This window comes from Burkholderia ambifaria AMMD (assembly GCF_000203915.1).
In the GTDB taxonomy this organism is placed as follows: Bacteria; Pseudomonadota; Gammaproteobacteria; order Burkholderiales; family Burkholderiaceae; genus Burkholderia; species Burkholderia ambifaria.
The window spans coordinates 1,536,989-1,594,659 of the sequence record NC_008390.1 but is presented as its reverse complement, the minus strand read 5'-3'; the positions used below and the strand labels follow the sequence as shown (position 1 = coordinate 1,594,659).

The 57,671-nt window shown below is 66.3% G+C and carries 51 protein-coding genes and 2 tRNA genes (1 of these 53 cut by a window edge); 17 read left to right on the top strand and 36 right to left on the bottom strand.

What is annotated here, in order from left to right; all coding sequences use genetic code 11:
* The 16 genes from BAMB_RS34860 to gbpA all read right to left on the bottom strand — a co-directional run.
* Positions 1-590, bottom strand: a protein-coding gene (locus BAMB_RS34860) for an IS3 family transposase (RefSeq protein ID WP_085963142.1) whose coding sequence is annotated in 2 segments (ribosomal slippage) — positions 1-128 and positions 128-590 — 1,362 coding nt in all (it extends 771 nt beyond the left edge of the window). Because the reading frame shifts where the segments join, the coding sequence is not laid out codon by codon here.
* A gap of 236 nt (positions 591-826) precedes the next feature.
* Positions 827-1,378 (bottom strand): cytochrome b, encoded by a 552-nt coding sequence (locus BAMB_RS07310; RefSeq protein WP_011656747.1) that lies wholly within the window; start codon positions 1,376-1,378, stop codon positions 827-829.
* Between the two features lie 439 nt (positions 1,379-1,817).
* On the bottom strand, positions 1,818-2,501 hold the full coding sequence (locus BAMB_RS07305) for a response regulator transcription factor (RefSeq protein WP_011656745.1): 684 nt from the start codon (positions 2,499-2,501) through the stop codon (positions 1,818-1,820).
* A gap of 13 nt (positions 2,502-2,514) precedes the next feature.
* Positions 2,515-3,054: a hypothetical protein gene (locus BAMB_RS07300; protein ID WP_011656744.1), complete on the bottom strand. Its 540-nt coding sequence runs from the start codon at positions 3,052-3,054 to the stop codon at positions 2,515-2,517.
* Positions 3,041-3,436 carry a type II secretion system protein gene (locus BAMB_RS07295; RefSeq protein ID WP_011656743.1) on the bottom strand — a complete coding sequence of 132 codons (396 nt, stop codon included), beginning with the start codon at positions 3,434-3,436 and terminating at the stop codon, positions 3,041-3,043. The genes BAMB_RS07300 and BAMB_RS07295 overlap by 14 nt, the downstream gene beginning before the upstream one ends.
* The gene (locus BAMB_RS07290; protein ID WP_011656742.1) at positions 3,411-3,893 is read right to left on the bottom strand and encodes a type II secretion system protein; all 483 of its coding nucleotides are present in this window, start codon (positions 3,891-3,893) and stop codon (positions 3,411-3,413) included. Before BAMB_RS07290 ends, BAMB_RS07295 begins: the two co-directional genes overlap by 26 nt.
* Positions 3,890-6,328 carry a secretin N-terminal domain-containing protein gene (locus BAMB_RS07285; RefSeq protein ID WP_011656741.1) on the bottom strand — a complete coding sequence of 813 codons (2,439 nt, stop codon included), beginning with the start codon at positions 6,326-6,328 and terminating at the stop codon, positions 3,890-3,892. The genes BAMB_RS07290 and BAMB_RS07285 overlap by 4 nt, the downstream gene beginning before the upstream one ends.
* Positions 6,329-6,359: 31 nt before the next feature.
* Complete coding sequence (locus tag BAMB_RS07280; protein WP_011656740.1) at positions 6,360-6,839, bottom strand: hypothetical protein; 480 nt, start codon at positions 6,837-6,839, stop codon at positions 6,360-6,362.
* Positions 6,836-7,390, bottom strand: a complete 555-nt coding sequence (locus tag BAMB_RS07275) for a hypothetical protein (RefSeq protein WP_011656739.1) — start codon at positions 7,388-7,390, stop codon at positions 6,836-6,838. The genes BAMB_RS07280 and BAMB_RS07275 overlap by 4 nt, the downstream gene beginning before the upstream one ends.
* Positions 7,387-7,917, bottom strand: a complete 531-nt coding sequence (locus tag BAMB_RS07270) for a hypothetical protein (RefSeq protein ID WP_011656738.1) — start codon at positions 7,915-7,917, stop codon at positions 7,387-7,389. The genes BAMB_RS07275 and BAMB_RS07270 overlap by 4 nt, the downstream gene beginning before the upstream one ends.
* On the bottom strand, positions 7,914-8,681 hold the full coding sequence (locus BAMB_RS07265; RefSeq protein WP_011656737.1) for a hypothetical protein: 768 nt from the start codon (positions 8,679-8,681) through the stop codon (positions 7,914-7,916). The genes BAMB_RS07270 and BAMB_RS07265 overlap by 4 nt, the downstream gene beginning before the upstream one ends.
* Complete coding sequence (locus BAMB_RS07260) at positions 8,662-10,296, bottom strand: GspE/PulE family protein (RefSeq protein WP_011656736.1); 1,635 nt, start codon at positions 10,294-10,296, stop codon at positions 8,662-8,664. Before BAMB_RS07260 ends, BAMB_RS07265 begins: the two co-directional genes overlap by 20 nt.
* Before the next feature lie 54 nt (positions 10,297-10,350).
* Positions 10,351-11,532, bottom strand: coding sequence for a type II secretion system F family protein (locus tag BAMB_RS07255; protein ID WP_011656735.1), 1,182 nt, complete (start codon positions 11,530-11,532; stop codon positions 10,351-10,353).
* Positions 11,533-11,534: 2 nt separating this feature from the next.
* Positions 11,535-12,047, bottom strand: coding sequence for a lytic transglycosylase domain-containing protein (locus tag BAMB_RS07250; protein ID WP_011656734.1), 513 nt, complete (start codon positions 12,045-12,047; stop codon positions 11,535-11,537).
* A complete protein-coding gene (gene gspG / locus BAMB_RS07245; protein WP_011656733.1) occupies positions 12,022-12,462 on the bottom strand; it encodes a type II secretion system major pseudopilin GspG in 441 nt (146 codons plus the stop codon). The genes BAMB_RS07250 and gspG overlap by 26 nt, the downstream gene beginning before the upstream one ends.
* A gap of 270 nt (positions 12,463-12,732) precedes the next feature.
* Positions 12,733-14,193 (bottom strand): N-acetylglucosamine-binding protein GbpA, encoded by a 1,461-nt coding sequence (gene gbpA / locus BAMB_RS07240; protein ID WP_011656732.1) that lies wholly within the window; start codon positions 14,191-14,193, stop codon positions 12,733-12,735.
* Positions 14,194-14,544: 351 nt separating this feature from the next.
* On the opposite strand from gbpA, the gene BAMB_RS07235 reads away from it, so the two are divergent.
* Complete coding sequence (locus BAMB_RS07235) at positions 14,545-17,421, top strand: glycosyl hydrolase family 18 protein (RefSeq protein WP_045554935.1); 2,877 nt, start codon at positions 14,545-14,547, stop codon at positions 17,419-17,421.
* A 441-nt stretch (positions 17,422-17,862) separates the two neighbouring features.
* On the opposite strand, the gene BAMB_RS07230 is transcribed toward BAMB_RS07235, so the two are convergent.
* On the bottom strand, positions 17,863-20,193 hold the full coding sequence (locus BAMB_RS07230; RefSeq protein WP_011656730.1) for an ATP-binding protein: 2,331 nt from the start codon (positions 20,191-20,193) through the stop codon (positions 17,863-17,865).
* Between the two features lie 646 nt (positions 20,194-20,839).
* On the opposite strand from BAMB_RS07230, the gene BAMB_RS07225 reads away from it, so the two are divergent.
* From BAMB_RS07225 to BAMB_RS07195, 7 genes are all read left to right on the top strand, one after another.
* Positions 20,840-20,926 (top strand) — tRNA-Leu (locus tag BAMB_RS07225).
* Between the two features lie 206 nt (positions 20,927-21,132).
* Positions 21,133-21,219, top strand: a tRNA-Leu gene (locus BAMB_RS07220).
* Positions 21,220-21,676: 457 nt separating this feature from the next.
* Entirely contained in the window at positions 21,677-22,924 is a 1,248-nt protein-coding gene (locus tag BAMB_RS07215) for an ROK family protein (RefSeq protein WP_011656729.1), read from the top strand.
* Positions 22,911-24,464, top strand: coding sequence for a sugar ABC transporter ATP-binding protein (locus BAMB_RS07210; protein WP_011656728.1), 1,554 nt, complete (start codon positions 22,911-22,913; stop codon positions 24,462-24,464). The genes BAMB_RS07215 and BAMB_RS07210 overlap by 14 nt, the downstream gene beginning before the upstream one ends.
* A gap of 40 nt (positions 24,465-24,504) precedes the next feature.
* The gene (locus tag BAMB_RS07205) at positions 24,505-25,542 is read left to right on the top strand and encodes an ABC transporter permease subunit (protein WP_011656727.1); all 1,038 of its coding nucleotides are present in this window, start codon (positions 24,505-24,507) and stop codon (positions 25,540-25,542) included.
* A gap of 85 nt (positions 25,543-25,627) precedes the next feature.
* Entirely contained in the window at positions 25,628-26,572 is a 945-nt protein-coding gene (locus tag BAMB_RS07200; RefSeq protein ID WP_011656726.1) for an ABC transporter substrate-binding protein, read from the top strand.
* A gap of 127 nt (positions 26,573-26,699) precedes the next feature.
* Positions 26,700-27,650: a carbohydrate kinase family protein gene (locus BAMB_RS07195; protein WP_011656725.1), complete on the top strand. Its 951-nt coding sequence runs from the start codon at positions 26,700-26,702 to the stop codon at positions 27,648-27,650.
* 39 nt (positions 27,651-27,689) lie between these two features.
* Here the strand turns inward: BAMB_RS07195 and BAMB_RS07190 are convergent, their stop codons facing one another.
* The 3 genes from BAMB_RS07190 to BAMB_RS07180 all read right to left on the bottom strand — a co-directional run bounded on the left by BAMB_RS07190 (position 27,690) and on the right by BAMB_RS07180 (position 30,741).
* Positions 27,690-29,408 (bottom strand): SulP family inorganic anion transporter, encoded by a 1,719-nt coding sequence (locus BAMB_RS07190; RefSeq protein ID WP_011656724.1) that lies wholly within the window; start codon positions 29,406-29,408, stop codon positions 27,690-27,692.
* Positions 29,409-29,432: 24 nt separating this feature from the next.
* Positions 29,433-30,059, bottom strand: a complete 627-nt coding sequence (locus BAMB_RS07185; protein WP_011656723.1) for a ParB-like protein — start codon at positions 30,057-30,059, stop codon at positions 29,433-29,435.
* Between the two features lie 139 nt (positions 30,060-30,198).
* Positions 30,199-30,741: a GNAT family N-acetyltransferase gene (locus BAMB_RS07180; protein ID WP_011656722.1), complete on the bottom strand. Its 543-nt coding sequence runs from the start codon at positions 30,739-30,741 to the stop codon at positions 30,199-30,201.
* Positions 30,742-31,032: 291 nt separating this feature from the next.
* Between BAMB_RS07180 and BAMB_RS07175 the strand changes: the two genes are divergently transcribed.
* The 4 genes from BAMB_RS07175 (at position 31,033) to BAMB_RS07160 (ending at position 36,194) form a co-directional block, all read left to right on the top strand.
* Positions 31,033-32,253, top strand: a complete 1,221-nt coding sequence (locus BAMB_RS07175; protein ID WP_011656721.1) for an MFS transporter — start codon at positions 31,033-31,035, stop codon at positions 32,251-32,253.
* Positions 32,254-32,469: 216 nt separating this feature from the next.
* Entirely contained in the window at positions 32,470-33,288 is an 819-nt protein-coding gene (locus BAMB_RS07170; protein WP_011656720.1) for a TetR/AcrR family transcriptional regulator, read from the top strand.
* Positions 33,289-33,480: 192 nt separating this feature from the next.
* Positions 33,481-35,235, top strand: coding sequence for an AMP-binding protein (locus BAMB_RS07165; protein ID WP_011656719.1), 1,755 nt, complete (start codon positions 33,481-33,483; stop codon positions 35,233-35,235).
* 29 nt (positions 35,236-35,264) lie between these two features.
* Positions 35,265-36,194: a DUF1571 domain-containing protein gene (locus tag BAMB_RS07160; protein ID WP_011656718.1), complete on the top strand. Its 930-nt coding sequence runs from the start codon at positions 35,265-35,267 to the stop codon at positions 36,192-36,194.
* Between the two features lie 27 nt (positions 36,195-36,221).
* On the opposite strand, the gene BAMB_RS07155 is transcribed toward BAMB_RS07160, so the two are convergent.
* Positions 36,222-36,503 carry a hypothetical protein gene (locus BAMB_RS07155; RefSeq protein WP_011656717.1) on the bottom strand — a complete coding sequence of 94 codons (282 nt, stop codon included), beginning with the start codon at positions 36,501-36,503 and terminating at the stop codon, positions 36,222-36,224.
* Between the two features lie 295 nt (positions 36,504-36,798).
* Between BAMB_RS07155 and hfq the strand changes: the two genes are divergently transcribed.
* Positions 36,799-37,389, top strand: coding sequence for an RNA chaperone Hfq (gene hfq, locus BAMB_RS07150; protein ID WP_011656716.1), 591 nt, complete (start codon positions 36,799-36,801; stop codon positions 37,387-37,389).
* Between the two features lie 83 nt (positions 37,390-37,472).
* Here the strand turns inward: hfq and BAMB_RS07145 are convergent, their stop codons facing one another.
* The 14 genes from BAMB_RS07145 to BAMB_RS07080 form a co-directional block, all read right to left on the bottom strand.
* Positions 37,473-38,180: a DUF2968 domain-containing protein gene (locus tag BAMB_RS07145; RefSeq protein WP_011656715.1), complete on the bottom strand. Its 708-nt coding sequence runs from the start codon at positions 38,178-38,180 to the stop codon at positions 37,473-37,475.
* Positions 38,181-38,235: 55 nt separating this feature from the next.
* Positions 38,236-39,627, bottom strand: coding sequence for a sigma 54-interacting transcriptional regulator (locus BAMB_RS07140; protein ID WP_011656714.1), 1,392 nt, complete (start codon positions 39,625-39,627; stop codon positions 38,236-38,238).
* Between the two features lie 17 nt (positions 39,628-39,644).
* Complete coding sequence (locus BAMB_RS07135) at positions 39,645-41,426, bottom strand: TadG family pilus assembly protein (protein WP_127456351.1); 1,782 nt, start codon at positions 41,424-41,426, stop codon at positions 39,645-39,647.
* A gap of 95 nt (positions 41,427-41,521) precedes the next feature.
* Positions 41,522-41,854: a DUF3613 domain-containing protein gene (locus BAMB_RS07130; RefSeq protein WP_011656712.1), complete on the bottom strand. Its 333-nt coding sequence runs from the start codon at positions 41,852-41,854 to the stop codon at positions 41,522-41,524.
* A 23-nt stretch (positions 41,855-41,877) separates the two neighbouring features.
* The gene (locus BAMB_RS07125) at positions 41,878-42,765 is read right to left on the bottom strand and encodes a tetratricopeptide repeat protein (protein WP_011656711.1); all 888 of its coding nucleotides are present in this window, start codon (positions 42,763-42,765) and stop codon (positions 41,878-41,880) included.
* Positions 42,766-42,789: 24 nt separating this feature from the next.
* Positions 42,790-43,803, bottom strand: coding sequence for a type II secretion system F family protein (locus BAMB_RS07120; RefSeq protein ID WP_011656710.1), 1,014 nt, complete (start codon positions 43,801-43,803; stop codon positions 42,790-42,792).
* 4 nt (positions 43,804-43,807) lie between these two features.
* Positions 43,808-44,776: a type II secretion system F family protein gene (locus BAMB_RS07115; protein ID WP_011656709.1), complete on the bottom strand. Its 969-nt coding sequence runs from the start codon at positions 44,774-44,776 to the stop codon at positions 43,808-43,810.
* Positions 44,769-46,133, bottom strand: coding sequence for a TadA family conjugal transfer-associated ATPase (locus tag BAMB_RS07110; RefSeq protein ID WP_011656708.1), 1,365 nt, complete (start codon positions 46,131-46,133; stop codon positions 44,769-44,771). Before BAMB_RS07110 ends, BAMB_RS07115 begins: the two co-directional genes overlap by 8 nt.
* 3 nt (positions 46,134-46,136) lie before the next feature.
* On the bottom strand, positions 46,137-47,417 hold the full coding sequence (locus BAMB_RS07105) for a fimbrial protein (protein WP_011656707.1): 1,281 nt from the start codon (positions 47,415-47,417) through the stop codon (positions 46,137-46,139).
* A 45-nt stretch (positions 47,418-47,462) separates the two neighbouring features.
* Complete coding sequence (locus tag BAMB_RS07100; protein ID WP_011656706.1) at positions 47,463-48,797, bottom strand: type II and III secretion system protein family protein; 1,335 nt, start codon at positions 48,795-48,797, stop codon at positions 47,463-47,465.
* Between the two features lie 64 nt (positions 48,798-48,861).
* Positions 48,862-49,767: a Flp pilus assembly protein CpaB gene (gene cpaB / locus BAMB_RS07095; RefSeq protein ID WP_011656705.1), complete on the bottom strand. Its 906-nt coding sequence runs from the start codon at positions 49,765-49,767 to the stop codon at positions 48,862-48,864.
* An 88-nt stretch (positions 49,768-49,855) separates the two neighbouring features.
* A complete protein-coding gene (locus tag BAMB_RS07090; protein ID WP_011656704.1) occupies positions 49,856-50,326 on the bottom strand; it encodes a TadE/TadG family type IV pilus assembly protein in 471 nt (156 codons plus the stop codon).
* A complete protein-coding gene (locus BAMB_RS07085; protein ID WP_011656703.1) occupies positions 50,323-50,823 on the bottom strand; it encodes an A24 family peptidase in 501 nt (166 codons plus the stop codon). The genes BAMB_RS07090 and BAMB_RS07085 overlap by 4 nt, the downstream gene beginning before the upstream one ends.
* Positions 50,824-50,903: 80 nt before the next feature.
* A complete protein-coding gene (locus BAMB_RS07080; RefSeq protein ID WP_011656702.1) occupies positions 50,904-51,068 on the bottom strand; it encodes a Flp family type IVb pilin in 165 nt (54 codons plus the stop codon).
* A gap of 663 nt (positions 51,069-51,731) precedes the next feature.
* Here BAMB_RS07080 and BAMB_RS07075 point away from each other — a divergent pair.
* The 4 genes from BAMB_RS07075 to BAMB_RS07060 all read left to right on the top strand — a co-directional run bounded on the left by BAMB_RS07075 (position 51,732) and on the right by BAMB_RS07060 (position 57,085).
* Complete coding sequence (locus BAMB_RS07075) at positions 51,732-53,315, top strand: collagen-like triple helix repeat-containing protein (RefSeq protein ID WP_011656701.1); 1,584 nt, start codon at positions 51,732-51,734, stop codon at positions 53,313-53,315.
* Positions 53,316-53,355: 40 nt separating this feature from the next.
* Positions 53,356-54,627: a collagen-like triple helix repeat-containing protein gene (locus BAMB_RS07070; RefSeq protein ID WP_011656700.1), complete on the top strand. Its 1,272-nt coding sequence runs from the start codon at positions 53,356-53,358 to the stop codon at positions 54,625-54,627.
* Between the two features lie 145 nt (positions 54,628-54,772).
* Positions 54,773-56,458 (top strand): ShlB/FhaC/HecB family hemolysin secretion/activation protein, encoded by a 1,686-nt coding sequence (locus BAMB_RS07065; RefSeq protein WP_011656699.1) that lies wholly within the window; start codon positions 54,773-54,775, stop codon positions 56,456-56,458.
* A 165-nt stretch (positions 56,459-56,623) separates the two neighbouring features.
* A complete protein-coding gene (locus tag BAMB_RS07060; protein WP_011656698.1) occupies positions 56,624-57,085 on the top strand; it encodes a DUF2147 domain-containing protein in 462 nt (153 codons plus the stop codon).
* A 99-nt stretch (positions 57,086-57,184) separates the two neighbouring features.
* Here BAMB_RS07060 and BAMB_RS07055 read toward each other — a convergent pair whose 3' ends face one another.
* Positions 57,185-57,625, bottom strand: coding sequence for a transposase (locus tag BAMB_RS07055; RefSeq protein ID WP_127456353.1), 441 nt, complete (start codon positions 57,623-57,625; stop codon positions 57,185-57,187).
* Positions 57,626-57,671 lie beyond the last annotated feature (46 nt).

Genomic DNA, 57,671 nt, shown 5'->3' with positions numbered 1-57,671 from the left:
GCTACGCGCCAAGCCGGCCGCCTTCAGAAGTGCCGCTACCGGATGGTGCTGCCTAAGCTCGTGCACTATTTGCGCTTTTTCTTTTGCGCTGCCTGCTTCTTCGCCAGCAGCGCATCGAGCTTTTTTAGGTAGGCCACCTCCGCACGCAAATACTCGTTTTCCTTGAGCAATTCTTCGCGCGAGCGTTCATCCGGTGTGCCGGGTTCGGTGGGTTTGGGCGGAAGTGAAGTGGCCATCTTTCGGGGGCGCCCTCGTCGGCGAGGGGACAGTGCATCGATACCGCCCTCATGATACAGGCGCTCCCAGCCGGCTACGCAGCCCGCGCCGCGAATATCGAACAAGGCCGATACCTGGCCGTATGACAACTCGTCTCGCCACATGCGCTGCAGTACCGATAGCTTGAACTCAGCGTCGTAGCAAACGTGTTTCTTGCGTAACCCCGCGCTGCCATGCTCCCGATAGCTCGCCACCCAGCGCCCCACGACCGAGCGGCCCACTCTGTACCGATGCGCCAGCGATTCGATGCCGATTCCGCCGGCCAGATACTCGTCAACGATGCGTTGCTTGAACTGCTCGTTGTACTTCGTCATGAAAAACACCCCAAAGGTTGGACGGGTGTCCAACTTTTGGGGTGCAGTTCATCTAGCCGGCCTTTTTTCATTTTCGGCGCCGAGAAGCACGAGGATGTGGGGCGATCCGGCCCCACTATGAGCAGAGGTCCTACTTTCAAGCGGGCGCGATGTTGGCGCAGTCGGCCCCCACTCGCTGCCCACGGCCCCGGGCAAGCCGCTCACGCTCGACGCCCTCTTCCGCGCGGCCAGCTTCGTCAAAGCATGCGCTTCAGCACGCCGTTCTTCGACACGAACTGGTGCTTGAGCGCCGCGCCCGCGTGTGCCGCCACCATGATAGCCAGCGCATAGCAGCCGATCCGATGGAGTACGAACCAGTGTTCGGTGACCGGCCCCGCGCTGAACGGCGTCTTCACGTAAAACACCCCGAACAGCCAGTAGCCATCCGGCACCATCACGAAACCGCTGAACAGCACGAAGGCGACGAGGCCGTAAATCAGCGAGTGCACCAGATGCGCAATCGATCGCTGTTGCCGGGGAATCGAGTCGACGTCAGGCGGCGTCCGGCGGAAAAACGACCACACGTAGCGAAGCGGAAACAGCACGATCAGGCAGCTCGCGAGCGACATATTGAGCGTCGACACGAAACGCCAGATCTCCGGTTGGGTGATGAAGTGCAGCGAGAATCCGGCCGCCATCGTGTACAGAATCACGACCGCGAAGATCCAGTGCAGTACGCGGGAAAATCGGTCGTAGCGACCGTCGCTCGCCCATGTTCCCGGCGAACTTGTTTGAGAAACCACATGCATGATTGATCCTTTATTGATTGCCAATTGCGTGTTGCCATGGCCAGATGGATGCAATTATCGAAGTGGCTTCCCGTGTTGATAATCAATATCAAGGATTTCCAAATATCCGTCCCGGCGCCCGGACGTGCGCCGCATCGTCGTCATGCGGCGTCAGTACGTTCGTCGCGCACAGCTCAGTCGCGCCGAGCTGCAGGATCGACAGCGGCGTCGGCTGCGCTTCGCCGGACGGGCTGCGCATCAAGTTGATCGAGAATTCGCGCGATGCGCGGGGCGGGTTCGCCGGGCGGCGAAGTTCAGCCGGGAATGACGGACGCGCGGGACGCGCACGTGACCGTGTCGGGACGGAGTCGGGGTGGATTCGACGCGCACGACCGACGCCGCAGCGCCGGTGGCAATCCGGATGGCGGTCGCGCCGGCGCGCCGCCATCCGGTCGACTGATCAGGTCCGTTCCAGTCGGTACCCGTAGTTGTAGACCGTGGTGATCACGAGCCCGTTCTTCGGCCGCAATCCGAGGCTCGAACGCAACTTGCTCACATAAGTCGCGAGCGTCGCGTCGTACTTCCGGTCGACCGCCCCCCAAATGCGCTTGATCATCATGTCCTTCGACACGATCCGCCCGACGCTCTCGAACAGCATCAGCGCGAGATCGAACTCGCGCTGCGACAATTCGACCGGCGCACCGTCCACGGTCGCGGCATGCGCGCTCACGTCGAGCGCGAACTTGCCGACCTCGACGACCTTCGCGCGCTGCGTCTCCGGGTAGTACTTGCGCGCCTGCGCATTCACGCGCGCGACCAGCTCGCGCTCGCGCAGCGGCTTGATCAGATAGTCGTCGGCACCGCTGTTGAGACCGAACACGATGTCGTTCTCGCCGTCGTGCTGCGTCATCATGATGATCGGCAGCGCATCGGCGAACGATTCACGCGCCCAGCGCATCACCTCGATCCCCGACTTGCCGGGTACGTCCCAGTCGAGCAGCAGCACGTCGACGCGCTGCGTGCGCACCAGTTCGATGAAGCTGTCGCCGTCGTGCCGCACCTGCGTGTCGTAGCCGGCCTTGTCGAGCCAGCCGGCCACGACGCCGGCCTGCGTCACGATGTCTTCAAGTATTGCAACGATCATGTTCGCCCTGATCTCAGTATGCCGCCCCGTTCCCGGGCTCGTTCGCCGCTCCGTCGACCGGAGGGGGCGGCAGGTAAACAAACGCCCATTCGCCGTACGCGTCACTGTCGCCGAACGCGTCGTACCGCGCGGGGAACCCATGACGCTTGAGCGGCTGCCCCGGCGCCTCGCTGAATACGCCCATGATGCCGCCGTCAGGCGCCTTCACGAGCCCCCACTGCGTCGAACCGGTCAGCGGATCGGCATACAGCCGCCGCAAGTGACGCAGCGTCGGCAGCCCGCGGCGATCCTCGAGCAGTGCGTCGAGCGATTCCGGATAGCGGCTGCCTCCCGCCGCATTGTAGTAGCTGGCGATCGCCGCACGAAACTGGTCGCCGACGAACAGCAACTGCGCCTCCCGGTCGCGCTGCTGCACCGTCGTCCAGATCCGTGCCGCCTGCGTCATGCCGAGCCCCAGCGCCGCGACGAGCAGCAGCACGCCGAGATACGCAATACCGCGCTGCGCGCGCAGCCCCCGCCGCAGCCCGGCGCGGCGCCGATTACCACGTCGCATAGGTGCTCCCGTCGAGCGCGCGCCCTTTCGCGCCGCTCTTCACGTCGGCGATGCCGCCCGTCTCGCCGGCCTGCGGTTGCCACGACCCGCGCTTGCCCGTGAGCGGGTCGAGCGGCAGCTCGCGCAGATAGCGCTTCTCGACCAGCGCATCGAGCGTGTCGGGATCGCGGCCGTGATCCGCCCGGTAATCGTCGATCGACTGGCGTAGCGTGTTCAGGTTGTGACGCAGCACCGTTTCCTTCGCGCGATCGCTCTGCTTCAGGTAGCCGGGTGCGACGAACGCGGTGAGCGCCGCGATGATCGCCATCACCACGAGCAGCTCGATCAGCGTGAAGCCGGCCGCGCGGCGCGCGCGTCTACCACTGGTTGTACGGGACGCCATTGAGGCCCTCCTTGCGGTTGGTCGAGCGGATGTCGAACACGTCCTCGCCGGACGAGAACGAATCGGGGTCGCTCGCGTAGCTGCGCGTTTCCCAGGTGTCTTCCGGCACCTTGTCGTCGCATTCGCACATCGGATCGGCCGGAAGCTTGCGCAGGAAATACAGCCGCGCGCCGTCGGGCGACTTCTTGTCCTCGACGCCGTCGACGAGCGCGCGCAGGTCGGGCGGATAACCGCTCGCGTCGACGCTGCGCTCGATCCGCCCGTCATCCGCCGCCGCCTTGTACGCGTCGAGCGCCGAGCGGATCACCACCAGCACGCGGCGCAACTCGGCCTCGTCCGAGCGCCGTTTGACGAGATCGGTCAACGGCAGCGCGACGGTCGCGAGCAACGCGAGCAGCGACATCGCCACCATCAGTTCGATCAGCGTGAAGCCGCGTGCGCGTCGACGCCCGTTCACGCGAAGCCCCGCGCGCGCGACAGCAGCATCGGCGCGTCGGCATACAGCGGCAGCGCCGGTTCGCGTTCGCCCACGACGTGATCGACGAACGCCTGCAGCGTGCCGATCAGCGAGCGGACGGCGGCGACGATGCCGCGTTCACCGCGTGCCTGCGAAGCGGCGGCCTGCGAAGCGGCGGCCGGCGCGCGTGCCGCCGTCGCCTCGGCCGCCGTCCGCGGCGCCGCCGCGCGCACGATCGCGCCCGGTTGAGCAATGCGCGGCGCCGCGTCGACGTCGCCCGCGCGATCCAGCTCGATTCGCGCGGCGGCGATGGCCGCACGCAACTCGGTCGCCTTCGCCGCGGAAGCGACTGCCCGCGTCACCGCCCCTCGCGGCGGCACCGCACGGCGGTTCGCCGCGACGGTGCCCGCTGCCTCGGCCTCTGCGATCTTGATTGCCCGGGCCGGCTGCGGCCCGGCATCCGAACGCGTGCGCATCATCCCCGCGCCGCGCTTGTCGTGCTCGACCATCGGGGCCGCCGTCTCATCCTGCCCGGCCGCCACGCCCGCTTGCGGCTCTGCCTTGGCCGCGTCGGCTGTTTCAGGCTCCGCGGCCGCGCGCTGGCCCACCGGCGTCGCCGGCTCGATCGGCGCGTCCAGATCCGGGCCGTCCGACGACGGCAGGCGCGCCGGCACGGCCTGCGCGGACTCGAGCGTCAGCGCTTCGGTGGTCACGCGCGACTCGGTGCCCGACAGGAAGGTCGTCACTGCCGACATCGGCAGGTCGAGATTGCGCTCGATATGCGGCGTGATGAGCAGCACGATCTCCGAGCGCTCGTTGCTGCGGCCGTTCGAACCGAACAGTCTGCCGAGCACCGGCAAGCCCGATACGCCCGGCAGCCCCGCCACGCTGTCGCTTTCGTTACGCTTGACGAGGCCGGCAAGGATCTGCGTTTCGCCGTTCTTCGCGGTCATCAGCGTCTCCGCATTGCGCGTGCCGAGCGAATAGGCGACGAGCCCGGTCTTCGTGGTTTCCTTCGTCAGGATGCTGCTGACCTCCATGTTCACCTTGACGCTCACCTCCTCGTTCAGGCTGATGCGCGGCTCGACCTTCAGCATCAGCCCAACGTCCTGGTAGCTGACCGATTCGGTCACGACGCCGTTCGCGTTGGTGGTCGTGACGATCGGCACGCGCTCGCCGATCTTGATGTTGGCCTTCTCCATGTTGCGCACGCGGATCTTCGGATTCGCGAGCGTCTTGGTCTTGCCTTGTTTCTGCAGCAGGTCGATCGCGAGCGCGAGCCCGCCCGATTCGCTCGATACGCCGACGCGGTCGCGATTCAGGCGCAGCAGGTCGCCGAGCGTCAGCGCGCCGCCCTCCACGCCGCCGAGCGCGTTGAACTGGATCTTGCCCGGATACTGGACGCCGAGATCGAGGCTGTCGTTCATGTTGACCTCGAGCACCTGCACGTCGAGCGTCACCTCGGATTGAGGAATGTCGAGGCCCATCACGACGCGCTCCGCGACCTGGATCGTCTCCGGCGTGTCGCGCATGACGACCGCATTCACCCGCTCGTCCACGTAGACGTCCTTCGGCTTGATCATCTGGCGCAGCGCGGCCATCACCGACTTCGCGTCCGCATGCGACAGGAAGAACGTCCGGATCGCGAACTCCGTGTAGTTGCGTGCCTTTTCGGGCTGCGACGGGTAGACGAGCAGCGTGTGCCGGTCGAGCACCTTCTTCTCGAGCTGGTTGGTGCGCAGCAACAGGTTGATCGCATCCTCGGCGGTCGTGCGTTCCGCGAACAACGTCGCGGCATGGCTGGTGTCGACGTCGCGGTCGAACACGAAGTTCACGCCGGACACGCGCGAGATCACGTCGAAGATGTTCGCAAGCGGCTGCTGCTTGAAGTTGAGCGACACCGGCTTGCGCAGCGCGTCGGACAACTGCGGCCGCACCGCCCGGCTGGCCTGCGACTGACGCAGCAGCCTGTCGCGCAGGCGCTTCGCGTCCGCGTGGTTGGGCTGCTCGGCGAGAATGCGCCGCGCGATCTCGAGCGCCTCCTGCGGCTGTTCGCCGCCGATGCGCTGCGCGCGCGCGAGGTCGACCGCCATCTGCTGGCGGCGCTTGACCTGCTCGAGCGCCTGGCTGGCCTTGAGGTTGCCCGGGTCCTCGTCCAGCACGTTGTCCAGGTGATCGATCGCGGCCGCATGGTTGCCCTGTGCGATCTGGCGGTCGGCTTCCTTCAGCTCCGCGCGCACGTAATCGTGCCGGCTGAATTCGACGGCGGTCGTGAGCGCGATGTCGTCCGGCGCGGCCTCACGCTGCTGCTGCAGCGTGCCGAGTCGTTCGGCGGGCGTCGCGGCGGCGTCGGGCGCGGCGTTGAACGGGGAACTCGCGCATCCTGTCAGCGCGAGCGCCGAGATCAGGAGCAACAGACTGACTTTACGTTTCATGATGGTGTTCGGCCTAAATTGAATTCGGGGTTCATCGGGTCGGGACGAGCGGCGACAGCTCGATATCGGTGCTGTCCCGGGTCACGGTCACCGCGCCCTGTTCGCCCAGTTTCTTCAGCCGGTATCCTTCGGCGATCTCGCCGCCCGGCAGCACGGCGTCTCGCACGCCGCAGCGCGATGCGCACAGCAGGAACGTTTTGCCCGCGCCTTCCAGCACGACGATGCGCTGGTCGTTCTCGCGCCATTCGCCGGCAATGGCGAATGGCGGCTCCGCGACCGGCTGCGCGTCGATCGGCTCGTCGAGCGACGGCGGTTCGGGTTCGGGCTCCGCGACAGGCGGCGGCGGGCTGTCGTTCGCCGGCTCCGCACCGAGCGACGCCCAGTTCTGCGCCGGAAAGACGTCGACGATCGGCGCCTGGCCGGCGCCTTCCCGCGCGACGCTGCCGCCCGCGACGCAAGCGGCGGCCAGCGCGAGCGCGGCCGCGAACGGGATCAAGCGGGCGCGCATCATGTGTCCGGCCCCAGCAGGCTGACCCGCAGGTCGGCGCTCACGCTGGCGCTGTCGATCCGGTCGCGTTCGATCGACACGCCTTCGATGCGCACCATCGGCTGGCTCGCAATCTCGCGCATGGCTTCGCGCAGCCCGACATAGCTGCCGCTCATCGCGATGCTGATCGTGAGCCGGCGCAGCTTGCCCTTCACTTCGACTTCGCGGCGATAAGTCGCGTGCTTGCGATCCATGCCGTGCTGCGACAGGATCTGGAAAATCGAGTAAGCCTGCTCGCTGCTGCGTAATTGCTGGACCTGCTGCAGCGTCAGGCCGTCGGCGCCAGCCTTGCGGGCCACCTGCGGCAACGCGGCCAGTTCCTTCGTGCGCGCGTCGTGCTCGGCCTCGAGACGCTCGCTGTCCGGTTGCAGGTAGAGCGCGTGCGCGCCGACCAGCGCCACGACCAGCCCGGCCGCCAGCAGCCCCGCTGCGCCGAGCTTGCGGGCCGCCGCATAGGCGCCCCAGCGCAGCCGCGCGGCAAGCGCCGTCATGTCGATTGCTTTCAGGTTCGTCATGGGTGTTCGATGCTCAGGCTGAAATGAAAGATGTCCTTGCCGTCCTCCGCTTTCGTGCGGTGCTGCAGCAGGCCGATCTTGCGGTCCGGGTGACGATCGTTCAGTCGGTCGACGAAGATGTAGATGTGCGACAGCTCCGCCGCGCCGCCTTCGATGCGCGCCTCACGGCCGGCCTTGTCGACCGTCAGCGACTTCAGCGCGATCTGCGGCGTCCACGCCTGCTCGATCCAGTCGACCACCGACAGCCCCGAGCCTTTCTCGCTCATCCGCTGCTCGGCGAGCACGCGTTCGATGCGGCGCTGCTCCGGCGTCATCGTCTTCTGCCGGCGCCGCTCGCGCTCGATCGCGCGTTGGCGCTCGTCGATCCGGCTTTCGATGCCGTCGACCTCGTCGCGCAACTGATCGACGCGCGACCACTCGCTCGCGGCGAACGCGCCGGTCAGCAATGCGCAACACAGCGCGACGGCCGCCCACGGCGTGGCGCGCACGCGCGGCGCCGCGAAATCCAGTTCGTCAAGACGCTTCATGCCGGCGCTCCCGGCTCGCGCACGGGCACGTGATCCGGGCCGCCATCGAGCAGCGTCACGCCGTCCTCGACCGGCAGCGCCCCGTCGAGCGCACTCGCGAAGGCCGCGCCGGCCAGCGGCTGCCCGGCCATCAACGCCGCGGCCGCGAACCAGTCGTCGAGCCGCCGGCCGCCCGCGCGCGGCAGCGTGACCACGTCGGCCCACTCGCCCGCGCGGCGAAACACGCACGTCACGACGCGCGGCTGCAGCAGCGCGTAGCGGCAGTCGCCGCCGCTCAGGCGGCCGGCATGCGCGTCGAGCGACGCCGACAACGCGTCGCGCACGCTGACGAGCCGCCAGCCGGCCGCGCGCGTGACTGCCGCGAGCGCCGCGAGCAACGTATCGCAGGCCGCCACCGCCAGGCGCGCGCGACCGCGCGGCCCGGCTTCGATGCGGATCCGCAGCGCGCCGCGCTGCGCGCGGGCGGCGAACAGCGCGCGCGCATAAGCGTCCCACGCGGCGTCCGACACCAGCCCGTCCTGCCAAGGCAGCACGACGCCATGCGTCCACGGATGGCCGACGACGACATGCACGCGATTGCGCATTGCCACGCGCGCTTTCGGCAGGCCGCCGAGCACCTGTGCCAGCGCTTCGGCAGGCAGGCCGTCGTGTGCGACGACGACGTGCGGCTCGCCGGCGCGCCGCGCGCGCCAGCCGTCGTTCGTCCACACGCGCAGCGTGTCGGCGTCGAGCACCGCGATGACGTTATTCCACGGCGATCGCACGTTGCACCTCCTGGAACGTCGTCAGCCGCGCGCGAACCGCCGCAAGCCCCGCGTCGCGCATCGACCGGTAGTCGGCGTTGCCGGCGAGGGCCTGCGCACGCTTCTCGATCGAGCGCTCGAGCAGCGCGGCCTTCATCGCCGCATCGAGCGTCAGCACTTCCGCGAGTCCGATCCGGCCGTGATAGCCGGTGCCGCGGCAGGTCTCGCAGCCCGTGCCGGGCGTGACCACGCGCTTCAGTTCGTCGGGCGCCGCGCCGCTCAGGTCGGCGCCGTCCGCCGCCGTGCCGCCGCAGCGCGCGCAGATCCGCCGCACCAGGCGCTGCGACACGACGCCGTTCAGCGCTTCGAGAAACGTCGACGGCTCGACGCCCATGTAGATGAAGCGGTCGATCACGCTGAACCCGTCGTTCGCATGCACGGTCGACAGCACGCGGTGGCCGGTGAGCGCCGATTGCACGGCGATCGACGCGGTCTCCTCGTCGCGGATCTCGCCGACCATCACCGTGTCCGGGTCGTGCCGCAGGATCGAGCGCAGCCCGCGCGCGAACGTGAGGCCCTTGCGCTCGTTGACCGGGATCTGCAGCACGCCCTTCAGCTCGTATTCGACCGGGTCCTCGATCGTGATGATCTTGTCGTCGCCCGTGTTGACTTCCGACAGCACCGCGTACAGCGTCGTCGACTTGCCGCTGCCGGTCGGCCCCGTCACGAGCATCAGACCGTAAGGCCGGTGCGCGAGCGCACGCACGCGCCGCGCCGTCTGCGCGTCGAAGCCGAGCACGTCGAGGCTCACGCTGTCGCCGCGCTGCGACTTGTCGAGCACGCGCATCACCGCGTTTTCGCCATAGGTGCCGGGAATGATCGACACGCGGAAATCGATCTCGCGGCCCTGCATCACGACCTTGAAACGGCCGTCCTGCGGCACGCGCTTCTCCGCGATGTCGAGCGCGGCGAGCACCTTCAGGCGCGACAGCGTCTGCGCGGCCGCCTCGAGCCCGGGAATGTGGCGGATCGACTGCAGCACGCCGTCGATCCGGTAGCGGATCGACAGACCGTCCGGCACCGCTTCGAGATGAATATCGCTCGCGCGGCTCTGCAGCGCGTCGTAGAGCGTCGTGTTGACGAGCCTGATGATCGGGCTCTCGTCTTTCGCGATGCTCGCAAGCGAGATCGACTCGATCGCCTGTGCGAGCGAATCGCCCTGCGTATCGATCGTCACGTCGTCCATCAGCCGCTCGCTCGACTCGATGTCGCCGAGCAGCCGCTCGACTTCGCCCGGCACACTCATGGCCAGTTCGACCGGCCGCACGCCGAACCGCGCAAGCAGCTCGTCGCGCACGTGGCGGGCGAACGGATCGGCGACGACGACGCACGGCGCGCCGTCGAGCTCGACCGGCAGCACGCGCCAGGTCAGCGCGTCGTGCAGCGGCAGCAGGTCGAAGCGCGTCGGCGCCGCGCGCAGCGTATCGGCGTCGACTGCGCCGATGCCAAGGCAGGCGGCCGCTTGTGCGAGCCGCGTCGGATCGGCGCCCAGCAGGCCCTCCACGTATTGCGCGAAGCCAACGCCCGATGCTTCGGATTCCGACTGCCAGCGTTGAACGATGTGTTCCGTTTTCATTGAGTTTTCTCCTGTTGAACAGCGGGATCGCGAACGCGTTGACAGTGCGGATCGCTATCCGACGCTGCCCGCCAATTCGAAGATCGGCATGTAAAGCAGCAGGACCACCGCGCCGACCGTCGCGCCCACCGCGAGCATCAGCACCGGTTCGAACACCTTGCTGAGCATCTCGATCGCGCGATCGAGCGCGCCGTCGTGAAACTGCGCGATGTGCTCGCACATCCCGCCGAGGTCGCCGCTCTGCTCGCCCACGCGCAACAGCCGCTCGGCGACCGACGTCGTCAGCGCATGCGCGGCGAGCACGGCCGCGACCGGACGCCCTGCGCGCATGTCGATCAGCGCCGCCGCGAGCCGCGCACGGAAATGCTCGGGGAGCACCTTGCCCGACAGCTCCAGCGCGACGATCACCGGCGTGCCGCCCGCGATCAGCAGGCCGACCGTTCGGTAAAAGCGCGTGAGCGCGAACAGTGCGCAGACGTCGCGCACTTTCGGCGCGCGCCACATCAGCCGCTGCGCGGCGCGCTTGAACGCCGCCGAGCGGATCGCCAGCCCCGCGCCGACGAACGACGCCGCGACCGCGAGCCCGACCGCCATCCCGTTCTCGCGCAGCAGGTTCGCCCACCAGAGCATCGCGTGCGCGGTCGGCGGCAGCGTGGCCAGCGACTCGAACACCACCGCGAAGCGCGGAATCACGAAGAACGCCATGAACAGCAGGATCGCGATGCCGACGCCGATCACGACGGCCGGATAGATCAGCGCGCCGGTGACGCGCTTGCGGACCTGTTCGATTCGCACTTCGTACTGCTGGTAACGCTTCAGGACCACCGGCAACTGACCGCTGCCCTCCGACGATTCGACCGTCGCCACCAGCAGCGGCGGAAAAATCGCCGGCTGCCGAGCGAGCGCCTTCGACAACGGCTGCCCCTCGACCATCACCGCGAGCAGGCGGTCGATCACGTACTTCGCGTCCTTGCCCGAATCCGCCTTGTCGCGCAACGCTTCCAGCGCCTCGAACAGCACGAGGCCGGCGTCGAGCAGCGTCGACAATTCCTGCAGGAACAGCGCCAGCGCAAACTTCGGTGCACGGCGGCGCCCGATACGTTTATCGCGCCGGACCTCGAGCACGACGCCGCCCTTCTCCGCGAGCCGTGCGCGCACCTCCATCTCGCTCGCGGCTTCGATCGTCTGCTGGGCGATCTTGCCGTCGGCGAGCACGCGTACCCGAAATGCCTGCATGGCTACCTCCGCCATTCGTCGAGCATCGCGAGGCTCGCGTCGCGATCGCTCGTCAATGCGCGGTACTCGCGCCAGACCTTGGTCGCATAAGCCTTGCGTGCCGGCACGCGTTTCTCCGACGAGCCGGCGTTGTACGCGCCGACCGCGTTCCACGTGTAGCCGTGCCGGTCGATGAATCCGGCGAGAATCGACGCGCCGGTGTCGATCGACGTGCAGGGTTCGTTGATCAGCCGCTTGTGCGTCACGCCGACCTTCACGAGACGCGGCAGATGCGAACTGTTGATCTGCATCAGCCCGATGTCGTAAGTGCCGTTCCGGTTCCAGTTCATCGCGCGCGGATTCAGCGCGGATTCCACCTTCGCGATCGCGACCAGCAGCAGCGGATCGATGCCATGCCGCTCTCCCGCCCGGGTCCAGCAGTCCTTGGCCACGGCGCCGGATGCGCAGGTGGCGAACAGCGCCACGGCCGCGATCCAGCGACGCAGGCCCTTACATGCCGTAGACGAGGTCCGCATCGACGCCGCTCCCGCCGACCCGACCGTCTCGCCCGAGCGACACGATCTCCGCCTCGCCATCACGGCCCGGCACATTCCATTGGTACGCGCGGCCCCAGCCGTCCTTCGGCACGGCCTTCGCGAGATACGGACCGTTCCAGCCGTCGGCGCCTTGCGGCTGCACGACCAGCGCATCGAGTCCTTCGTCGGCGGTCGGGTAATTGCCCGTATCGAGCCGGAATTGCGTGACCGCATCGCCCAGCGTCTTCATCTGCGCTTGCGTCGACTTGACCTTTGCCTTGTCGACCTGCGAGAACAGCTTCGGACCGACATAGCCGGCCAGCAGCGCGATGATCAGCAGCACGACCAGCAGCTCCAGCAGCGTGAAGCCCTGCTGGCCACGGCGTTTCGTCCATTTCCGATAATTCGGTTTCACGTCGTTTGCCCTCTGTAGAGATCCCGGCGGCGTCGCGGCCGGGGGCCGTCGTGTTGCAGACGGCAGGTGAATGAGGCGCTTTCGGGGATGCGGATTCGATTGAAGGAAAGCGCCGATCGATGACGTCATTTTCCGGGGGAAGGAAAACGCCACCACTTTCATCAACGAAATATCAACGCGTGCTTCAATCCGCCGGTTCGCGCGCCAGCCGCAAATGAAAGAGCCGCACGCATTGCTGCGTGCGGCTCGCGTCATCTCCTTGTCAGGTCGTTACTTGCTGCAGGCGCCCAGCTCCTTCCACACCTTGCCGGTATGGTCGGCGCCGGTCGACGCCGGATCGCCCGGCGCCTCGTTCTGCGTCCACCAGCGCGCTTCGAACGTGCGGCCGTTGTGCTGCACCTTCGCGCCGCCCGTATACGCCGTGCCCTGCTTCCATTCGGCCTGGCATTGCGCACCTTCGCCGCCGCCCGATTCGCCGGTCAGCTTGAACGTCGTGGTTTCCTGCTTCAGCGTGCCGCCGTCGATCTGCGACGTCGCCACGGCCGTGTGGTTACCCGCCTTCGCGTTCGCGATGTCGACGTTCACGTCGCCCTGCATGCGCATCGTCGACGACTTCGATCCGACCAGCGAGTTCGACGCGTCGTAAACCTTGACGGTGACGTTCGTGTCCTTCGCGTGGTTGAACTTCAGGAAGAACTTCGCGGTCGCCTTGCCGTTCTGGATCTTGAATTCACCGTTGTTCGAGATGCTGAAGCCTTCGTCGATGCCGCCTTCCGGCTGGTGATCGATCGTCGTCTCGGTGCGCACGATGCCGCTGGTGCTCTTCGAGAACACGTCGTTCTTGCCGAGCGACGGCTCGATGCGGCCGTCGCGCTCGACGCCGGCGATCAGGTTCGCCGCCTGCGTGCGGTTGATTTCCTTCGCGAGCAGCATCGGCCACATGTTGCGTTCGCCTTGCTGCGCGGAGCCGATCGTCACCGTCGTCTTCATCGACGGCACTTCGCCGCCCGACTTGAACACGCGGTTCATGACCTTGTCACCGACCTTCAGGTCCATCGTCGGCGCGATGCTGCCGACATTCGACCAGCTCGGCTTGCCCGGATCGGTCGCGCCGCCGTCGTCGGTGATGTTCAGGTCGGCGACGTTGTAGAACATGCCGGCCGTGTCGCCGACGTGCCACGTCGTCAGCATCACGTGATGGCCCTTCTTGTCCGACGGAATCGTGCAGTTGTGCGGGCCGATCTCGTCGGCTTTCTTCATCCCGCCGTCGATCGTGCAGAACGGCGTCAGGTCGAACTGCTCACGCGTGAGCTTCGCGTTCGGGTTCCAGCCCTGCTTCGTCAGGTAATACTTGAATTCCTTCGTCACGTGCGGCGCGGTGAACGTCCACTTGAATTTCTGGGCGCCCGGCTTGATGTCGGTGATCTTCCAGCGATCGACGGTCTGCTCGTCGAGTTCGCTGAACTGCGTCACGCCGCCGCTCGCGATCTGGCCGTCCGGCGCGCCGGCTGCCGGGAAGCCTTGCTTGCCTTCGACGCTTTGCGGTTCATAGGTGACCGAACCGCAATTGAAGTTTTCGATCTTGCCCGCTTTCGAGCTGCACAGCAGACTGCGCGACGGCGGCTCCGACAGGTAGCCATGCGCGAATGCGGCCTGGGCGAAGAACATCGACGCGCAGGCCACGAGCGGCGACAGGGTAAAGAGCGTCTTGTTCGCTGTTCGGGTTCTCATCTGATTCCGTTGGTTGAAAGTTTAAGGGTGGCTTTTTCGTTCGACGCATCGCGATGCGACCGCCGGAATTTGCGTGACGCATGTGTGGCTAACGAAACGCTGAGCGCAGTATCGCCACGCCCCGCGCATCGTCGTACCTTCCTAAACGATCTCTCAAGAATCCGTCGTCCCCCGCCGCCGTGCGCGCGATTTCTCATGCACTGCCTTCACGCGGCCCGCATTTAGATTGCGTTGAGATTCATTGCCGCTATTCCGTCCGTGAAAAAGAATGCGCTCGCTTCCCCGGCACTCTCTTTCAACACAAGATGGATGGCTTTCAAATTGAAATCGCATAAACGCACTCCCAACATCGTGATCCGACGCCGTTCGCAGCGTCGTGCGCACGTTGCCTATGCCGCGCTCGCGGCAGCCAGCGCACTGAGCTTCGCGAACGCGGCGCTCGCTGCACCCGGCAAGCCCAGTCTGAAGCAGTACGAAATCACGTCGCAGCCGCATGGCTTCGTCGAGATCGACCTGCAGAAGGCAGGCGTTGCGCCGTACAAGGACCTCGTCAAGCTGAACAAGAAGGTCGACGTGCCGCTGCCGTTCGACATCTGGAGCAACGGCACCGCCGTGAAGGCGGTCGCGGTGGTCAACGGCGTCGTCGATCCCGCTTCCGAGGTCAAGATGACGCCCGGCGGCACGCAAAGCGGCGAGGTGATCGCGAACGTGAAGACGCCGGGCGTCAAGAAGATGCAGGTGCGCGTGATCGACGCCAACGGTGCGTCGACCGACAGCGCGCCGCTCGACGTGGTCGTGTTCGACACGATTTCCGAACTCGCGGACGATCTGCCGAACAACGCAAGCAAGAACCACAAGCCGTATGCGAACACGTCCGGTTCGGTGGTCGGCACGTACTTCGCGACGTGGTCGATCTACGACCGCAAGTTCAACGTCGACAACGTACCGGTCGAGAACCTCACGCACATGCTGTATGGATTCGTCCCGATCTGCGGCGGCGCGGACGTGAACGCGTCGCTCGCGAAGGATCTGCCGGGCTCGTTCAACACGCTGCAGCAGAGCTGCAAGGGGCTACCGGACTACAGCGTCGCGATCCATGACACCTATGGCGAGATGGCCAAGGTATTGCCGGGCCAGACCGCGAACTCGAAGCTCAAGGGCGTGCTCGGCCAGATGATGGCCGCGAAGAAGCGCAACCCGAACCTGAAGATCCTGCCGTCGATCGGCGGCTGGACGCTGTCCGACCCGTTCTTCCAGATGCACGATCCGGCGAAGCGCAAGGTGTTCGTCGACTCGACCGAACAGTTGCTGCGCACCTGGAAGTTCTTCGACGGCGTCGACATCGACTGGGAGTTCCCCGGCGGCAAGGGCGTGAACCCGTCGCTCGGCGATCCGGTGAAGGATGGCCCGCTCTACGTGACGTTGATGAAGGAACTGCGGCAGATGCTCGACAAGCTGTCGCAGGAAACCGGCAGGAAGTACGAGCTGACGTCGGCGATCGGCGCGGGCAAGGACAAGATCGACGTGGTGAACTACAAGGAAGCCACGAAGTACATGGACTACATTTTCGACATGACGTACGACTTCTACGGTGCGTTCAGTCTGACGGATCTGGGTCATCAAACCGCGCTGTACGCGCCGGACTGGAAGCCGGACACCGCGTACACGACGCACAACTCGATCAAGGCGCTGCTCGCGCAGGGCGTCGATCCGAAGAAGCTCGTCGTCGGCGCGGCGGCGTATGCGCGCGGCTGGAACGGCGTGCACGGCTATGCCGACGGCAATCCGTTCACCGGCACGGCGACGGGGCCGCACAAGGGCCAGTGGGAACCGGGCATCCTCGACTACAAGAAGGTCAAGGCGGAGATGATCGGGCCGAACAACGCCGGCATCAACGGCTACGAGTATCACTATGACCAGACGGCCGAAGCGCCGTACGTATTCAACAAGAGTACCGGCGAACTCCTCACCTTCGACGACCAGCGTTCGGTCCTCGCGAAGGGCGACTACGTGCGCGCCCATCAACTGGGCGGCCTGTTCTCGTGGGAAATCGACGCGGACAACGGCGACATCCTGAATGCGATGCATCAGGGCCTCGGCCACGGCGACGAAGGCGGCGGCGGTGCGGAGAATCATCCGCCGGTCGCGAACGCGGGCGCCGACATGACGGTCACCGGGCCGCAGACGGTGACGCTCGACGCGTCGAAGTCGCGCGATCCCGACGGCGACAAGCTGAGCTTCATGTGGGAACAGGTCGGCGGCGATCCGCTGAAGCTGGCCAATGCGACGAGCGCGAAGGCGAGCGCCGACGTTCCGTCGGTCAAGCAGGACACGAAATACACGTTCCGCGTGACGGTCACCGATCCGGCCGGCCTGAAGGACACGGCGCAGGTCGTCGTCACCGCGCAGGCGGATGCGACGGTCGAACCGCCGCCCGCGGAAAACCGTCCGCCGGTCGCGCAGCTCGGCGGCCCGGCAACGGCGCAAGCCGGCCAGGCCGTGACGCTGTCGGCCGCGAAATCGACCGACCCGGACGGCGACAAGCTGAGCTTCAAGTGGAGCGTCCCGGCCGGCATCGACGCGAAGCCGACCGGCGCGACGCTGAGCTTCACCGCACCTGAGCTCGCGAAGGACCAGTCGTTCACGTTCTCGGTCACGGTCAGCGACGGCAAGCTGTCGAGCACGGCGAAGCACACCGTCCTCGTCAAGGCGAAGGATGCGGGCGGTGGCGAAGGTGGTGGCGAAGGCGGCAACGGTGGCGGCGAGTATCCGGCGTACAAGGCCGGTACGCAGTACAACGCCGGCGACATCGTGTCGAACCTCGGCAAGCTGTATCAGTGCAAGCCGTTCCCGAACAGCGGCTGGTGCTCCGGCGCGCCGACGGCGTACGAACCGGGCAAGGGCTTCGCATGGAGCGACGCGTGGACGCTTTACGGTGACGACGAAGGCGGCAACGGTGGTAACGGTGGTAACGGTGGCGGCAACGGCGGCGGCGAAGGTGGCAACGGTGGCGGCAATGGCGGCGGCGAAGGCGGCAACGGCGGCGGCGATCATCCGCAGTACAAGGAAGGCACGAAGTACAACGCCGGCGATATCGTCTCCAACAATGGCAAGCTGTACCGCTGCAAGCCGTTCCCGTACACCAACTGGTGCTCGATGGCGGCCTGGGCTTACGAGCCGGGCAAGGGTACTGCGTGGGACCAGGCATGGGAGGCGCACAACGAGTAAGCGCACGAGCAGGCTGGAGCCGGCCTGCGGCGCCATCGCGGCGCCCCGGTCGATGTGAAACCCGCGTCTCGTGACGCACAACGGCCAATGCCGGTATCGCCCTCGCCTCGTGCGAGGGCGTTTTCGTTTACCCCGCTAATGAAAGGTATCCCGGTCTGCGTCTGCGCGGCGCCAGGCCTGCATGCTTGCAAACGCGCCACATGGGGCGCTCGATCGTCGGCAAGGTCGGGGCGGCGGGCCGTCATCGCGCCGCGACCGGCACGCATCCCGCGCGTCGTCACGTGCAACGCGGCGGCGCCGATATCTGCCCTGCACCGCGCTCCAACGCAAAAAGGCCGGGCCCGTGCAATACCGGGCCCGGCCTTCCATCACGCTGACTTCAATCCCTTTCCGACTTCAACGCATTGCACACCCGTTCCGCCGTTCCACGGCCTCCGCCGATCACGCGTCGTCGAGCGTCGTTACCGCAACGGTCCTCGGCAAACGCACGGTGAAGCGGCTGCCCTGCCCCGGCGTCGACGTCACGTCGACCGATCCGCCGTGGCGCTCGATCACCGCCTTCACGAACGGCAGCCCGAGGCCGACCCCGCGGCTGGCGTCGCGATACGTGCCGTCGACCTGGAAGAACGGCTCGAACAGCCTCGGCATCGCGTCGGCCGGGATGCCGCACCCCTGGTCCTGCACGGCCACCGACACCTGCCGGTCGTCGGCGTCGATCCAGACGTCGACGGCCGTCTCCTCGGCCGAGTATTTGATCGCGTTGTCGAGCAGGTTGGTCAATGCACGCAACAGCATGTCGCGATTGCCGAGCACGAACACGTCGTCGCCGTCGTAATGCGGCCCCTCGACGCGGATTCGCTTACCGTTCGCGCTGTGCCAGATCTGATCGACCGCTTCCGCCGCCAGATCGTTCGCCGACACCGGCACATACGCACGCGTATCGAGGTGTTCGGCGCGCGACAGCTGCGTGAAATCCTGCGCGACGCGCAGGCTGTAGTCGACGAGCTTGTGCAGGTCCGCCAGAAAATCCTCGTCGGTCGCGCCGTCGGCGTGGTTGTGCGCTTCGAGCAGCGACAGCACCGTCGAAAGCGGGTTGCGCAGGTCGTGCGCCATGTGCCGCAGCGTCAGCCGGTCGTTTTCGACCGCCGCCTTGATGTTGTGGATATCGACGAGACAGATCATGCTCGCCGTCGAACTGTGCCGGTCGCCATCGCCGAACGGCGTCACCATCATCATCTGCGTGCGCCCGTTCAGCACCAGCTCGGCCGAGTGGATCTTGCCGGTCGCCTTCGCGGTCAGCACTTCGCCGCGCGCGATCGCCAGCACGCGCCCTGCGGCCGCATCGCCGTCCGCGTCGCCGTCCGCGTCGAGCGTCTGCAGCATCGCCCGGCCGCGCGCATTGCACATCAACAGCTTGCCGTGCTGTTCGACGAAGATGGGATACGGCAGCGTTTCAATCATGTCGACATAGGCCGTCTGCCACGCGCGAATGCTCTGCATCGCAATCTCGACTTCGTCCGTCGTCGGCATCGCGGCATCGACGCCTGCCGCGTGCGGCAAGCCGATGAACGCGTGCTGGCCGGCAAGCCCGCGCAGCATCCCGTATTCGTTCAACAGGAATGTCCGCACGCTGCCGGCGCGCCGCCAGCCGCACACCGCGAAAATCAATACGCACACGGCAAGCAACGGCCCGAGCGGCGTCCAGCATGACCAACGCACGAGCAGCACCAGTTCGACGGCGACGAACATGGCCAGCCCCCCGAGCGCGAATGCGTACATGCGCCAGCCCGGCACCAGCATGCAGATCAGCAGCATCCCCGTCGCGACCGCGATGCTGACGACGACCTGAACCGCCACCGGCTCACGCCACAGGATGTGGCCGTCGAGCAGCGCCTGCGTCACCATCGCGTCGACTTCGACGCGCCGCAGCCGTCCACCTTCCGACGTCGACAGGTCGTACACGCCGGAAAGATCCGACATCGTGTCGCCGATGAACACGATGCGGCCGCGCCACGCCGACTCCGGGATGCGCCCCTTCAGCACGTCGACATACGAATAGCGGTCGAGGTCGAAGCGGGCCGGCAGGAACAGCGCGAGCGAGTGAGCTGCGACGCGCCCCATCTTGGATACGTGATCCTGTACCTGGAGACGCACGTCGCCGGCCGGCAGCGACGCGCCCGCCACGCGGATCGCCTGCAGCGCGACGTGCGGGAACTCGTCGTCCGAATTGTCCGCCCGCACGTACGGCACGATGCCTTGCACCAGATGATCGCTGCCGAGCACGACGCTGCGCTGACCAACGGCCGCCGCCGCGCCGCGCAACTGCCGCGCGGGCAGCAGCACGGTGTCGGCACGCGTGCTCTCCGGCGACACGTGGGCAGGCAGCACGACGCGCCCTTGCCGCGTGATCGCGGCCGCGAGCGCATCGTCGCCGGGCGTCGAGCCGAACATCGTCATGTCGAGCACGACGCTCGATGCGCCGCCGAGACGATCGAGCACCTGCGCATGGGACGTCCGTGCATAGCTCGCACCGCCGCCCAGTTCGGCGATCGTTTTCTTGTCGATCGAGACGACGACGACATCGTCGCGCGCGCCGTGATCGACGCGGGTCGCGACCAGATTCCAGTACAACCGGTCGATCGGCGACAGCAGCGTCTCGGCGGCCGGCGTACAGCTGAGCGCCGCCAGCAACGCAACGCCGGCGGTGAACAGCCACGCAGTGGGCCGCACGGACGTCACACCTCGCCAGATACGATGGGGCCAGTCAGACATGGGATGGCATTCCTGTTTATTGTTTTATTCGCCCGAGTTCGCTGCGTCCGCGCATGCCCTGACTGGTCGTGGCAAATCGGCTGCTTTCTTCGTCGCGCGCTCGATCCCGCCACGCTGCTACGGTTCGGGTCGGCTCGGGTCCTCAAGATGCAACCGCACCGGATTCGGCCGCCGGTTGCCAGGCCGCCATGTTGCTCGAATAGTCTTGATCCGTGTCGGGTGGCAAGCTCAATTAACCCTTGTCCCAATAAAAATGATCCATTTTTAGGACTTGTCCTATGCTCGTTTCAGTACTTGTCCTAGATGGCTTCGTTCAGCGTGTCGGCAATGACCGCAATCATTTCGTTGCGTTGCGCGATCCCGTTGTCTCGTCCATTGAGCCCTCTCGCAGAACCTGGACGGACCGCGAAATCTGCCTCTGCGCTCCGTGCAGCCGGACCGCGGGCCACTTGCCGGCTCGCGTCGATACGAGGCAGATGCAGCGCGCCGGCATTTTGCAGCAGAACGGGCGAAGCCGGATCCCGTCGACGCGTGAGCTACCGCACGACGAGGGGCGAATATTTCTCATCGCTTCCGATGAAATTGTGTTGACAGCTTGTTCGAACACGCTACAATAGCGGTCTTCGCATCGCAGCAAGCGAAACGTGCCCAGGTGGCGGAATTGGTAGACGCACTAGGTTCAGGTCCTAGCGGTGGCAACACCGTGGAGGTTCGAGTCCTCTCCTGGGCACCAACTGTTTTTGAAAAGGTCGGCTTCTAGCCGGCCTTTTTTCATTTCTGGCGTCGGATTGATACGCGCGGCTTGCGGCGACATCTGTCTATGCCCCCGGTCCAACGTCACGGCGCAGCCATCAAATAATTTTGCTCGCAACCCGTTGACAGATCCTTTAGACGCGCTATAATTTCGCTTCTTTGCAGCAGGCAACTACTGCAAAACGTGCCCAGGTGGCGGAATTGGTAGACGCACTAGGTTCAGGTCCTAGCGGTGGCAACATCGTGGAGGTTCGAGTCCTCTCCTGGGCACCATCTGTTTTTTGAAAAGGTCGGCTTCTAGCCGGCCTTTTTTCATTTCGGCTTCCGCAAGCGCGATATCGCGTTCAAATCGCGACTCACCCCTCCCTATTACGCGCGCCGGGTGTACCGCATCTCTCCCTCGTCGTTTTCGCGCAAGGACAGACTTCCTCGGCCTTTGCGACGAACGCCCACGCGTCATTGACGCCAAGCAAACGATTCGCCGCAATCGCGCTGAAACGGTGCGCTGAGCAGGACCGCGAGGTCGGCCAGCAGCCCAATCCTGCCCCTCGTCGCACCCCGCACCGACGCACCCTGAAAACCCGCCACACCCGCAAACCCCCGCCCCGCCTGTCTCTCCGGCCGAGGCCGGGATTTCCCTAGGCTGACATGCCGTCGCTCACGCGGTTAAATAAATCAACGTGATTTATTTAATGCGTCGACAGACGACGCGCCCATGGAAGGAGACGCCATGAGAAGCCCGCACATCGGCCAGGGAAGCAACTCGGCCAACGTGCGCCGTTACAACGAGCGCCTGCTGTTGAAGACGCTGCGCCGCGCGGGCAGCGCGTCGAAGGCCGACCTTGCGCGTCTCGCGAGCATGACGGGCACGGCGGTCGGCAGCATCATCGCGTCGCTCGCCGACGCGAAGCTGATCGAATTCGCCGGCCGCACCGAGGGTCAGCGCGGCCAGCCGGCATCGCTGATCCGTCTCGATCCGCGCGGTGCGTTCGGCATCGGCGTCCATCTCGACCGGATGCGCATCGAAACGGCGCTCGTCAATTTCGCGGGCGACGTGCTCGGCCGCCGCTCGCACGACACGCTGCTTCCCCCGCCCGCCGACGTGCTCGACATCGTGCGGCGCGACATCGATGCGATGCAGGATCTGCTCCCCGCGCATGACCGCGCACGCCTCACAGGCGTCGGCGTCGCCCAGCCGTACAACCTCGGCGCGTGGATGCGCGAGCTCGGCCTCGCGCCCGACACGTTCCGCGCATGGGAAGACGTCGATTTCGCGAGCGATCTCGGGCGCATGCTGTCGCTGCCCGTGTTCGGCGAAAACGACGGCAACGCCGCCGCGATCGCCGAACTGTTCTACGGCTACGGCCGGCAGTGCGACGACTTCGTCTACCTGTTCATCGGCCCCGCGATCGGCGGCGGCATCGCGGTCGACGGAGACTGCCTGCGCGGCGTGACCGGCAATGCCGGCGACATCGCCGTGATTCCCGTGCCGCCGAGCCGGCTGGCGTCCGCACCGCCGCCGCGCGGCCCGTGGGACATCCTGCTCGCCCGCGCGTCACTGCATGCGCTCGTGCGCCACCTGCGCCATCACGGCGAGACGGTCGAGAATCGCGCCGACCTCGAGGCCTGCATCGCGCGCGGCCTGCCGGCGGTCGACGAATGGATCGACGACTGCGTCGACGCGCTCGCACCGGCATTGCGCGCGGTGCTCTGCGTCGTCGATGCGCCGGTGGTAGTGCTCGACGCCGATACCGACGCCGGCCTGCTCGACGCGGTGACGACCCGCCTGCGCGCGGCCCTCGTCGCCACCGCGCCCGAAGCGCGCGGCACGCCGACGCTCGTGCGCGGCACGTTCGGCGCCGATGCCGGCGCGATCGGCGCCGCGACGCTGCCGATGTTCTTCAACTTCTCCCCGCGGGCCGGCATCCTCAAGGGCGCCCGCACCGAATCGCAGGAGGTCAACCATGTCGCGTTCTGAGTCGTCCCGGCCGCTGCTCGAGATGCGCCGGATCAGCAAGACGTTCCCGGCCGTGCGCGCGCTCGACAACGTCAGCCTGACCGTCTATCCGGGCGAGATCCATTCGCTGATGGGCGAGAACGGCGCAGGCAAGTCGACGCTGATGAAGATTCTGTCCGGTGCGTACCGCGCCGACGCCGGCGGCGAGATCCTGATCGACGGCGAGCGCATCGACGTCGACGGCCCGCTCGCCGCGCGCGATGCGGGCGTCGCCGTGATCTACCAGGAGCTGTGCCTGGCGCCGAACCTGACCGTCGCGGAAAACATCTACGTCGGCCGCGAACTGCGGCGCGGCAACCGGCGCTGGGGCACCATCGACCGCGCGGCGATGGCGCGCGGCTGCGAGGACGTGCTCGCCCGCCTCGGTGCGCCGTTCGGTCCGGACACGCTGGTCGGCACGCTGTCGATCGCCGAGCAGCAGCTCGTCGAGATCGCGCGCGCCGTGCACACCCGCGCGCGCATCCTCGTGATGGACGAGCCGACGACGCCGCTGTCGTCGCGCGAGACCGAGCATCTGTTCGGCCTGATCCGCCAGCTGCGCGAGGAAGGTCTCGCGATCATCTACATCAGCCACCGGATGGCGGAAATCTATGAACTGTCCGATCGCGTGTCGGTGCTGCGCGACGGCTCGTACGTCGGCACGCTCGAGCGCGAATCGCTGTCGGCCGAGCGGCTCGTTGCGATGATGGTGGGCCGCGACATCTCCGGCTTCTACAAGAAGGAACATGCGCCGTACGACCCCGGCCACCTGCTGCTGTCGGTACGCGACATCGCCGACGCCGAGCGCGTGCGCGGCTGCAGCCTCGACCTGCATGCCGGCGAGGTGCTCGGCATCGCCGGGCTCGTCGGCGCGGGCCGCACCGAACTGGCGCGGCTGATCTTCGGCGCGGAGCCGCGCACGCGCGGCGACGTGAAGCTCGGCGACCGCGCGTTCGGCGCGCACTCGCCGCGCGACGCGATCGATGCCGGCCTCGTCTACCTGACGGAAGACCGCAAGCGCCAGGGTCTGTTCCTCGACATGAGCGTACGCGACAACATCAATATCTCGGTGTGCAACCGCGATGCGCGGCTCGGTGCGCTCGATCTCGCCCGCGGTGCGCAACGCGCACGCGACGCGATCGCCTCGCTGTCGATCCGCGTGCCGAATGCCAACGTCAACGTCGGCGCGCTGTCGGGCGGCAACCAGCAGAAAGTGCTGCTGTCGCGCCTGCTCGAGACCAAGCCGCGCGTGCTGATTCTCGACGAACCGACGCGCGGCGTCGACATCGGCGCGAAATCCGAGATCTACCGGATCATCAACGAACTGGCCCGCGCGGGCGTCGGCGTGATCGTGATCTCGAGCGAACTGCCGGAAATCATCGGTGTCGCCGACCGCGTGCTCGTGATGCGCGAAGGCGAGATCGCCGGCGAACTCGGCGGCCACACGCACACGCCCATCACGCAGGAAGCGATCATCGCGCTCGCGACCGGTTCGCAGGCCGAACTCGCCGACGCGCACTGACCACGGCCCCTTCATTTCCTTCTTCATTCAAGGTACCGAAATGATCAACCCGACCAAGCAGCGGAACCTCGCTTCCGCGACGGCCCATCCGGTGGCCACCCGTACGCCGCTGATGCGCGGCGCCGATCATCGTGCACGCATGCAGTCGCTGATGCGCACCGCCGGCATGCTGCCGGTGCTGCTGGTTCTGTGCATCGGCTTCGGCTTCCTGACCGACGGCTTCTTCACGCTGCAGAACCTGTCGATCGTCACGCAGCAGGCATCGATCAACATCGTGCTCGCGGCCGGCATGACCTTCGTGATCCTGACGGGCGGCATCGACCTGTCGGTCGGCTCGGTACTCGCCGCGTCGGCCGTCGCCGCGCTGCTCGCGTCGACCATCCCCGGCTGGGGCTGGCTCGGCGTGCCGATCGCGCTCGCCGTCGGCCTCGCGTTCGGCGTGATCAACGGCGGCCTGATCTCGTTCCTGCGCCTGCCGCCGTTCATCGTCACGCTCGGCGCGATGACGGCCGTGCGCGGGGTCGCCCGCCTGATCGGCAACGACACGACCATCTTCAACCCGCAACTGCCGTTCGCGTTCATCGGCAACGGCACGATCCTCGGCGTGCCGTGGCTCGTCGTGATCGCCTGCGCGGTGATCGCGCTGTCGTGGTTCATCCTGCGCCGCACGGTGCTCGGCATGCGGATCTATTCGGTCGGCGGCAACCCGGAAGCCGCGCGGCTGTCGGGCATCAACGTGCGGGCGATCCAGCTGTTCGTCTATGCGGCGTCGGGCCTGCTCGCCGGTCTCGGCGCGGTGATGTCGTCCGCGCGGCTCTATGCGGCCAACGGCCTGCAGCTCGGCCAGTCGTACGAACTCGACGCGATTGCCGCGGTGATCCTCGGCGGCACGAGCTTCGTCGGAGGCGTCGGCTCGATCGTCGGCACGCTGATCGGCGCGCTGATCATCGCGGTACTGACCAACGGCCTCGTGCTGCTCGGCGTATCGGACATCTGGCAGTACATCATCAAGGGGCTCGTGATCATCGGCGCGGTCGCGCTCGACCGATATCGCCAGCGCGACTCGGCCCGCACCTGACACGTAGTCCTCACAATTAACCATCAGGGCGCAGGCAGGTCCTCCTGCGCCCGTCCGCCAACGGACCTTCCGGAGACACAACGACATGTTCAAGCACAAAGCCGCCCTGACCGCCGTCGCCTGCACGCTCGCATTCGGCGTTGCCGCCGCCCACGCAGCCGACAAGCCGCTGAAATCGATCGGCGTCACGGTCGGATCGCTCGGCAATCCGTACTTCGTCACGATCGTGAAAGGCGCCGAAGCGCGCGCGAAACAGCTCAACCCGAACGCGAAAGTAACCGCGGTATCGGCCGACTACGACCTGAACAAGCAGTTCACGCAGATCGACAACTTCATCTCCGCGCACGTCGACATGATCCTGCTCAACGCGACCGATCCGAAAGCGATCGAGCCGGCGGTGAAGAAGGCGCAGGCGGCCGGCATCACGGTCGTCGCGGTGGACGTCGCGGCAGCCGGCGCGAACGCGACCGTGCAGACCAACAACGTGAAGGCCGGCGAGCTGGCGTGCGACTATCTCGCGAAGAAGCTCAACGGCAAGGGCAACGTGATCATCGAGAACGGCCCGCAGGTGTCGGCCGTGATCGATCGCGTGAACGGCTGCAAGGCGGTGCTCGCGAAGAACCCGGGCATCAAGCTGCTGTCGAGCGACCAGGACGGCAAGGGCTCGCGCGAAGGCGGGATGAACTCGATGCAGGGCTACCTGACGCGCTTTCCGAAGCTCGACGGCGTGTTCACGATCAACGACCCGCAGGCGATCGGCAGCGATCTCGCGGCGAAACAGCTGAACCGCCCGAACATCGTGATCACGTCGGTCGACGGCGCGCCGGACATCGAGGTGGCGCTCAAGTCCAACACGCTCGTGCAGGCATCGTCGAGCCAGGATCCGTGGGCGATGGCGCAGCAGGCCGTCAACGTCGGCTACGGCATCATGAACGGCCAGAAGCCGGCCAATCCGATGATCCTGATCGAGCCGACGCTCGTCACGCGCGACAACGTGAAGGGCTACAAGGGCTGGACCAGCCCGCGCTGAGCGCGCTGCGCGACCCGCGACCGCGGGCGGCGCCGGGCCGCGTTGCCGCGTGCGACGCGCGCCCTGCCCGTCCATCCACCTCAACCGCCGCACCGCCGCGCGACACGCCGCGGCACGAGATTTCGACATGACGACGACGTTCCCCCGCCTGATCGTATTCGGCGAAGCGCTGACCGATTTCATCCGCGACGATGCGCAGCACTGGCGCAGCGTCGCCGGCGGCTCGTGCTGGAACGTCGCGCGCGTCGGCGCGCGGCTCGGCGTGCCGACCGCGTTCGCCGGCACGGTCAGCCGCGACATCTTCGGCGACGAACTGATGCGCCGCAGCGCCGATGCGGGGCTCGACCTGCGCTTCATCCGACAGGTCGATTGCCCGCCGCTGCTCGCGATGGTCGTGTCGAAACAGCCGCCCGACTATTTCTTTATCGGCGAGAACAGCGCCGACCTCGCGTTCGATCCGGCCGACCTGCCCGATGGCGCGCTCGACGCGGCCGAGATCGTGCACGTGGGCTCACTCGGCGTCGTGCGCGAGCCGCTCGCGCCGCGCCTGATCGAAGTCGTGCGGGCCGCCCGCGCGGCCGGCAAGCGGATCTCGTTCGACCCGAACTATCGCGCGCCGATGGCCGCGCCGTCGTATCGCGACACGCTGCGCACGCTGGCCGGTCTCGCCGACTGGATCAAGGTATCCGACGAGGACTTGCGCGGCCTGTTTCCCGAACTCGACGAAGCCGCCGCGCTCGCGCAATTGCGCGCCTGGGCGCCCGATGCGACCGTGCTCGTCACGCGCGGCGCAGCGGGCATGCAGCTCCTGCACCGCGACACCGCGCTGTTCCAGCCGGCGTTCGCGACCGAGGTCGCCGACACCGTCGGCTGCGGCGACGCCAGCATCGGCGGCTGGCTCGCGAGCCAGCTCATGCATCCCGGCGCATCGGCCGCCGGCCACCTGCGCTACGCGGCAGCCTGCGCGGCGGTCGCCTGCGCGCATGCGGGCGCGTATGCGCCGACCGCTGCCGAAGTCGCCGACGTCATCGCCAGCCGCGCGCGCGCCGAACCGGCCGACGCCGCGCTATCGCACTAGGCGGCACGAAGCGCTAGCCGGCGCGCGTGCCCCGCAGGCTCACACGCCTGCCTTCCCGACAGTGCCGCGCGCCTGCAGCAGTTGCAGGCTCTCGTCGACGCTCAGCTCCGACATCGCCGCGTCACGCAGCGTGTCGTCGGTCGCGCGACTCAGCGCATGCAGCGCGTGCTCCTTGAGCCGCACGATCGCGAACTGCAACCCGCGTGCCGCACATTCGGCCGCGAACGTGCGCAACGACTCGATCGTCGTGCCGTCGACGTCCGGCGTTTCCTCGAGACTCAGCATCACGGTATGCGTATCGGGCGCGGCCTTCAGCAGCGCGCGCACGCGATTGAGCATCCGGTCGGCGTTCGCGAAGAACAGCTGCGCCTCGGGCCGCACGATCAGCACGCCGGGTATCGGCTTCGCATCGGCGTGATTCGCGACGTCGACGAAGTCGTGCCCGTCGCGCAGCCGGCCGAGCACGCTGACGTTCGGCTCCGACAACTTGCGCAGCGTCAGCAGCAGGCTCACGCCGACGGCCGCGAGCAGCCCGTGCAGCACGCCGAGCACGAGCACGGCGAGCAGCGCGGCGGCCACGACGAGCCGGTCGCGATGCCAGACCCAGTACGGCCGGAACACCGACGGATGCAGCGAATGACTGACCGCGAAGATCACGATCGCCGCGAGCACGGGCTCCGGCGTGCGCGCGAGCTGCGGCAGCAGCAGCCACACGATCAGCGCGACCACGCCGGCCGCCCACAGGCTCGACAAACGCGATTGCGCGCCGGCCGCCTCGTTCGCCGCTGTCGCCGAGTAGCCGGCGCCGACCGGCATCCCGTGCAGCAGCCCCGACACGAGGTTCGCGCAGCCGAGCGCGACGAGGTCGCGGTTCGGCGACACGCTGTCGCCGTGCTTCAGCGCGAAGTTGCGGATCGATCCGTACGATTCCGCATACAGGATCAGCATCAGCGCGAAAGCAAGCTCGACCGTCTGCATCCATGCGTTGCGGTCGAGTTGCGGCAGCCCGAATGCGAGGTGCTGGAAATCGATGTGGCCGACGATCGCGATCCCGTAGTGCTGCCAGTCGACCATATAGCCGGCCGCGATCGACAGCACGATCACGACGAGTGTGGCCGGCACCCGCTTGCTGCGCCCGAGCACGAACAGCAGCGCAAGCGCGCTCCCGCCGAGCGCGACGCTCGCGAGGTTCGCACGCGGCGCACCGGCGAGGAGGTCGAGCGCGACATGCGGCGCATCGCTGTGCTGCACGGAGATCGCGAGGATCTTCGGCAGTTGCTTGAGGACGATCGTCAGCGCGAGTCCGAACGTGAACCCGCGCAGCACCGGACGCGCGATGAAATCCGACATGCCGCCGAGCCGTGCCGCGCCCGCCAGGATGAACAGCACGCCGGTCATCGCGACGAGTGCGGCCGCCAGCGCGAGCTGCGCGGCGAGCGCCATCCCCGATTCGGCCAGCACGGTCGCCGCGAGCACGGCCGCCGACGACGAGGTCGACGACACGATCGCAAAACGGCTGCTGCCGGTCAGCGCATACACCACGAGCCCCGACAGCAACGCGATGAGGCCGGCCTGCGGCGGCAGGTTGGCGAGCCCCGCATATGCGACCGCCTCCGGAATCAGCAGCCCGGCGATCGACAGACCGGCCAGCGCGTCAAGGCCGATGCGCCGCGTGGGCCGCGGCGTTGCCGCATCGAGTGCGGCGAAATGCTCGGGATGCTGCGGGCCGGCATCCGGACGGGGCGAGACGGTCGTCATGAGGCGATAGGCGCCGTGCGCATGTCAGGGTTTGGCGGCGATGACACCCGACCAGCCGGGCAGATAGCGCGCGTCCTGGTCGTGTGCGCGGCGCAGCGAGAGGTCCAGCGCCTTCGAGAAGTTCTTGCGGATCTGGTCGAGCGTCACGTGCTGGCGCAGGTAGTCGGCCCACAGGAATTCGCTGAACGGCGTCGCATCCTTCGCATAGCCGCCCGCCGTGCGCAGTTCGCCCGCGAGGCTGCGGTACGGATCGTCCTCGAGCCCCGTCAGTACCTTCGGCAGGTTCGCGTAGTCGCGACGCGAGCCGTCCGGACCGAACGGATGCACCCACTGGTTGTGTTCCATCATCCGCCAGAAGATCGTGTCCTCGAGCCAGGACAGATCCTTCAGCAGCATCGCGTTCACGCGCGTCTGCCCTTCCTCGATCAGCGCGAGGCCGAGATGGTGATGATCGGTGATGTAGTAAAGGCCGCCCGGGCCGAGGACGGCCGGAAACCAGTGAGAGTCGATCGCGGCCTTGCGCGCACGCTTGTCGAGCGCTTTCCAGTGCCTGCGCTTCGCTTTCACTTCGCGATAGCCGACGGTCATTTGCGTCGGACGCAATGCGTCGAGCCGCACGGGAATGAGATGAACGTCGTTGCCGAGTGCCATGGTCGTACCCCATGTTGGGAATTTCCGGCAACGATACTCCTGATCGTGCGAACTGCTAATCCCTCGCGACGAGGATAAGCCTGCGCTTAACCTTCGCCAACAAACCGGCGTCGCCATCGCACCGCCTCGCGTCACCGCGTCATGCTCGCAGGTCGTCGCGCTCGAGACGATGACGCACGTACGGAATCCCGTCGTGCACGACGCCCACGCGCCGCATCCCGAGCTTGCGTGCGACGTTCAGCGAGCCCGTGTTCGCCTCGGCGATATCGGCGATCACGCGCGGCAGCCGCACGGTGTCGAACGCATGACGCACGACGGCCGCGGCGGCCTCGCACGCGATGCCGCGGCCCCACGCCGCCCGCACGAGCCGCCAGCCGATCTCGACGTCGCGCGCGCCGTTCGCATAGTCGGGAATCAGCAGGATCCAGCCGATGAACGTGTCGGGCGCGGCCTTCTCGAAGATCGACCAGTAGCCGAGGCCCGGCGGATAGTCGCGCGTGATCCGGTGCGTGACGAAGCGACGATGTTTGTCCGGGTCATGCCACGGGCCCGCGATGTAGCGCGTGACCTCCGGATCGCGATCCATCTCGATGCTCGCGTCGAGATCGGCCAGCACGCGCGGGCGCAGCCACAACCGCTCGGTCTCGAGCACAGGCAATGCGGCCACGGAAGGTTCGGTCATCGGGACTCCTGATTCGGGGGCGATGCGCATTGTGCGCATCACGCATTACATCACTGCTACAAAAAGCCTTCCGGAAGGATACAGATGGCTGACGCTTGTCTCGCACGCCATCGTTTCTGCTTGCTCAACAGATCATTTCGTAGGGATTATTCCCGATTCACGGTTATCGCGCCCGACATCGAACGGCGTCGCCGCCTACACTCGATCCCATGCCCCCGCGCCGCGCGCCAGCCGGGCCGGCATCCGCCTTCGGATCGTGAGCGCAAGAAGCCCAACGAGGAGATCTCGGACATGAGCTGGACCCGCGAACAACGCAACGTCACGATCGCCGCCTACCTCGGCTGGACGCTCGATGCATTCGACTTTTTCCTGATGGTCTTCGTGCTGAAGGACATCGCCGCCGAATTCGCGTCGACGATTCCCGCCGTCGCGTTCGCGCTCACGCTGACGCTCGCGATGCGCCCGATCGGTGCGCTGATCTTCGGCCGGCTCGCCGATCGCTTCGGCCGCCGCCCGACGCTGATGGTCAACATCGCATGCTATTCGCTGCTCGAACTCGCGTCGGGCTTCGCGCCGAGCCTGACCGCGCTGCTGGTGCTGCGCGCGCTGTTCGGCATCGCGATGGGCGGCGAATGGGGCGTCGGCTCCGCGTTGACGATGGAAACCGTGCCGACCCATGCGCGCGGCTTCGTGTCGGGCTTGCTGCAGGCCGGTTATCCGAGCGGCTATCTGCTCGCGTCCGTCGTGTTCGGCCTGCTCTACCAGTACATCGGCTGGCGCGGGATGTTCATGGTCGGCGTGCTGCCCGCGCTGCTCGTGCTGTACGTGCGCGCGCACGTGCCCGAGTCGCCGGCGTGGAAGCAGATGGAAAAGCGTCCGCGGCCGAGCCTCGGCGCGACGCTGCAGCAGAACTGGAAGCTCACGATCTACGCGATCGTGCTGATGACTGCGTTCAACTTCTTCTCGCACGGCACGCAGGATCTCTACCCGACCTTCCTGCGCGAACAGCATCACTTCGATCCGCACACCGTGTCGTGGATCACGATCGTGCTGAACCTCGGTGCGATCGTCGGCGGCCTGTCGTTCGGCGCGATCTCGGAGCGGATCGGCCGCCGGCGCGCGATCTTCGTCGCGGCGCTGATCGCGCTGCCGGTGCTGCCGCTGTGGGCGTTCTCGAGCGGGCCGGTCGCGCTCGCCGCCGGCGCATTCCTGATGCAGATCTCGGTACAGGGGGCGTGGGGCGTGATCCCCGTCCACCTGAACGAGATCTCGCCCGACGAGATCCGCGCGACCTTCCCCGGGGTCGTCTACCAGCTCGGCAACCTGCTGGCCTCGGGTAACGCGACGATGCAGGCGTCGCTCGCGGTTTCGCAAGGCAACAACTACAGTTTTGCGCTCGCGCTCGTCGCCGGCACCGTCGCCGTCCTGATCGCCGTGCTGATCATATTCAGCCGCGAACGCCGCGGCATCGACATGACGCAATCGGTCAATACGCGTACCGCCGTCGGCTGAACCCGCGCGTTGCCGCATTGCATCATCGCGTGGGGCCCGCCGCGCCGGGGCCGCGCGCGATATATCCCGCAGTTGCACATCGAACTAGAGGAATTTGTCCAGATTCCCTGCTTGCCCGCGCCGCCTGCGTTTTTTTATCTTAATAAAAACGGCTGTTTGAATTACATAATCAAATCACCTGTTCGCGGCCGCGCGACCGGCATAGGGAGGCGGGACATGGCAGTAACTCAGGAGGGACGATCGTCCGCGGGACGGGCGTCCGGGACGCGGGCACCCGGCAATCGGCAGGCCGGCGGAACGAAGGCGCGCATTCTCGACGCGGCCGAGGACCTGTTCATCGAGCATGGCTTCGAAGCGATGTCGATGCGGCAGATCACGTCGCGCGCGGCGGTGAACCTCGCCGCGGTCAACTACCACTTCGGCAGCAAGGAAGCGTTGATCCACGCGATGCTGTCGCGTCGGCTCGACCAGCTTAACCAGGAGCGCCTCGGCATCCTCGACCGCTTCGATGCGCAGCTCGGTGCGCACATCACCTGCGAGCACGTGCTCGGCGCGATGTTCATTCCGGCGCTGAAGGCGTCGCGCGACCCCGATCGCGGCGGCCCCGCGTTCCTTCGACTGATCGGCCGCGCGTACACCGACCCGTCGCCGTTCGTGCGCAACTTCCTGACCGCGCACTATGCGAGCGTCGCGGGCCGCTTCTTCGATGCGTTCCAGCGCGCGCTGCCGCATCTGCCGCGCACGGAGCTCGGCTGGCGGCTGCACTTCGCGATCGGCGCGCTGTCCGGCGCGCTGGCCGGTGCCGAAACCGAAAGCCTGATCGACGAATTCTCGCAACGCCGCACGATGAACGACGTGCAGATGATCGCGCGGCTGTCCTCGCTGATCGTCGCCGCGCTGAAGGCGCCGATGCCCGACAGCACGCAGTTGTCGATCTTCGCGGCCGTGCTCGACGATGCGGGCGCGAGCGAGGCGTTCGGGCTGTCGCCGGGTGCGGCCACGGCCGATACGGCGACCGCACATTCGGCGAACTGATTCCGTCACGCCGCGCAGGCGGCGATTCACGATTTGGGCGGCCCGGGCCGGCGTTGATGCGCCGGCCCGGGCTGTACGAATGTCATGCGGCGGGAGCCACGGCTGGCCGGCTTTCGTCGACGAAAAGCATGGGACGAGCGCAACGCGCTGAAGCGCCGACGCTCGTCCACCGCACAGCATTGGAGACACATCATGTCCTCATCCGCAGCAACCGCAACGACCCAGCTCCCGCCGAACAGCGACGGCGTCTGGTACGCGTCGTATCCGCCCGGCGTGCCGCACGAGATCGACGTCACGCAATACACGTCGCTCGTGCAGTTCTTCGACGAATGCACGACGCGCTTCGCCGAGCGGGTCGCGTACGTGAGCGCGGGCGCATCGATGACTTACCGCACGCTCGCGCAGAAAGTCGACGCGTTCGCGTCGTATCTGCAAAGCATGGGCGTAAAGCCCGGCGACCGCGTCGCGATCATGCTGCCGAACACGTTCCAGTATCCGGTCGCGCTGTTCGGCACGCTGAAGGCCGGCGCGATCGTCGTCAACGTCAATCCGCTCTATACCGCGCGCGAACTCGCGCACCAGCTGAAGGACAGCGGCGCGCAGACGATCGTCGTGTTCGAGAACTTCGCGCGCACGCTGCAGGAAGCGCTGCCGGAAACGCAGGTGAAGAACATCGTCGTCACCGCGCTCGGCGACCTGCTCGCCGACGGTTTCAATGCGAAGGGACGCCTGATCAACTTCGTGCTGAAGCATGTGAAGAAGCTGGTGCCTGACTACAGCCTGCCGCAGGCGATCCGGCTGCGCTCCGCCCTCGCGCTCGGCGCGCGCGGCAAACCGCAGCCGGTGCCGACGACGCGCGACGATCTCGCGTTCCTGCAATACACCGGCGGCACGACCGGCGTCGCGAAAGGCGCGATGCTCACGCACGGCAACCTGATCGCGAATCTGCTGCAGGCCAAGGCGTGGATCGCCGATCAGGTGTCGGGCGACGTCGAGACCGTGCTGACGCCGCTGCCGCTCTATCACATCTATTCGCTGACGGTGAACGCGTTCATCTTCATGGGGCTCGGCGGGCGCAACATCCTGATCGCGAACCCGCGCGACATGAAGATGGTGATGAAGATCATCCGCAACGAAACGTTTACCGGGATCACCGGCATCAACACGCTGTACAACGCGTTCCTCGACAACGAGGAATTCCGCAAGCGCGACTTCTCGCAGCTCAAGCTCGCGATGGCGGGCGGAATGGCGATGCAGCGCGCGGTCGCGGAGCGCTTCCAGCAGGTCACGGGCCGGCCCGTCGTCGAAGGCTACGGGCTCACCGAATGCTCGCCGATCGTCACGATGAATCCGGTGAACCTGAACGACATGGGCGAATTCAGCGGCTCCATCGGCCTGCCCGCGCCGTCGACGCTCGTGCGCTTTCGCCGCGAGGACGGCACCTGGGCCGCCGTCGGCGAGCCGGGCGAACTGTGCGTGCACGGGCCGCAGGTGATGCGCGGCTACTGGCAGCGGCCCGACGAGACCGCGAAGGTGATCGACGCCGACGGCTGGCTCGCCACCGGCGACATCGGCGTGATGGACGAGCGCGGCTTCATCCGCCTCATCGACCGCAAGAAGGACATGATCCTCGTGTCGGGCTTCAACGTGTACCCGAACGAGATCGAGGAAGTGCTGGTGATGCATCCGGGCATCAGCGAAGCCGCGGCCATCGGTATCCCGGACGAAGTCCAGGGCGAACGGATCAAGGTCTTCGTCGTGCGTCGCGACCCGACGCTGACGGTCGACGACGTGCTCGCGCACTGCCGCAAGAACCTGACCGGCTACAAGATGCCGAAGTTCGTCGAGTTCCGCGACGCGCTGCCGCAGACCAACGTCGGCAAGATCCTGCGCCGCGCGCTGCGCGACGAGGAGCTCGCCAGGATCAAGGCCGCGAAACAAGGCTGAACGACGCATCGCTCCGGGAGACACTGTCGATGAACGAAGGACACAAGCGCCGCGCGACACGTGCTACGCATGCCGCCGCTGCGGTCGCCGGCATGCTGTTGCTGTTGCTCGCGCAGCCGGGCCTGCATGCGCAGGAAACGGCCGATGCCGCGAGCGCGGCGCAGGCGACCGCCCTGCCGGCCGAGCTGGCAAAGGTCACGCACGAGCCGCCCGCGCAGCAGGCCCGCTGGCTGCGCACGGCCGCCCAGCGCGGCACGCTCGCCCAACTCGACGATGCGACGCTGACGACGCTGTTCAAGGCGCTCGATCCGCTCGCCGTGCCGCTCTATATCCGCAACGGTCCGAACGGTTATCCGTCGTACCAGTTCACGATGGTGCGGCAGGAACGCATCAGCGGGAAATGGTCCGACACGCCCGATCGCATGCTCGTGAAAACCACCCGCGAGCCGTTGCGGGTCTATGCGAAATGGCTGCCGGGCGGCGCGCATGCGGGACAGGAGACGATCTACGACACGACCCTGCGCAAGGACGAGATGTACGGCCATCTCGGCGGCCTGCTCGGCAAGATTCCGTTGTGGACAGCGCTCGACGGCGCACTCGCGCGCGCGCAGTCGAATCACCAGGTGAAGGATCTCGGCACCGAGTTCATCACGAACCTGTACCTGACCGAAGGGAAGAAATATCAGGAGGCCGGCGTGCAGCGGCCGACGCAGGTGGAAGCGAAGACGATCGGCGGTGTGCGCGTCGTCGCGCTCACCTACGAGACGCCGACCGGCCGGCCGCAGTTTTACGCGAAGAAGGAAACGCTGGGGCTCGACCTGCACGCGCCCTACTTCCGGACCGTCGAATCCTATGACAACGACGGCAGGATCTTCGAGCGGATCGTCATCGAGAAGATCGCGCCGGCCCCGCTCGACGAATCCGCGTTCGACCCGAAAAACCCGGACTACGCGTTCTGAGCGTCAACAGCGTGCCGCGTGTCGCGCTCAGTCGTCGTCATCGTCGTGATGATGCTTGTGCCAACGCTTGTAATAGTGCTTGCGCCATTTCCGGTAACGGTCGTCGTCCTCGTCGCCGTCGTAACCGTATCCGTAGCCCGGATACGCGACCACCGCCGGCTGCGGCGCCACATAGACCGGCGCCGGTTCGACATAGACCGGCGCGACCGGCACGCCGACGCCCACCGACAGGTCGACGTGCGCCATTGCACTGGCGGAAGCGAGCAGCGCCACGCTCCCGATCGATACCGCCCATCCCCTCTTGTTCATGTTTCCGTTCCCTGATCCGCCGGCCTGCCCGGCACGCGCGATGAAGATAAGCCGGCCGCGCCGGGCCAGGTGCTACGCCGCTGCGAGAGTCGTAACGCGACGTAACGAAACGGCGTTCGCCATTTGGCCGAATCGCGAAAACGCGCTGGACCGTCTATAGTGGGTTACGGTTCGACACAATCACGAGCGCGCGCTGCTGGAACGAACAGGGTAAAATCCCGCCAAACACTTGGTGGGCGACCACGCCATCCACACGCACAACATATTCTCTGACGCAGGCTCCTGCCGCACCTCAATGGCCAATCCCGCAGAATCCCATCCGCAAAACGACTTCATCAATTCGGCGCGCAAGGAACGTAAGCGTGTTGAAATCTATCTCGTCAACGGCATTCGTCTGACGGGGTGTATCGAGTCGTTCGACCAGTACCTGGTGATGCTGCGCACCCCCGTGGGTCTGCAAGGCATCTACAAGCGTGCGATTTCCACGATCCAGCTCGATACGGGCGGCTCGCGCCCGGGCGGCGGCGGCCCCCGCGGCCCGCGCACCGGCGGTCGGCCGGGCGGCCGCGAAGGCGGCGGTCACAGCCCGTACGGCTCGCACGGCGGCTCCCGCGAATCCCGCGGCGACGGCGGCTACGGCTCGCGCGAGCCGCGTGAAGGCTACGGCTCCCGTGAACCGCGCGAAGGCTATGGCTCCCGCGAACCGCGCGAGGGTTATGGCGCGCCCCGCGAGGGTTACAGCGCTCCGCGTGAACCGCGTGAAGGCTACAGCGCGCCGCGCGACACCGGCGACGCATCGGGCAGCACGTCGCCGTCCGATACCCGCGGCGGCAACGGGCCGGTGATCGTCACGCGCCGCCGGCGAATCGTGCCGGACGGCCAGTAAGACAAAAGGGCAAGCCAACCGGCTTGCCCTTTTTCCTGGTGAGCCGGCGCGGCATGTCGCCGCACCGGCCGTACCGTGATCGCTCAGTGTGCCGTCGCCGGCAAGCCCGCGTTGGCCTCGCGCTGCAGCGAACGCACCTGCTGCTGCAATGCGCGCAGTTGCGACTGAAGCTCCGCCTGTTGCGCCTGCAGCGCCGCCGTTTCATTGCGGACGCTCTTCTGGCGATCCACGACCGCGGCCTGCTGCTCGCGTGCGATGGAGATGTCGGCCTGCAGACGCCGCGCCCGCTCCTGCGTGAGCGCGATCTGCCGGTCCGTCTGTGCCTTCTGCGATTCCAGCTTCGCCGCACGCAATTCGTTGACGGCCAGCCGTTCCGCCTGATGCGAGAAATCGCGATAGATCGCTTCCGCCCGCGTTTCGTCGTAACTCTTGATCACGCGCCAGAACGCCTTCTGCTGGAACAGCGCGACGAAATAGGCACCGTCCTTCACGCTGAACAGCAGGCTCGCGCCGTAGCTGCCGTTATAGCTCGTGCGCATTTCCGTCAGCGAATGCGCCTGAATCTGGCGCTGCAGCTCGTCAACCGTGCTCGGCCCGGTCGTGTCGCCCGCCTGCGGCTGCACCGACGTTTGCACCTGCTGGTCCAGCACCGGAATCGCCGCCACCGGCGCCGACGCCTGCTGGACCGCCGGCGCTCCATTGCCGGCCAGCCCCTGCGCGTACGCGCCCTGCACGCCTCCCATCATCGCGAGCAACACACACGCCCGCGCCAACCCCGTCATATGGCTCATGAATTTTTATTCCCCGCCCGTATCGTTGTAATGCAGCGCGATTTTATCTCATTAATTATTCGCTTTCGCGGGTCTCGGGCTCTTCGTCGAATATCTGATACTTGCGCATCTTTTCCCATAACACCTTGCGGCTGATGCCGAGCTGCAGCGCCGTATCCTGGCGCCGCCAGCCGTTTGCGTCGAGGGCGGCGATCACGCGGCTGCGCTCGTTCATGTCCCACTTGCTTCGGTCGACGAAGACTTCCGCCGCGCTTTCCACCGGCACCGGCTGCGCCGAGTTGCGCGCATGCGCGACCAGCCGCTGCAGCCGCGCCGCGTCCCAGCCGCCAGTCTGCCGCACCGTCACGCCGACGCGTTCCGCGAGGTTGCGCAGTTCGCGCACGTTGCCGGGGAAATAGCTGTCCGCGACCGCGTCCGCGAGCCAGTAAGGCAGATCGGACAGCTGCGCGAGCCGCTCGTCGCCCACCACTTCCGCGACGAACGACTTGAACAGCGCGATCTTGTCGACCGCGCCCCGCTCCTCGAGCGACGGAATGCTCAGCTCGATCACCGCGAGCCGATAGTACAGATCCGCGCGGAACAGGCCGTCCTTCACGAGCTGCGGCAGCTTCTTGTTGCTGGCCGCGACCAGACGAAAATCGACCTTGATCGGCGACGTCGCGCCAACGCGCAGCACGGCGCCGTCCTCGAGCACGCGCAACAGCTTGACCTGCTGGTACAACGGCAGGTCACCGACTTCGTCGAGGAACAGCGTGCCGCCCGCCGCCTGTTCGAAATAGCCTTTATGCGCGACGACTGCGCCGGTGAACGAACCTTTCGCATGCCCGAAGAACAGCGATTCGAACAGGCCGTCGGGGATCGCACCGCAGTTGACCGGCACGAATTCGCCGTTGCGATAGCGCGAATGCTTCTGGTGGAGCAATTGCGCGATGCGCTCCTTGCCGACACCGGTTTCGCCGTGCAGCAGCACGTTGGTGTCGCAGTCGGCGAATGTGTCGACTTCGTGCAGCAGCGCCTGCATCGACTCCGAGTGCGCGACGAGTTCGGACGGCTGCAGCGTTTCGGCCGCGTGCGCGCGCAGCTGCGTGACGAGCTTGCCGATCATCCCGCGCAGTTCGGCGCAGGTGAAGTCGAGCGGCAGAATGTGCGAATAGTCGGGCGGATACTGCGATGCGTCGTGGTCGCGCGCCGCGCCGACCCAGACGACCGGCATGCCGATGTTGGCTTGCCAGTCGCGCAGGAACGCCGCGCCGGTTTCGATCATCGTCACGCTGATGATCGCGAGCGAGGGCCGCAATGCGGCGCGCTCCGGCGAGATTTCCGCATTGTCGGCGCGGATCACTTCGACGTCGAAGCTCGCCATGCAGCGGGCAACGCGGTCGACAATGTCCGCCTTGCCTTCCCAGACGTACAGATCGAGTTCTGCGATTGCGGGCGTGTTTCTCATCGGGTGGTCTTGCTTCTCTAATTACTGACAGTTTGCGCAGCGCCGCAGGTCAGCGACATCTGATGTACCGTGGCGGCACCGAGCTGGACGCCAAGCAGATCGAGCAGTGGATCGATGATACCGTCCAGCGCGCTCAACAGCGGGCTCAAAACACCGGTCAGGACCCCTAGCAGTTTCGGAACAAAATCCGCTGTGAGCGGGACGGTGACGAATCCGAACAGCAGCTCCACTTTCGGTGTGATCGTGGCCGAGCTCAGGCCCGCCAATGCATTGCTCACGGCTGAACCCAGCGCATTCGTGTTGGTGGTCCAGTAGTAGGACGGATCGCTTCCGCCCCGCCCGTAAAACGTATTGGTCGCCGTGTTGCCGGCCAGCGCCACCGACACATTGGAGACGGTCGCGGACACCTCGACCGCGCCCGCCAGTACCTTCACGTCTAGCACCGTGGCGGGCGTCGAGCAGCTGTAGGTCGCCGGCAGGTTGAGCAGGTTGCCGCTGAGCGGCGGCTGGCCGATACATAGATTCGCGACGCTCGGTTGCGCGCTGATCGTGGCCGAATTCGGCGAGGTCCGGCAATTGGTCGACAACAGCGTTGCGCTGCCCGCGCCGAGCTGCACGTAAAGCGGCAGATACACGTTCGCGGACGCCACGACCGGCAGCGGATTCACACCGAGGTCGACGAGGAGATAGACGCCGATCTGCGCATTCGTCGCGACCGTGCGCCACGCGCCGGTCGCGTCCTTCCCGCCTTCGCCCACCGCGATGGTCGGCGGGCTGATGACCTGCACCTGCAACTGCGCGATCGATACGGAAGTGCCGTTCGGCAGCGCAAGCGGCACATTCGCGCCGATTACGACGCCCGGCTTGCCGCTCTGCGAGATCTGCGCCATCGCCATCACGAGATCGAGCACGTTCACGGTCGCATCGGCCGCCGCCTCCGCATTCGCGAGGCCGAGCGTGAGCAGCGACGTGGCACCCTGTCCGGTCAGGCGCGCGACGTTGATGCTGGTATTGCTGAGCAGGCTCAGGTTGAGGATGTTGTTCAGTGCGCCGGTAGCACTCGACTGCAGAGCGGTGCCGAGGGTGGTCGTCTTCCCGACTGCCGCCACCGTCGCCTTGAGCAGCGTGCCGACCGATGCCTGCGCATTCACCAGCCCGCCCATCGTCCCGTTGCCCACCGACAGCGACTGCAGTGCGACGGCGATATCACCCAGCTTGACGTTCGCGCAGGCAAGGCCCTGATAGGACGCAAGATTGAGCGTCAGCGGCGTACCGCCCTGGCCTTGCAGCAGCGCGCCCAGCAGCGCATTCACCAGACCGGGATTGCCGGTCGGCACACCCGAGCAGCCGACTCCACCGACGGCGGCCAGCGTCGCGCCGATCGAGAACGTGTCGATGTTGGTCGCCTTTGCGGTCGACGTGGCGATCACGGTGCGCGTCGGTCCGAAGAAGAAATACGGCATCGACTTGGAAATCGTGACCCGGACCGCATTCAGCTGGGTGAGCATGGGAACCGATGTCTTCGACGAATAGAAACTGCTCGACGTCCCGGTGGCAGTCGGTGCCCAATAACCGCAATCGGCCGACAGGGTCGTGGTGCCGCCGACGGAAAAGCCGTTCGTCGACGCGTTGCTCGTGGCCACGCTCGTCACGTTCGCACACGCATCGTCCAGCCGCTGGACCGCCGCCAGCGCCGCGAGATCGGCGACGCGCTGCATGTCGCGGCGGGCCAGGAAGACGTTGCCGATGTCGACCGAACCGAGAATGACCATCGCCAGCAGTATCCATACGGACGCCATGACGACGACCGCGCCGCGCTGTCGCCGCGGCGCGGCGCGCCCCCGTCCGGTCACTCGATTCGATGAATGGCGAGCCGCGATCATTACCGTCCCGCTCAATACGATTGCATGGAATGCTGTCCGCCGGCCCCGCCGCTGCCGTTCGCGTTGACCGGCGACCCCATCGACTCCGGAATCTTGTGCTTGAACGAATCGAGATAGCGCTGGTAGCTGAGCGACGCGGTATCACCCAACATCGGCAACGCCGGTCCGGCCGCACGGTTGTCCCGCTGCAGCGCGAGCAGCGCGTCGGTCGCATGGCCGACTTCCGCCGCCGACGGCATCGACTCCTGGCAATGTGCCGCAGTCGCGGCCCCCAGCAATGCAACCACTGTGATGCCGCGATGCAGCCCTGCAAGGCGTCGATTGAAACGTTTGTCGTTCGTCATGTCACTTCCCCCCGAATGCCTTGTCATTGTGCGAACCGTTGCAGCAACGGCGCGGTGGGATCGAATCCCTGAATGTTTGCGACGGGCGACGGCCGCCGCGAGACATCGGCGCCCGACACGTCGACGACGCTGCCCGAGCCGACCGGCGTCACCGTCGCGACCGAGGCCGATGGCGGTGCCGCGCGGCGCCACGCACGCGCTGCCGCCGTGATTTTCATCGCGTCGCCGCGGATGTCGTTGCGCACGTCGGCCGACAGCTTCTGCTGTGCCATGAGCCGCTGCGCGTCGCGCGCACGGCCGGACGCGAGCAGGTACAGCACCAGGTTGCTGATGATCTTTGGATTGTTCTGGTCGAGTTCAGCCGCCTTCATCAACGGGATGCGCGCACCGTCGATATCACCGCCGCGCAATTTTGCGTAGGCGAGATCCGACAGCGTCGCGGCATCGGTCGGTGCCAGCACCGTCGCCTGCGCCAATGCCTGCGCGGCGCGCGGAAAATCGCCCGCCGCACCGGCGATCAGCCCCAGCCCGCGATACCCGCGCGACGCCAGCGGCGTGTTGAGCAGTTGCGTATAGACAGCCGTGCTCGCGGCCGGCTGGTCGGTCATGCGCAACGCATCGGCGCGCAGAAGGATGGTCTGCGGTGACGCACCGTACTGCTTCTCGTACGCATCGATATGCGCGAGCGACGCGTAATACAGTCCTTGCGACTGCATCCGCTCGATCAGGCCCAGATACATGCCGGGCGTATCGGGTGCTGACTGTTTCTGGGCCGCGGCGTCCATCAATGCCGCACGCTCGGCTTGCGGGCCAACACCGTACCCGCTTTCCTTGAACGCCGAACACGCGCAGAGCAGGCCAGCCATCGCCACCATGCCGGCCACTTTCGCGACTTCATCGATGCGTTTCATTTTCCGTCCTTTCCCTTCCCTGCATCAGTGCTGCGCCTGGTTCAGCGCACGCAACACCGAAATCATCCCCGGCCCGGCCGTCACGATCAGCAGCGCGGGCAGAAGCGTCACGATCATCACGCCCGTCATCTTGACCGTCAACCGACCGATGCGCTCGCGCAGCATCGCGCGACGGGCCTCGCGCAAGCGCTCGCCGAACTGCTTGAGCGGCTCCTGGACCGCGCCGCCGTGCTTGTCGACCTGTATCAGCAATCGCACGATGGCGCGCAGATCCTCGTTTTCAAAGCCCGAAGACAACCGCTGCAACGACTGCTCGCGTGTTCGCCCCGCCGCGAACTGCCGTTGGGCGATTTCCATTTCCGACGAGAGCACGGGCATCATGCCCTTGAAGTCGTTGGTGACGACCTGAATACTCTGATCGAGCGACAGGCCAACCCCTTGAAGCAGACGCAGCATGTCGACCAGCAGCGGCAACTCGTCGGTCACCGCTTGTCGACGCTTCGCGGCACGGCGCCTCAGGTAGAGCTTCGGCACCATGAATCCGACGATGAACGAAATACCCACGCCCAGCCACCACTGCGTGCCACTCACATGCGGCCCGACCACGCCGATGTATGCGAGCGGAATGACGATCGAGCAGGCGATCCGCGCACTCAGGAACAAGCCGCGCGTGCGCGTATCGACAAAACCGCATTGCTCGAGCAGCAGCCGATCCTCTTCGGCCACGACCAGCCGACCGACACCGGTATCCAGCCAGCGCATCCCGAACACCGACAGACGTGCCTGCATTTGCGCGAGTCGCGACGGCTGACCGGGTGCCTGCCGGCCGGCCGGCTCCTTCCGCAACGATTCGTCCGCATCCTGGGCCGCCCGCCCGCTCGCGGCCGCCAGCGCTGCAAGCCGCCGCTCGAGTGCGTCGGTCAGTGTCCGGCCGCTGCGCGATTGCGCATGCGCGCTGCGGATCGCGAGCAGCGCCAGCAACAGGATGCCCAGCGCCCCAAGCACCAGTGCGAGCGAACCAAGTTGATTGGCTGTCATGCCGTCACCTGAGTTTGGCCATGTGATAAAGCCAGATCCCGCCCGCTGCCTGCAGCATGAAAGCGAGGACCAGCAACTGGCGACCGGTGTAATCGTTCCACATCGACTGGAGGTAGAGCGGATTGGTCGCGATGACGAAGCTGCCGATCGCGATCGGCAGCATGACGAGCACCCATGCAGACAAACGCGTTTCCGACGACATCGCCTCCAGTTCCCGCTCGGCCTGTTCGAGGTCGCGCATGAACGTCGACATCCGGTCGAGCATGATGTCCGCGCGACCGCCGTACCGCACCGACAGCCGCAGCACCGACCCGACCAGTTCGAACTCCTTCGTGTGGTACACGTTCGCGATATGCATCATCGCGCGGTCGATCTCGACGCCCGTGCGCAGCATCCTCGACACATGGTCCAGGCAGCCGCGCAATGGCGCCTCGGTGGTCTGCAGCGCGGCCTGGAACGCGGCCGGCACGCTATTGCCCAGCGTCACCAGCCGCACGATGCCGTCCAGAAACGACGGCAACTGACGAACGATCATCTGGCGCCGCCGATGTATGCGCGACACCAGCCAGAACACGAGCAGCGCGGCGCCGCAGACGAGCGCGGCGATGCCGCCGAGCCAGCCGCCCCGATCGCCGGCGGCAAACGCCGCCCCGGTCAACGCCAGCAGCGCAAGCAGCGCCTTGCCGCGCGCGTCCTCGATTCCCGCGCGGCTTGCCACGTTGGCGAAATACTCGGTCGCGACGGCACGCCAGCGTGCCCATTGCGAAGCGGGCACGCCGGCTGACGCGCGCGCCGCGGCGGGCGCCGCCGGCCGGGCTTGCTGCTGACGCACACCGCCCGCTCGCGCGCCGGGTTCGATCCGGCTGTCGATGAAGCGCTGCACGTCGGCGCGATCGCGCTTCATCTCGCCGTGCCGCCACAGCATCAGCGCGGCGGCCACGAGCAGAAGCGCCATTGCCAGCACGCTATACATTGAAACCCCCGCCGCCGCGGCCGAATCCGCCGCCGAATCCGCCACCGCCGCCGCTACCGCCGAAGCCGCCCTGCAGTGTCTGACGGAAGCGGGCGAGCTTCGGCGAGTGCGGATGAATGCCGAGCGATTCCCAGGTGTCGACTTCTTCGCCTTCGGGCGTCACGCGCGCCTCGTAGCGATACAGTTCCTGCGTCGCGATGATGTTGTCCGACAGGCCGGTTACCTCGGTAATCGACAGGATCCGGCGCCGGCCGTTGGACAGACGGCCAATCTGCACGATGAAGTCGATCGCGTTCGCGATCTGCCGGCGCAGGCTCGACTCGGTGCCCTGGAACCCGGCGAAGCCGGCCAGCATCTCGAGACGATAGAGGCACTCGCGCGGCGAACTCGCATGCACGGTTCCCATCGAGCCGTCGTGGCCCGTGTTCATGGCCTGCAGCATTTCGAGCACCTCGCCGCCGCGCACTTCGCCCACGATGATCCGGTCCGGGCGCATCCGCAACGTATTGCGCAGCAAATCGCGAATCGACACGACGCCGGTGCCGTCGAAGCCACCGGGCCGGCTTTCGAGGCGCACGACATGCGGGTGATTCAGCGACAGTTCGGCCGTATCCTCGATCGTCACGACGCGTTCCGGCTCGGGAATGTGGAACGCGAGCGCATTGAGCAGCGAAGTCTTGCCCGAGCTCGTGCCGCCCGACACGAGGATGTTGCAGCGAGCCTCGACCGCCGCCTCGAGCAGCGCGCCGAGCTCCGCATTGAACGTGCCGTTGCCGAGCAGATCGGCCGGCTTGAGCGGATCCTTGCGGAATTTCCGGATCGACACGACCGGCCCGTCGATCGACAGCGGCTCGATCACCACGTTGACACGCCCGCCGTCCGGCAGGCGCGCATCGACCATCGGATTCGATTCGTCCAGGCGTCGGCCGATCGGCGCAAGGATGCGTCGCACGATACGCAGCAGGTGCGCGTTATCGGTAAAGCGGATCGGCAGCTTGGCCAGGATCCCGTGGCGCGACACGTAGATGTCGTTGTAGCCGTTGATCAGGATGTCCTCGACATGCGGATCGGCGAGCAAGTCCTCGATCGGCCCGAACCCGGCAAGCTCCTTGGTCAGCGCCTCGGCAATCGTCCTGACCTCGTTCTCGTTGAGCGGGATGCGCCGCAAACGCACGAAGCTGTCGATTTCCAGGTCGACGAACTGGTTGATTGCCTGGCGCGACCAACGACCGAACTCGGCCCCCAGTTCCTCGATGCGCGTCAGCAAATGTTCGTGCGCGGCATTCTTGATGTCATGGAACTGCTGCGACTGGGAGAACGGCGCGGCGCCGTCCGCAAATTGAATGTCGTGTGCCATCGCTTACGAACGCTTGGACGAAGGTTGAATGAAACGCTTGAGCACGGACAGGCCCGAAGCGGCGCTCTTTGCCGGCGCCACCGTGCCTGCCAGTCGCTCCGCGAGCGGCTCTAGCGCACGCACATACGGGTCGCGCTCGGCCATGTCGACGATGAGTCGCCCCTGGTTGGCCGCCTGCCCGATCGACACGCGCCGCGCAGGCAGCGTCGCCAGCAACGCGATGCCGAGCCGGTCTGCGATCTGGGCCGGCGTCAGGCTCAGTGCCGCGTCGTACTGGTTGACGACGAGACGCATCTTGCCGAGGTCCATCCCTGCATCGCGCAGCCCCTCGAGCAGATCGACCGCGGAGACGATCGACGCGACGCCCTGATCGCAGACCAGCCACGCCTCGTCGGCAACCGCCGCGATCTGCGCGACGAACTCCAGGTTGGTAAAGCCGCCCAGATCGACGATCTGCTGATCGAAGAAGGCGCGCAGCCGGTTCAGCAGGCCGACGCAGGCCGCGTACGACACGTCGCGCAAATCGGCGAGGTTCGGCGGCAGCGTCGTCAACGCGACGCCGCTCGCGTGTCGTGCGAGGGCCGTGTTGACGAAGGTCCGGTCGATGCGGCGCAGGTTGCGCACGGCCTCGACAAAATGGAATTCGCAACGCGTGTTGAGAAAGAGTGCGCTATCGCCCGCCGGCAGACCCAGATCCACGAGCGCCGTTTGCCGGGCATGCGGCGTGGCAACACCGAAGGCAGGCGCGTCGCCGGCGACGATGCCGGCAGCGCCGCGCTTGTGCAGCCATACGGCGAGATTCGATGCGAGCGTACTCACGCCCATCCCGGCGCGCGCACCGAGCAGCGCGACCAGCTTGCCGTGGCGATTGGCCGGTTCCGCGCCGGCGTGCTCGAGCAGTCCGCGCGTGATACGCAATGCGTCTTCCGCGCTGCCAGAAACGTCGATGAAATCGCGCACGCCGGCCCGGAGCGCCGCGAGCGCGCTTTCCGGCTGCGCCAACGTACCGAGCGCGACCACCGGCAGGCTCGGATGTGCAAGACGCACCGCCGCGGCGGCAGCACTCGCTTCGGCCTGGGCACGGGAAAAATCGATGAAGACGATCGCCGGGTTGAGCCCGAGGATGCGCTGGGCCAGCGCGCCGGGCTCCAGCGATACCGCTTCCACCATGCCGGCCGAGACGAGCGTATCCCGCAGCCAGCGCAGATGCTCGTCCTGGTGGGATGCGCATACAAAATAATCAGTCACGGCGGGCTCAGCCAATGAAAGGGTTCTCGCGTTCATGTTGAATACCCCCGAATCCGTATCGCGCGATGCCGCGCCGTGCGGTCATTTCGAAAATCCCGGCGCGGCATCCGGCGACGCGATACCGCCAAGATACGAGCGCCAGACAGGCCCGTCGCGCTGCTCGGACAGCTCACCCGGCGTCGCCGGCAGCGGTGCGCCCTTCGCGATCGGCGCCACCAGATGCGGTGTCACGATGATCACCAGCTCCTTGTCGTTCTGCTGGTAATTCAACGATTTGAAGAACGCACCGATGATCGGCAGATCGCCCAGGACCGGCACCTTGCTGATGTTCGACATCGTTTCGCGGTCGATCAGGCCGCCAATCACGAAGCTCTCGCCATCGCCCAGTTCGACCGTCGTATCCGCGCGCCGGGTCGTGATGGCCGGCACCGACACGCTGTTGATCGTCACGCCGTGCTGAAAGTCGAGCTGACTCGATTCGGGCGCGACCTTGAGCGCGATCCGGTGCTGGCTCAGCACGGTCGGCGTCAGCGTGAGACCAACGCCGTACTGCTTCCAGTCGATCGCTGTCGAGCCCAGTGCCTGCGGCACCGGTACCGGAATTTCGCCGCCTGCGAGAAAACTCGCGCTCTGGCCCGACAGCGCTACCAGCGTCGGCTGCGCAAGCACGCGGGCCAGGTTGTTCGCTTCGAGAATCGAAATATTGCCGAAAATGCCGCGGCCGGCGGAATTCACGACCAGGTTGAACGCCGACGCAATCGGAATGCCGCCCGTCGCCGCGAAGGCCGACGTCGCGCCGCCCGTCACGGACTGAAGACCGCCCGGCGAAAACGCACCGAACGCGAATCCGTTGCTCTGCTTGAAGAAGTTCAGCCCCGCTTCCTTCAGCACCGAGCGGCTGAATTCGACGACGCGCACGTCGACCTGCACGACGCTCCGGTTACCGACCGTCGACGCATCGATTACCGTGCCGTCCTTGCCACCCATCCGCTTGCCGACGGCCACGGCCCGTTCATGCGCGTCGAGCGACGCGGAGGAGCCGGACAGGACCGCGGCTCCGCCGTATCCCTTGACCTTCGGCGCCGAACCATCCAGTGCCGCCTGAGCGGCCGCATCGACGACATTGACGTTCCACACCGTCGGCTCGTCGCGGCCCCGCTCCCACAACAACACGTTCGTCGAACCCGGTGCCTTCGCAACCAGCAGTACCGATCCGGCATGGCTCCCCTTCATGACCAGCACGTCGACGACGGCGGGATCGCCAACCGCGATCCGTTGCAGCGTGCGGCCGGCAGCGACCTGTCGTTGCGAGCCGACCGCAAGGTCAATCGACGCGTTTGTACCGGCAGCCTCCGTCAGGACACCAAAGGTCATGGCCCAGATAGCAATCGCGTATGCAATCAGTTTGTTTGTCATTGTGTCGGGGCCGTCGCGCGGCCTTCTCTGTTCCGTAGCTGCTGTCGATGATCGTACGTTGATGTCAATAGGCAACCGTTTCGGCACGCCCGCCACGAATGACTTCGATACTGCTGCCGCTCCCCCGGGCCATCACAGGCGCGCGCGGGACAACCGGCGCGCGGGGTGTAGCACGCGCACGCCCACCCGACAGGTCGTCCAGCCATACGCCGCTCGCGGCCTGCGCCGACGGCGTCGCGCCCCCGCCCCCCGTACGAACCGCGACCGTCTGTGTCGCGATTTCGGTGTCGCGCGGATTGCGCAGCGCGAGCGTCAGACGACCGCTTGCCTCGGCGAGCGTGAGCGCATCGACCTGTGCGGTCGGCACGGCGAGCACCGCGGTCCGTACCGCGCCGCCCGGTCCGCCACCGCCGTCGCGATCGGAGGTCGCATCGCCGAACGACAGCACACGGACCCTCGACAGCAGCAGGCGCGCCTGCGTAGCGGGAATCTCCGAATTCACTTGGGCGCCGCCGGATCCGTCACGCCGCAGATTCAGGAACACGTCGACAAAGTTGCCGGGCCGCAGCCGGTTGCCGACCGCGTTCGATTCGTCGACCTTCACGGCGACGGCACGCTCACCAAGCGCCACCTGGTCGGCCAGTCCGGAGGTCAACGCGCCTTCGAGCACCGGCGCTGCGGCAAGAATGTCGTTCGCCGGCACGCGACCGACAAGGGCCGTCGGATCGCTGAACCCGCCAGTCGGCATCATCGGCACCTGTGCCAGCTTCAATGCATCGGCGGGAATCGGCTGGCCGGCCGGCAGCACGCGCGCGGCCACGACGAGCGGCACCGATTGCGCCGCGACGGTCGGCGTTGCCACAACCGGCGGATGAGCCGGCGCGCGGCCAAGCGTCCATGCATAGATCCCGAGCAGGACTGCGATTGCGATCAGCAGCCCGGCGATGATCTTCGTCAAGTTGTTGGCCATGGTGAATGTCGGTGCCGTAGATTGATGTTGTTATGTTCGCGCGTGGACACCGCTGTGTGCATGTGACCCGCTGTGTATGCTGCCCGGCTCATAGGATGGTTGCCGGATTGATCTGGACGGTGGCCGTGCCGGTAAGCTGCGCCGGCGTGACGAGACCCAGCAACGGCAGCGACGGAACCAGCGGATGCGCCTGGTACGGATAGGTCACCGTGACTGTCACGCAATACATCGCCGGGTCGTAGCTGCAGGCTCCTGATACCGGCGTGGGGATCTGGACATGGGCCAGCCATGACGTGAGGCCGGCAGCCGTCGTCTTTGCCGCGCTCGCCCGGTCCGTCAGCGCCTGCGAGCCCGAACCGTTGGCCTCATACACATAGTTCAGTGCCGAACGCGCGCCCTCGGTCGCCGCAAGCGTGAGGCTCTGCTGAACCGCGAAAATGAGCCCGAAGGTCACGATCGCGTACAGAATCAGGAAAAACAGCGGAAATACCAGCGCGAATTCGACGGCAGTCGCTCCTCGCTCCCTCGAGCACGCGGCCGGTCGATACTGACGTTTCATCGCCCGCTCCAGGTAACGACCAGATAGCCCAGCCAAATGGCCGCGGGAACGACGAGACACGCCGCGTACGGTGTCGAGCGCCGTCCGGCGAGCGCCATTGCCGGCAATCCGCGCACCCATAACGCGCCGAGCGGCGTGCGAGTGAGCAGCATCAATCCCAGGACGTGCACGCCGGCGGCAAGGCTGGCAATCACCCACAGCCAAAGCAATATCGGCAAACCGCACCACGCACCGAGGACCGCGAATACCTTGACGTCCGCCGCACCCATGACGCGCATCGCAAAAAGCGGGAAGAAACTGACCAAACCGACCAGCATGCCGATCAATGCCTGCCCGGTTGAAATACCAAATGGATTTGCGTGTATCAGTGAACTGACGAGCGCAGCAGTGCCTCCGCAGATGACAAGCGAATTCCGAACGAGCCGAAATCGAATATCACCGGCAGCAACGAGAGCGGCCCAGGCAAAAAAAATGCTGGTGCTGAGGAGATGTGCCATATCGCGAACGACTGCGCATGCCGATGTAACGGCGAGCGAGCCGCGACCGCGACTCGCTCGCCCCCAACGAACCGCAATGGTTAGGGCAGCGAACTGGCAATCGTGGAGAACAGAGCCGCGATCTTCGTGCCGATGGTCGTCACGCTGGTAATGATCAAGGCCGCAATCAGACCCGCAATCAGCCCATACTCGATCGCGGTCACCCCGTCTTCTTCCTTGAGGAAGCGCTTGATAAGTGCTTTCATTTTTTAATTCCTCGTGCCTGTATGTACGTTTTTTGGCCTTTTATACGTTGTACATCCCCGTATATCTGGCCCGTGCCCCGCGCCGTTCGTTATCTGCGTAACGACAAGCGGGTGCGCTTTCTTTATATGTCACCCCGAGGGGTGAGTATCACAATTTGATGGAAGTTAACATTCGCGATAGTGCCCCTCCTCGAACGTCGTGTACCAATCCGTACATTTCCTTACATCTTCTCCGGATTCTATATCCGTTCCTATTTAAGTTCCAACCTCTTTCAGGACGGGTCGAAAAAACTTTCCGAGAGCACAACGCATTTGTACGGCGTTTCGGTACGACTTACACATAGGATTTACGATAGGTTAGACGTGCACGCCTAATCCACCAGTAAAACAACAGACCGCCCGCGGGGCCTGTACCGGCCCTACGTTACGCCGCACGCGTAACGCCAATGTTGTGACGTTACGTTACGAAGCGACCGAAACCGTTCTCATCTGACGGCTTTTAAACAGTTTCAACAATCTTTCAATTTCCCCAAATTCCTTTTCCGACAAGGAATTGCGTCGTTTAAAACCAATCGTCGAGCCGACGGCTCTCGAAATGGCACGACAGTTGCAGAGTAATCCTCGCAGCACTCAACACAACATCAGCTTCAATGCGAGGACGAAATGGACATTCAGGTTATCCCTCATGGCATGCTTCGGACGACTATGATCGCGGCCACCGTGGCAGCCATGCTTTCCCTCTCCGCGTGCGGCGGCTCGGGTTCCATCAGCAAGGGGATCAGCGGCGGCTCCGGTTCCGGCGGCAGCGACTCGATCTCCACGTCGGGCGGCGGCACGTCGGGCGGCACGTCCGGTTCGACGAGCGGCGGCACCTCGGGCAGCACCAGCGGCTCGACCAGCGGCAGCACGAGCGGTTCGACGAGCGGCAGCACCAGCGGAACGACGAGTGGAACGTCCAGCGGTACGAGCGGCACCTCCGGTGTGTCGGCGAACCCGGTAGGGAATGTCCTCGCACAAGGCGGCAACGTCATCACGAGTCTCGGTGGAACCGCGTCGGGCCTCGGCAGCACCATCGCGAACCAGTCGCTGCCCGGCGTCGATCCGGCCACGACGCAGGCCGCCGGCGGCATCATCCAGTACGTCGGCGGCGCGGTCACGGCGCTCGGCACTGGCGTGGGCGGCGGCCTCGGCCAGCTCGGTGCGACGAAAGACCCGGTCGGCGTCACGGTCTCGAGCACGGGCGGCGTCGTCAACCAGCTCGGCGGCGCGGTCACGCAAACAGGCAACCTGGTCACGAGCCTCAGCAGCGGCCCGCTGTCGCCGCTCGCCCCCGTCACCGGCGCCGTCGGCGGCCTCGTGACGCAAGTCGGCAACGCGGTATCGAACGGTGGCACCACGCTGTCCAACGCGCTGTCGACCGGCCCGATCCAGCAGATCACGCAGACGGTCAGCTCGGCCATCACGCCGATCACGACGATGGTCGGCCAGACGACGCAGACGATCGGGACGGCCACCGGCCTCGGCGCGCCGGTCAACACGCTGCTCGGCACGATCGGCAACGGCCTGAACCAGGGCGGCGCGCTGATCGCCTCGACGGGCGGCAACCCCGTCACGACCGGCCTCGGCAACACCGTCTCGTCGACCGGCAATACCGTCAAGGCAGTCGGCGGCCTGCTCACGGGCAGCACCGGCGGCGCGACCAACCCGCTCGCCCCGCTCACCGGCCTCCTCTCGACGGTCAGCGGCCCGCTCGGCGGCGCAACGGGCGGCACGAGCGGCGGCCCGCTCGCTCCGGTCACCGGCCTCGTCTCCACCGTCACCGGCGCACTCGGCGGCGCAGCCGGCGGCACCAGCGGCGGCCCGCTCGCTCCGGTCACCGGCCTCGTCTCCACCGTCACCGGTGCACTCGGTGGCGCAGCCGGCGGCACGAGCGGCGGTCCGCTCGCTCCGGTCACCGGCCTCGTCTCCACCGTTACCGGTGCACTGGGTGGCGCGGCCGGCGGCACGAGCGGCGGCCCGCTCGCCCCCGTCACGGGCCTCCTCTCCACGGTCACCGGCGCGCTCGGCAGCGCAACCGGCGGTGGCAATCCAATCGCCGCTCCGGTCACCGCAGTCACCAGCACGGGCGGCGCACCGTCACTGAGCGGCACCACGGGCGCCGTCACGAACTCGGGCTCGGGTTCGAATCTGCTCGCACCTGTCACGTCGCTGATCGGCGGCCTGCTCGGCGGCACGCGCGGCAAGTAATCAGACATCCATTCATCGACAAGACAGCGAGGAGTCCATCATGTCCCAGCAACGTTCCTTCACGACAGTCGCGCCGCGCCAGTGGCGCATGCCCGTCACCGTATTCGCCGCTGCGTGCCTGCTGGCCGCCTGCGGCGGCAACAGCGTCAGCACGCCGCCGACCGCCAACAACGGCGGCGGCTCCAGCGGCACGAGCGGTACTACCGGCACGAGTGGCACCAGCGGTACGGCGACCGGCACCAACGGCGTTGTCAGCACGGTCGGCCAGACCGCGACCGACCTCGGCAGCACTGTCGGCAACATCAGCGTGCCGGGCCTCGGCGACGGCGTGACGAAGGGCGTCGGCAGCACCATCTCGAGCACCGGCACGATCGTCGGCGCGGCCGCCGATGCGTTGAGCAACGGGCTGGGACAGACCGGCACGATCAAGGACCCGGTCGGCACGACGGTCGCCGGCCTCGGGAACGTCGTCGGCGCGACGAGCAACACCGTGTCGGGGCTGAGCTCGACGGTCAAGGCGCTCGGCACCGGGCAGCTCTCGCCGCTCGCCCCGGTGACGACACCGGTCGGCACCGTGCTCGACACCGTCGCCAACGGTCTGACGGCCGCCGGCACGACGATCGGCTCGACGCTGTCATCGGGCGCCGTGCAGCAAGTGACGCAACCGCTCAGCTCGGCAATCACGCCGCTGGTGATCACCGCGGGTCAGGTCACGCAACAAGTCGGCACGACCACGGGCCTCGGTCAACCGGTATCGGGCCTGCTCGGTCAGGTCGGCGGCGCGATCAGCTCGGCGGGCAAGCAAGTGGGTAGCACGTCGAATCAACCGCTCGTCGGCGACGTCGGCCAGCTCGTCACCGCGGTCGGCAACACCGTGACGAACGCGGGCGGCCTCGTGAACCCGAACGGCCCGAACGGCGCGGCACCCATCCCCGGCCTGATCACGAGCCTCGTCGGCGGCTCGACCACGGCCGTTCAGAACGGCTCATCGTCGGGTTCCAGCGCGACGAACCCGCTCGGCGGCCTGCTGTCCGGCCTCGGCTCGACGCCGCTCGGTTCGCTCACGGGCGCCGTGGGCGGCGCGACGGGTGGCGCAGGCGGGGCAAACCCTCTCGCGCCGGTCACCGGTTTGCTGAATACTGTCACCGCAGCAGTGGGTGGCGCGGCGGGATCCGGGGCTTCGTCGAATCCGCTCGCGCCGGTCACGTCGCTCGTCGGCGGGGTGTCGGGGACGGCCTCGTCGGGCGGCTCGACGGGCCTGCTGGCGCCGGTAACGGGGCTGCTGGGCACGCTGGGTAGCGTCGGCAAGTAAGGAGGACGGTCGCGCCTTTGCAGCCGGAGCAGGAGGCGCGGCCGTACAAAACACAACCGGCGATGCGGCACGCGGCGCACGACACCCGAATGTCGCGCGCCCGCATTAGAACGAAGACGAAAAGAAAGGCCTACGAGGAAGAACAATGAAATCCAGATTCGATACATGGATGATGCTGCTCGCCATCGCAGCAGCAGGCACGGCACAGGCACAGACGCGCGCAGCAGGCAACCCGCTCGATTCCCTCCCCCAGATCAACGCGCCGAAGAAAGGGCCGAGCGTCACCGTGCAGGTCGCGCCGCAGGCACCGCAGTTGCAGGAGCTGCTGTCGCGGCACGTGACACCGACAACGTTCCAGGTCGAAGGCGTGAAGTCGGTGCCGTTCGACGAAATCTCGCGTCGCTTCACGCCCCTCGTCGGCAAGGACATCACGATCGGCGAGCTTATCGAAACCGCCAACGGCGTGACCAAGCTGTACCAGGATCGCGGCTATGCGCTGTCGTTCGCGTTCATTCCCGCGCAGACGTTCGAGAACGGCGTCGTGCGCGTCACGGTCGTCGAAGGCTACGTGTCGGACGTCAAGGTCACCGGCAAGCCCGGCGCGATGGAATCGAAGATCCGCGCGATCGCCGCGCACATCACGGCCGATCGCCCGCTGCGCCGCGCGACGTTCGAACGCTACGTGAACACCTTCGGCCTCCTGCCCGGCGTCACGGTGAAGGCCAACGTGCCGCCGCCGCAAACGACCGACGGCGCGACGACGCTCGAACTCGCCGTCGACCGCAAGGCATTCAACATCAGCACCGGCATCGATTTCAATCACCCGGGCGTCCAGGGGCTCATCACCGCGACCGAGAATGGCCTCACGTCGTTTGGCGAGCAATTGAGCATTTCCGCACTGGTGCCGCCCGGCCGCGACAAGCAGACCTACGTCGCATTCAGCGGCGCGGTGCCGGTCGGCAGCAGCGGCCTGGTCACGCGCCTCGACGCCAGCACGTATCGCGGCAAGCCGACCGACAACCCGGGCCTGCCGTCGACCGTCGAGCGGACGGTCAAGAACGAGAAGCTCGGTCTTTCGGCATCCTATCCGTTGCTGCTGAACAACCAGCGCAGCCTGCTCGGCACCGTGTCGGGCTATGCGTCGCACAACGAAGACCGCTACCAGAACACGATCACCGGCAACAGCATCGACACGCGCTCGCAGGTCCGCGTGCTGCAGATGCAGCTCGACTACACGAGCGTGTCGGCCAAGCAGGTTCAGAAACTCAGCGTCAACGTCGCGAAGGGCTTCAACATTCTCGGCGCGTCGAAATCGCAGGACATCACGATCGGCTCGAACACGACATCGGTGGACAGCCCGATTTCGCTGACGTTCGTGCGCACCGGTGCGACCTTCACGCAGACCAACGAATGGCCGTTCAAGATCGGCACGTCGGTGTCGCTGACCGGCCAGTACAGCCCCGATTCGCTGCCGACGTCCGAACAGATCTCGTTCGGTTCGACACGCTATGCGCTCGGCTACCAACCGGGCGAAACGTCGGGCGACTCGGGATGGGGGATGTCGCTGGAGGTCAATCGCGCCTTCACGCCGGGCTGGACGTACATGAAGTCGATCACGCCGTACATCGCTTATGACAGGGCACGTGTGTACCTGCATACGGGCACGCCGTCGCCGAGCCGCTTGTCGTCGGTCGGTATCGGCGTACGGTTTTCGGACAGCCGCTACTACAGTCTCGACCTGAATATCGCGAAGCCGGTCGGCGATGCACCCGTTGAAAGCGCATCGCGCAGCCCGCGCGTGAATGCCGCGTTCTCGTATCAGTTGAACTGATCGGTCACCAGACAGCGCGCGTCTCGCGGGCTGTTTGGATTAGAGCCCCCTCTATCAAACGCAGCGCGTCGTTTCACGTATTCTGGGAAAGCTCGCAACATGCCACGCCCCATGCAGGCGGTCGTGCGGGCGAATCGAACACGACATGAAACAAGGAGGAAGACAATGATTCAACTGACCCGCCCGTTGCGCGCACTGGCCGTCGCAAGCGCACTGCTCGCTTGCGCCGCCCCCACCTACGCGCAGGCCGACAACCCCGTCGGCATGTGGCAGACGATCGACGACAACACGCATCAGCCGAAGGCACTCGTGCAGATCGCCGAAGACGGCGACGGTACGCTGTCGGGCAAGGTCGTCAAGGGCCTCGGCGCCAACGACACGCCCGATCGCCGCTGCACCGCGTGCACGGACGAGCGCAAGGATCAGCTCATCAAAGGCATGACGATCATCAAGGCGATGAAGAAGGACGGCGACCACTGGGACGGCGGCAACATTCTCGACCCGGAAAACGGCAAGGTCTACAAGTGCAAGATGTCGCTGGCAGACGGCGGCCAGAAGCTCGTCGTGCGCGGCTACATCGGCGTATCGCTGCTCGGCCGGTCGCAGACCTGGGTTCGCGCACAATAACGCGACGCGCGTCGATACGCGCGATGCAATGAAAAATCGGCCTGCGATGTAGTCAGGCCGATTTTGTTTGGGTGCGTGCGTGAATGAAACCGGGCGACATCACGCTGCGTGCTTCAGCGTATCCGACGCATAGCTGCCCGGTGCACGATACACCGGCGCCGCGGCACCCCGCGCCTCTGCCGCCTTCGATTGCGTGTGCTTGCGCATCCGCGTGGACAGTTCGTTGCACAGATTCACGCCTGCGTCGCCATACAGCTCACGCATCACTTGCATCAACGTGCCGGTCTCGTGCCAGACCTTAAAGCGGCGATGGCATGTCTGATATGAAGGGTAACGACGCGGCATCGCGGACCAGGTCGCGCCGCTATAGATGACCCATAGAACGCCGTTCAGGACGGCGCGCGTGTTGGCCAACGGCCGGCCGCGCAACTCGGTGCGCGGCTGCATTTCGGGCAGAAGCGGCACGACGCAGTGCCACTCGTGGTCGGTCAGATCGCGATACGGTGTCATGGATATCTCCAGCCTTAGGAACCATGACACAACGATATCGGCCGACTTCAACGATGAATATAAGACAAGTCCGAAA

Coding starts and splice junctions, on each gene's coding strand:
- BAMB_RS07310 (WP_011656747.1), bottom strand. CDS start 1,378: ATGCATGTGGTTTCTCAAACAAGTTCGCCGGGAACATGGGCGAGCGAC.
- BAMB_RS07305 (WP_011656745.1), bottom strand. CDS start 2,501: ATGATCGTTGCAATACTTGAAGACATCGTGACGCAGGCCGGCGTCGTG.
- BAMB_RS07300 (WP_011656744.1), bottom strand. CDS start 3,054: ATGCGACGTGGTAATCGGCGCCGCGCCGGGCTGCGGCGGGGGCTGCGC.
- BAMB_RS07295 (WP_011656743.1), bottom strand. CDS start 3,436: ATGGCGTCCCGTACAACCAGTGGTAGACGCGCGCGCCGCGCGGCCGGC.
- BAMB_RS07285 (WP_011656741.1), bottom strand. CDS start 6,328: ATGAAACGTAAAGTCAGTCTGTTGCTCCTGATCTCGGCGCTCGCGCTG.
- BAMB_RS07280 (WP_011656740.1), bottom strand. CDS start 6,839: ATGATGCGCGCCCGCTTGATCCCGTTCGCGGCCGCGCTCGCGCTGGCC.
- BAMB_RS07275 (WP_011656739.1), bottom strand. CDS start 7,390: ATGACGAACCTGAAAGCAATCGACATGACGGCGCTTGCCGCGCGGCTG.
- BAMB_RS07270 (WP_011656738.1), bottom strand. CDS start 7,917: ATGAAGCGTCTTGACGAACTGGATTTCGCGGCGCCGCGCGTGCGCGCC.
- BAMB_RS07260 (WP_011656736.1), bottom strand. CDS start 10,296: ATGAAAACGGAACACATCGTTCAACGCTGGCAGTCGGAATCCGAAGCA.
- BAMB_RS07255 (WP_011656735.1), bottom strand. CDS start 11,532: ATGCAGGCATTTCGGGTACGCGTGCTCGCCGACGGCAAGATCGCCCAG.
- BAMB_RS07250 (WP_011656734.1), bottom strand. CDS start 12,047: ATGCGGACCTCGTCTACGGCATGTAAGGGCCTGCGTCGCTGGATCGCG.
- gbpA (WP_011656732.1), bottom strand. CDS start 14,193: ATGAGAACCCGAACAGCGAACAAGACGCTCTTTACCCTGTCGCCGCTC.
- BAMB_RS07230 (WP_011656730.1), bottom strand. CDS start 20,193: ATGTCTGACTGGCCCCATCGTATCTGGCGAGGTGTGACGTCCGTGCGG.
- BAMB_RS07215 (WP_011656729.1), top strand. CDS start 21,677: ATGAGAAGCCCGCACATCGGCCAGGGAAGCAACTCGGCCAACGTGCGC.
- BAMB_RS07210 (WP_011656728.1), top strand. CDS start 22,911: ATGTCGCGTTCTGAGTCGTCCCGGCCGCTGCTCGAGATGCGCCGGATC.
- BAMB_RS07205 (WP_011656727.1), top strand. CDS start 24,505: ATGATCAACCCGACCAAGCAGCGGAACCTCGCTTCCGCGACGGCCCAT.
- BAMB_RS07200 (WP_011656726.1), top strand. CDS start 25,628: ATGTTCAAGCACAAAGCCGCCCTGACCGCCGTCGCCTGCACGCTCGCA.
- BAMB_RS07195 (WP_011656725.1), top strand. CDS start 26,700: ATGACGACGACGTTCCCCCGCCTGATCGTATTCGGCGAAGCGCTGACC.
- BAMB_RS07190 (WP_011656724.1), bottom strand. CDS start 29,408: ATGACGACCGTCTCGCCCCGTCCGGATGCCGGCCCGCAGCATCCCGAG.
- BAMB_RS07185 (WP_011656723.1), bottom strand. CDS start 30,059: ATGGCACTCGGCAACGACGTTCATCTCATTCCCGTGCGGCTCGACGCA.
- BAMB_RS07180 (WP_011656722.1), bottom strand. CDS start 30,741: ATGACCGAACCTTCCGTGGCCGCATTGCCTGTGCTCGAGACCGAGCGG.
- BAMB_RS07175 (WP_011656721.1), top strand. CDS start 31,033: ATGAGCTGGACCCGCGAACAACGCAACGTCACGATCGCCGCCTACCTC.
- BAMB_RS07170 (WP_011656720.1), top strand. CDS start 32,470: ATGGCAGTAACTCAGGAGGGACGATCGTCCGCGGGACGGGCGTCCGGG.
- BAMB_RS07165 (WP_011656719.1), top strand. CDS start 33,481: ATGTCCTCATCCGCAGCAACCGCAACGACCCAGCTCCCGCCGAACAGC.
- BAMB_RS07160 (WP_011656718.1), top strand. CDS start 35,265: ATGAACGAAGGACACAAGCGCCGCGCGACACGTGCTACGCATGCCGCC.
- BAMB_RS07155 (WP_011656717.1), bottom strand. CDS start 36,503: ATGAACAAGAGGGGATGGGCGGTATCGATCGGGAGCGTGGCGCTGCTC.
- hfq (WP_011656716.1), top strand. CDS start 36,799: ATGGCCAATCCCGCAGAATCCCATCCGCAAAACGACTTCATCAATTCG.
- BAMB_RS07145 (WP_011656715.1), bottom strand. CDS start 38,180: ATGAGCCATATGACGGGGTTGGCGCGGGCGTGTGTGTTGCTCGCGATG.
- BAMB_RS07140 (WP_011656714.1), bottom strand. CDS start 39,627: ATGAGAAACACGCCCGCAATCGCAGAACTCGATCTGTACGTCTGGGAA.
- BAMB_RS07135 (WP_127456351.1), bottom strand. CDS start 41,426: ATGGCGTCCGTATGGATACTGCTGGCGATGGTCATTCTCGGTTCGGTC.
- BAMB_RS07130 (WP_011656712.1), bottom strand. CDS start 41,854: ATGACGAACGACAAACGTTTCAATCGACGCCTTGCAGGGCTGCATCGC.
- BAMB_RS07125 (WP_011656711.1), bottom strand. CDS start 42,765: ATGAAACGCATCGATGAAGTCGCGAAAGTGGCCGGCATGGTGGCGATG.
- BAMB_RS07120 (WP_011656710.1), bottom strand. CDS start 43,803: ATGACAGCCAATCAACTTGGTTCGCTCGCACTGGTGCTTGGGGCGCTG.
- BAMB_RS07115 (WP_011656709.1), bottom strand. CDS start 44,776: ATGTATAGCGTGCTGGCAATGGCGCTTCTGCTCGTGGCCGCCGCGCTG.
- BAMB_RS07110 (WP_011656708.1), bottom strand. CDS start 46,133: ATGGCACACGACATTCAATTTGCGGACGGCGCCGCGCCGTTCTCCCAG.
- BAMB_RS07105 (WP_011656707.1), bottom strand. CDS start 47,417: ATGAACGCGAGAACCCTTTCATTGGCTGAGCCCGCCGTGACTGATTAT.
- BAMB_RS07100 (WP_011656706.1), bottom strand. CDS start 48,797: ATGACAAACAAACTGATTGCATACGCGATTGCTATCTGGGCCATGACC.
- cpaB (WP_011656705.1), bottom strand. CDS start 49,767: ATGGCCAACAACTTGACGAAGATCATCGCCGGGCTGCTGATCGCAATC.
- BAMB_RS07090 (WP_011656704.1), bottom strand. CDS start 50,326: ATGAAACGTCAGTATCGACCGGCCGCGTGCTCGAGGGAGCGAGGAGCG.
- BAMB_RS07085 (WP_011656703.1), bottom strand. CDS start 50,823: ATGGCACATCTCCTCAGCACCAGCATTTTTTTTGCCTGGGCCGCTCTC.
- BAMB_RS07080 (WP_011656702.1), bottom strand. CDS start 51,068: ATGAAAGCACTTATCAAGCGCTTCCTCAAGGAAGAAGACGGGGTGACC.
- BAMB_RS07075 (WP_011656701.1), top strand. CDS start 51,732: ATGGACATTCAGGTTATCCCTCATGGCATGCTTCGGACGACTATGATC.
- BAMB_RS07070 (WP_011656700.1), top strand. CDS start 53,356: ATGTCCCAGCAACGTTCCTTCACGACAGTCGCGCCGCGCCAGTGGCGC.
- BAMB_RS07065 (WP_011656699.1), top strand. CDS start 54,773: ATGAAATCCAGATTCGATACATGGATGATGCTGCTCGCCATCGCAGCA.
- BAMB_RS07060 (WP_011656698.1), top strand. CDS start 56,624: ATGATTCAACTGACCCGCCCGTTGCGCGCACTGGCCGTCGCAAGCGCA.